The sequence below is a fragment of the Salinicola endophyticus genome (assembly GCF_003206575.1).
GTDB classification, from domain to species: domain Bacteria; phylum Pseudomonadota; class Gammaproteobacteria; order Pseudomonadales; family Halomonadaceae; genus Salinicola; species Salinicola endophyticus.
In genome coordinates this window covers 113,446-153,816 of record NZ_PZJO01000007.1, presented here as the reverse complement: position 1 = coordinate 153,816, position 40,371 = coordinate 113,446, and the positions used below count along the sequence as shown (strand labels likewise).

The 40,371-nt window shown below is 67.0% G+C and carries 36 protein-coding genes (1 of these 36 only partly in view); 20 read left to right on the top strand and 16 right to left on the bottom strand.

Going from position 1 to position 40,371, the window contains the following annotated elements; all coding sequences use genetic code 11:
- Positions 1 to 577 (top strand): methyl-accepting chemotaxis protein (locus DOM66_RS15640; RefSeq protein WP_245392459.1); only part of this gene is annotated, 577 nt, incomplete at its 5' end.
- A gap of 10 nt (positions 578 to 587) precedes the next feature.
- Here DOM66_RS15640 and stpA read toward each other — a convergent pair.
- The gene (gene stpA, locus DOM66_RS15635) at positions 588 to 1,889 is read right to left on the bottom strand and encodes a glucosylglycerol 3-phosphatase (protein ID WP_223162017.1); all 1,302 of its coding nucleotides are present in this window, start codon (positions 1,887 to 1,889) and stop codon (positions 588 to 590) included.
- A 328-nt stretch (positions 1,890 to 2,217) separates the two neighbouring features.
- On the opposite strand from stpA, the gene DOM66_RS15630 reads away from it, so the two are divergent.
- From DOM66_RS15630 to DOM66_RS15610, 5 genes are all read left to right on the top strand, one after another.
- Positions 2,218 to 2,706 carry a pyridoxamine 5'-phosphate oxidase family protein gene (locus DOM66_RS15630; RefSeq protein ID WP_106419212.1) on the top strand — a complete coding sequence of 163 codons (489 nt, stop codon included), beginning with the start codon at positions 2,218 to 2,220 and terminating at the stop codon, positions 2,704 to 2,706.
- A 111-nt stretch (positions 2,707 to 2,817) separates the two neighbouring features.
- Positions 2,818 to 3,837: a CNNM domain-containing protein gene (locus DOM66_RS15625; protein WP_110676115.1), complete on the top strand. Its 1,020-nt coding sequence runs from the start codon at positions 2,818 to 2,820 to the stop codon at positions 3,835 to 3,837.
- 257 nt (positions 3,838 to 4,094) lie between these two features.
- Complete coding sequence (gene dksA, locus DOM66_RS15620) at positions 4,095 to 4,511, top strand: RNA polymerase-binding protein DksA (protein ID WP_110676136.1); 417 nt, start codon at positions 4,095 to 4,097, stop codon at positions 4,509 to 4,511.
- A 91-nt stretch (positions 4,512 to 4,602) separates the two neighbouring features.
- Positions 4,603 to 5,838: a zinc metallochaperone GTPase ZigA gene (zigA, locus tag DOM66_RS15615; protein WP_280951064.1), complete on the top strand. Its 1,236-nt coding sequence runs from the start codon at positions 4,603 to 4,605 to the stop codon at positions 5,836 to 5,838.
- 194 nt (positions 5,839 to 6,032) lie between these two features.
- Positions 6,033 to 7,133 (top strand): NADH:flavin oxidoreductase/NADH oxidase, encoded by a 1,101-nt coding sequence (locus DOM66_RS15610; RefSeq protein ID WP_110690809.1) that lies wholly within the window; start codon positions 6,033 to 6,035, stop codon positions 7,131 to 7,133.
- On the opposite strand, the gene DOM66_RS15605 is transcribed toward DOM66_RS15610, so the two are convergent.
- Both DOM66_RS15605 and DOM66_RS15600 read right to left on the bottom strand, forming a co-directional pair.
- A complete protein-coding gene (locus DOM66_RS15605) occupies positions 7,122 to 8,459 on the bottom strand; it encodes an amidohydrolase (RefSeq protein WP_110690808.1) in 1,338 nt (445 codons plus the stop codon). The genes DOM66_RS15610 and DOM66_RS15605 overlap by 12 nt on opposite strands.
- 4 nt (positions 8,460 to 8,463) lie before the next feature.
- The gene (locus DOM66_RS15600; RefSeq protein ID WP_110676108.1) at positions 8,464 to 9,321 is read right to left on the bottom strand and encodes a GNAT family N-acetyltransferase; all 858 of its coding nucleotides are present in this window, start codon (positions 9,319 to 9,321) and stop codon (positions 8,464 to 8,466) included.
- Positions 9,322 to 9,589: 268 nt separating this feature from the next.
- On the opposite strand from DOM66_RS15600, the gene DOM66_RS15595 reads away from it, so the two are divergent.
- The 9 genes from DOM66_RS15595 (at position 9,590) to DOM66_RS15555 (ending at position 21,210) form a co-directional block, all read left to right on the top strand.
- Positions 9,590 to 11,065 (top strand): aldehyde dehydrogenase family protein, encoded by a 1,476-nt coding sequence (locus tag DOM66_RS15595; protein ID WP_110690807.1) that lies wholly within the window; start codon positions 9,590 to 9,592, stop codon positions 11,063 to 11,065.
- A gap of 71 nt (positions 11,066 to 11,136) precedes the next feature.
- On the top strand, positions 11,137 to 12,468 hold the full coding sequence (locus DOM66_RS15590; RefSeq protein WP_110690815.1) for an NAD(P)/FAD-dependent oxidoreductase: 1,332 nt from the start codon (positions 11,137 to 11,139) through the stop codon (positions 12,466 to 12,468).
- Between the two features lie 233 nt (positions 12,469 to 12,701).
- Entirely contained in the window at positions 12,702 to 13,376 is a 675-nt protein-coding gene (locus tag DOM66_RS15585; RefSeq protein WP_110676104.1) for a haloacid dehalogenase type II, read from the top strand.
- Positions 13,377 to 13,427: 51 nt separating this feature from the next.
- A complete protein-coding gene (locus DOM66_RS15580) occupies positions 13,428 to 14,702 on the top strand; it encodes an NAD(P)/FAD-dependent oxidoreductase (RefSeq protein ID WP_110676102.1) in 1,275 nt (424 codons plus the stop codon).
- Positions 14,703 to 14,790: 88 nt separating this feature from the next.
- Positions 14,791 to 16,452, top strand: coding sequence for an ABC transporter substrate-binding protein (locus DOM66_RS15575; RefSeq protein WP_110690806.1), 1,662 nt, complete (start codon positions 14,791 to 14,793; stop codon positions 16,450 to 16,452).
- Positions 16,453 to 16,547: 95 nt separating this feature from the next.
- Entirely contained in the window at positions 16,548 to 17,504 is a 957-nt protein-coding gene (locus DOM66_RS15570) for an ABC transporter permease (protein WP_110690805.1), read from the top strand.
- Entirely contained in the window at positions 17,501 to 18,409 is a 909-nt protein-coding gene (locus DOM66_RS15565) for an ABC transporter permease (RefSeq protein WP_110676097.1), read from the top strand. Before DOM66_RS15570 ends, DOM66_RS15565 begins: the two co-directional genes overlap by 4 nt.
- A gap of 3 nt (positions 18,410 to 18,412) precedes the next feature.
- Positions 18,413 to 20,062, top strand: coding sequence for an ABC transporter ATP-binding protein (locus DOM66_RS15560; protein ID WP_110690804.1), 1,650 nt, complete (start codon positions 18,413 to 18,415; stop codon positions 20,060 to 20,062).
- Between the two features lie 260 nt (positions 20,063 to 20,322).
- Positions 20,323 to 21,210: a GNAT family N-acetyltransferase gene (locus DOM66_RS15555; RefSeq protein WP_110690803.1), complete on the top strand. Its 888-nt coding sequence runs from the start codon at positions 20,323 to 20,325 to the stop codon at positions 21,208 to 21,210.
- Between the two features lie 13 nt (positions 21,211 to 21,223).
- On the opposite strand, the gene DOM66_RS15550 is transcribed toward DOM66_RS15555, so the two are convergent.
- Positions 21,224 to 21,727, bottom strand: a complete 504-nt coding sequence (locus DOM66_RS15550) for an Lrp/AsnC family transcriptional regulator (RefSeq protein WP_110690802.1) — start codon at positions 21,725 to 21,727, stop codon at positions 21,224 to 21,226.
- 291 nt (positions 21,728 to 22,018) lie between these two features.
- Between DOM66_RS15550 and DOM66_RS15545 the strand changes: the two genes are divergently transcribed.
- Positions 22,019 to 22,510, top strand: a complete 492-nt coding sequence (locus tag DOM66_RS15545; protein WP_110676092.1) for an Lrp/AsnC family transcriptional regulator — start codon at positions 22,019 to 22,021, stop codon at positions 22,508 to 22,510.
- A gap of 13 nt (positions 22,511 to 22,523) precedes the next feature.
- Here DOM66_RS15545 and DOM66_RS15540 read toward each other — a convergent pair whose 3' ends face one another.
- The 3 genes from DOM66_RS15540 to DOM66_RS15530 all read right to left on the bottom strand — a co-directional run bounded on the left by DOM66_RS15540 (position 22,524) and on the right by DOM66_RS15530 (position 26,519).
- A complete protein-coding gene (locus tag DOM66_RS15540) occupies positions 22,524 to 24,431 on the bottom strand; it encodes a propionyl-CoA synthetase (protein WP_110690801.1) in 1,908 nt (635 codons plus the stop codon).
- Positions 24,432 to 24,613: 182 nt separating this feature from the next.
- A complete protein-coding gene (gene folE2 / locus DOM66_RS15535; protein ID WP_110690800.1) occupies positions 24,614 to 25,537 on the bottom strand; it encodes a GTP cyclohydrolase FolE2 in 924 nt (307 codons plus the stop codon).
- Positions 25,538 to 25,652: 115 nt separating this feature from the next.
- Positions 25,653 to 26,519, bottom strand: a complete 867-nt coding sequence (locus tag DOM66_RS15530; RefSeq protein ID WP_110690799.1) for an aldo/keto reductase family oxidoreductase — start codon at positions 26,517 to 26,519, stop codon at positions 25,653 to 25,655.
- A 119-nt stretch (positions 26,520 to 26,638) separates the two neighbouring features.
- Between DOM66_RS15530 and DOM66_RS15525 the strand changes: the two genes are divergently transcribed.
- The gene (locus DOM66_RS15525) at positions 26,639 to 27,568 is read left to right on the top strand and encodes a LysR family transcriptional regulator (RefSeq protein WP_106419227.1); all 930 of its coding nucleotides are present in this window, start codon (positions 26,639 to 26,641) and stop codon (positions 27,566 to 27,568) included.
- A gap of 14 nt (positions 27,569 to 27,582) precedes the next feature.
- Here the strand turns inward: DOM66_RS15525 and copD are convergent, their stop codons facing one another.
- The 4 genes from copD to DOM66_RS15505 all read right to left on the bottom strand — a co-directional run bounded on the left by copD (position 27,583) and on the right by DOM66_RS15505 (position 31,472).
- Positions 27,583 to 28,467: a copper homeostasis membrane protein CopD gene (gene copD / locus DOM66_RS15520; protein ID WP_157959070.1), complete on the bottom strand. Its 885-nt coding sequence runs from the start codon at positions 28,465 to 28,467 to the stop codon at positions 27,583 to 27,585.
- A complete protein-coding gene (copC, locus tag DOM66_RS15515; RefSeq protein WP_223162015.1) occupies positions 28,464 to 28,841 on the bottom strand; it encodes a copper homeostasis periplasmic binding protein CopC in 378 nt (125 codons plus the stop codon). The genes copD and copC overlap by 4 nt, the downstream gene beginning before the upstream one ends.
- Positions 28,842 to 28,911: 70 nt before the next feature.
- Entirely contained in the window at positions 28,912 to 30,837 is a 1,926-nt protein-coding gene (locus tag DOM66_RS15510) for a TonB-dependent copper receptor (RefSeq protein ID WP_110690797.1), read from the bottom strand.
- Positions 30,838 to 31,076: 239 nt separating this feature from the next.
- Entirely contained in the window at positions 31,077 to 31,472 is a 396-nt protein-coding gene (locus DOM66_RS15505) for a DUF2946 domain-containing protein (RefSeq protein ID WP_157959069.1), read from the bottom strand.
- Positions 31,473 to 31,695: 223 nt separating this feature from the next.
- Between DOM66_RS15505 and DOM66_RS15500 the strand changes: the two genes are divergently transcribed.
- The 3 genes from DOM66_RS15500 to DOM66_RS15490 all read left to right on the top strand — a co-directional run bounded on the left by DOM66_RS15500 (position 31,696) and on the right by DOM66_RS15490 (position 35,552).
- Complete coding sequence (locus tag DOM66_RS15500; protein ID WP_110690795.1) at positions 31,696 to 32,664, top strand: LysR substrate-binding domain-containing protein; 969 nt, start codon at positions 31,696 to 31,698, stop codon at positions 32,662 to 32,664.
- Positions 32,665 to 32,765: 101 nt separating this feature from the next.
- Positions 32,766 to 34,019, top strand: a complete 1,254-nt coding sequence (locus tag DOM66_RS15495; RefSeq protein ID WP_110690794.1) for a metal-dependent hydrolase family protein — start codon at positions 32,766 to 32,768, stop codon at positions 34,017 to 34,019.
- A 144-nt stretch (positions 34,020 to 34,163) separates the two neighbouring features.
- A complete protein-coding gene (locus DOM66_RS15490; protein ID WP_198651799.1) occupies positions 34,164 to 35,552 on the top strand; it encodes a sodium:solute symporter family protein in 1,389 nt (462 codons plus the stop codon).
- Positions 35,553 to 35,630: 78 nt separating this feature from the next.
- On the opposite strand, the gene DOM66_RS15485 is transcribed toward DOM66_RS15490, so the two are convergent.
- The 5 genes from DOM66_RS15485 to DOM66_RS15465 form a co-directional block, all read right to left on the bottom strand.
- Complete coding sequence (locus DOM66_RS15485; protein WP_110690793.1) at positions 35,631 to 36,227, bottom strand: phosphatase PAP2 family protein; 597 nt, start codon at positions 36,225 to 36,227, stop codon at positions 35,631 to 35,633.
- Positions 36,228 to 36,655: 428 nt separating this feature from the next.
- Entirely contained in the window at positions 36,656 to 37,798 is a 1,143-nt protein-coding gene (locus tag DOM66_RS15480; RefSeq protein ID WP_110676075.1) for an N-acetylmuramoyl-L-alanine amidase, read from the bottom strand.
- A gap of 155 nt (positions 37,799 to 37,953) precedes the next feature.
- A complete protein-coding gene (locus tag DOM66_RS15475; protein WP_110690813.1) occupies positions 37,954 to 38,565 on the bottom strand; it encodes an HAD family hydrolase in 612 nt (203 codons plus the stop codon).
- Positions 38,566 to 38,681: 116 nt separating this feature from the next.
- A complete protein-coding gene (locus tag DOM66_RS15470; RefSeq protein WP_110690792.1) occupies positions 38,682 to 39,521 on the bottom strand; it encodes a metal ABC transporter permease in 840 nt (279 codons plus the stop codon).
- On the bottom strand, positions 39,518 to 40,371 hold the 3' portion of the coding sequence (locus DOM66_RS15465; protein WP_110690791.1) for a metal ABC transporter permease. Its footprint extends 82 nt past the window's final position; only the last 854 of its 936 coding nucleotides appear in the window; the start codon falls outside the window, past its right edge; its stop codon occupies positions 39,518 to 39,520. Before DOM66_RS15465 ends, DOM66_RS15470 begins: the two co-directional genes overlap by 4 nt.

Sequence of the window (40,371 nt, the reverse complement as noted above, 5' to 3'; positions counted from 1 at the left end):
CGGCGGAGAGGTGGTGGCCAGCGTGGTCCGGACCATGGACGAGATCGAGGACTCGTCGCGTCAGATCGCCGAGATCGTCAGTACCATGGACAGCATCGCCTTCCAGACCAATCTGCTGGCGCTCAACGCCTCGGTCGAGGCCGCGCGTGCCGGTGAGAATGGTCGCGGCTTCGCGGTGGTGGCCCAGGAGGTACGCAACCTCGCCAGTCGCAGCGCCGATGCCGCACGCCAGATCAAGACGCTGATCGACGCCTCTGCCGACCGTACCCAGACCGGGGCGCAGCGGGTGCGTGATGCCGGTGCGGCGATGGACGAGATCGTCGCCAGCATCGCGCGGGTCAACGGCGTACTCGGCGAGATCACCGCAGCCACCGGCGAGCAGAGCCAGGGCATCGGTCAGGTCAACCTGGCGGTGGCCGAACTCGACAGCGTGACCCAGCAGAACGCCAGCATGGTACAGCAGACTGCCACCGCTGCGGCCGCGCTGCAGCAGGAGTCGCAGCGCCTGGCCGAGACGGTGGGCGTGTTCACCCTGGACGACACGGGGTCTCACAAGCGTCCGGCGCTGGGGCGATGAATCCGGGACGCTAGACCCTGGCCCGGCGCTGCCGGGCCAGCTCGCAGAAGAAGTCGACGTACTCGGTGTGACCGCCAGGAAAGATCACGTCGAGGCGTAGCGGGTCATCGGGGTCGCTGATGCCGGCCAGCGCCGGCCACGGCGAGACGTCGGGATCGTTGGCGTGGCGCGCCAACCGCTCGGCGTCGACCCGGGCACGCGCCACCTCGCCGCCACTGCTGTCGACGAACAGCACCCGGTTGGGGCGCTCGAAGGCATCCCCCAACTGCTGCACCAGGGTCAGGAAACCGCGGTCGCTGCCGCCGCGCAGCGGGGTGTCGCCGCTCTCCGCGGCGGTGACCGAGGTGAGCGTGTCGCCGACCCCGACGATCGTCGGCATCAGCGCCGGATCGAAGTGTTCGCGGGCCAGCGCCAGCAGCGCCTGCGGGTCGCGCGGGGCCTGGCGCGCGTCGAACGTCTCCCCCAGCGGTGCCACCCCGGTACGTGCCTGGTAATAGCGATTGAGGATCGCCAGCACGCCGCTCTCCTTGACCGCCCCGCGCAGCATCAGCTGGAAGTCGGTCGTGCCCTCCGCGGTACCGAGGCGTGGGCGCTCCTGGCCGGTGTCGTCGCGCCCGGCGTTGGGCGCGTAGTGGATGAAGAAGGCGTCCTCGAGCCCCGCCGCCTCGGCCGCCGCCAGACGCGCCTGCATGAACGCGACGACCGCCTCCTGCAGCTGCCAGTAGTGCTCGGGCGATGCCTGCCAGTGGCGCCGGAAGACATTGAGGTTGAGCGTCGGCGAGGCGAGGTTATCGAGCACGGCACTGGCGATCAGGGGCGCCCGCGTCTCGGCGTCCAGGGCGAAGGGCGGGCGAGCCAGGCAGTCATCGAGAAAGGTCTCGGCCTCGGCCGGAAAGCGCGCCAGGAAGTCGAGCTCCGCGGCGCTGACACCGGGGTGGGAAACGCGGCCGAAACGGTCCTGCCACTGCACCCCGCCGGCGGCCAGCCCAGGCAGGTAGCGGCCGCTCCGGCGCGCTTCGGCGGGGTCTGAAAAGTGCGCTTCCACCAGCGCGTTGACGCCCCGCGCGCCGACATGCTCGCCGTTGGTGAGCACGAAGAAGTGCCCCGCCAGCTCGCCGGCGGCATCCAGGTAGCGCCGCGGCAGTTGCCGCGTCAGGGGATCGTCGACCAGCGCCATGCAGACACCATCGAGGTCCTGGATGATCAGCAGATTGGCCGTGGCCGCCAGGGCCCGGCCCAGCTCGGCATGGTCGAGCGCGAAGGGGCGTGGGGCGAGAGACAGCGGAGCGGTAGGGCGCTGCGGATCGGTCATGGCGTAGGTGGACTCCCGAGGTCATGAACGCCACGCGGTGCCGGGCGTGGTCGAAAAGCGCCGCGCGGCATCGGGCGCGGTCGACGAATCCCGCGCGGCATCGGGCGCGGTAGAACGGTAGATCAGCGCCGCGCGGTATCCAACGCGGCGGGCGCAATGACTTGAGTATAACCCCCGTCGCGGTGGGACCCAGCCCGACGGTGCGACGGACTTTGCTTAGCCGACCTGTCGCAACTAGGCTCAAGGAGCCGCCGAGTCTTCGGCGGCCGCGCCCGGATGGCGCGTTGTCCGGTCCGCCTGCGGACCCCCACGGTGACAGGAGGCAAGGATGTCCAGCCCCGAACACAAGCAGAAGATCTGGCAACTGATCGACGATATCAAGGTCGGCATGCTGGTGACCCTCGACGACGGCGTACCCCGCGCCCGGCCCATGCATCTGGTCCAGGATGCCTACGACGGCACGCTCTGGTTCTATACCCGGCGCAGCGCCGAAAAGGCGTTCGAAGCGCAGAGCGATCGTGACGTCTGCATCACCTTTTCCGATCAGAAGCACGGGGTCTACGTGTCGATGTCGGGCAAGGCGCGCCTGCGCGACGATGCCGAGCTGATCGACAAGTACTGGAACCCGTTCGTGGCGGCCTGGTTCGAGGGTGGTCGCGAGGACGATGACATCGCCATGCTGGAGATCGATATCGACTTCGGCGAGCACTGGCAGGCGCGCGAGAGCAAGGCCTTCCAGCTCTACGAGATCGCCAAGGCCAACGTGAAGAAGGACCATAAGCCAGACATGGGCGAGAACGAGAAATTCGGCCACTGAGCGTGACCGTGCGCCGCCGCCGTGCGCTCGGCGGCGGCGACTCCCCGTCGCCTTGACACGGCCTGGCCAAGTCCCGATAAAGAGCGCTCACTGGTCACATAGCGAACCCCCATGCTTCTGCTGACGGCTTTCGTCGTTCTCTCCATCGGCTTCTCGTTTCTCTGCTCGATTCTCGAAGCCGCGCTGCTCTCGCTGACGCCCAGCTACATCGCGCAGCTCCAGGAGACGCGCCCCAAGCTGCACGACTCGCTCAATGCGCTCAAGTCCAACATCGACCGCCCTTTGGCGGCGATCCTGACCCTCAATACCATTGCCCACACCGTCGGGGCGACCGGCGTCGGCGCCCAGGTGGCGGTGGTGTTCGGCGATGCTCATGTGGCGATCGCCTCGGCGTTGATGACCCTGGGGATCCTGGTCTTCTCCGAGATCATCCCCAAGACCATCGGCGCCACCTACTGGCGGACGCTGGCACCGATGCTGCCGCGGATACTCAAGTTCATGGTGTGGCTGCTGCTGCCGTTCATCTGGCTCTCGGAGATGATCACCAACCGCATTGCCAAGAACGAGGGCGATGTCGACATGCGCGGAGAGATCAAGGCGCTGGCCAGGATCGGCCTCGAGGGCAAGGCGCTGGACGCCGACGAGGCGCGCACCATCACCAATATTCTCAACCTCCACGAGATTCCGCTGAAGCGGGTGATGACCCCGCGTACCGTGTGCATGACGGTGGCACCGGACATGAGCGTGGCGGAGTTCGACCATGACTACGGCAAGACCCAGTTCACCCGCTTTCCGGTGATGGATGGTGCCGAGCAGGCGCTGGGCTACGTGCACAAGGCCGATACCTATCACGCCGAGGACGAACAGCGGCTCAAGGCGCTGATGCACCCGGTGGCGATGGTCGACGAGAACGACAGCGTCGAGCATGTCTTCGCCGCCATGCTCAAGGATCACAACCACCTGCGCGTGGTTTACGACGATCACGGTAGCTGGGTCGGGCTGATCACCATGGAAGACGTGATCGAGACGATCCTGGGCCAGGACATCGTCGACGAGACCGATAACGTGCATAACCTGCGCAAGTACGCCAAGCAGCGCTGGCTCAAACGGCTGCGGCCCCATGCCGACTGAGTGCGGGCAACGGGGATAGCCGTACAACCACCATCGCTGCGATAGCCACGATGGCGTAAGGGCGGTGGGGAATATCCGAGGGGCGTCTTTGACGCCCCTTTTTCGATTGTGCGATCTGCCGCGCCGCTATCCGCTGCGGTGATCAGAAATGGGGTTTGTGCTTGGCTGCTTTATTGTTATGTTATAACATAAATGGCGTTGCGCGGACCGATGCCGGGCCGCATTCGAGCCTGGAGGTGGCCATGGCGCGATCACCGATGACAGACGAAACGCAGCTGCTGGCGATGCCGGCGGCGGACTACATGAACGAGGCCCAGCTGGCGTTCTTCCAGCGTCGGCTGGAACGCGAGCGCGAAACGCTGGCCGCGGCCCTGGCGGAGACCCGCGCGATCATCGTCGACAGCCGTGGCGATGGTGACGATGCCGATCTTGCCGCCAATGAAGAGACGCTGAGTCTGCTGCTGCGTCAGGCCGACCGCGAGACTCGGTTGCTGCGCAAGATCGCGGCGGCGCTTCAGCGCATCGAGTCCGGCGACTACGGCTTCTGCGACGAGACCGGCCAGCCGATCGGGCTAAAGCGGCTGCTGCTGCGGCCCACCGCCACGCTCTGCCTGGAGGCCAAGGAGCGCCAGGAGCAGCGCGAACACCACTATGCCAAGCGCCGCAGCGCCTGACCCCAAAAGCTGCAGCGCGAGAGGCGAGCTGGCCTGAAGTACGCGGCCCCAGCCGCGCCCTGGCAACGACCGATGCAGTGAGGAAACGATCATGAGTGAAACGACACCGGCTGGCTCGCGTCCCATGACGCAGCCGCTTCCTGTCACCGTGCTGTCCGGCTTTCTCGGCGCCGGCAAGACCACGCTGCTCAACCACCTGCTCAACAACCGTGACGGCCGGCGTATCGCGGTGATCGTCAACGATATGAGCGAGATCAATATCGATGCCGCCCTGGTCGAGCGCGAAGTCGATCTCAACCGTGCCGAAGAGAAGCTGGTCGAGATGAGCAACGGCTGCATCTGCTGCACCCTGCGCGAAGACCTGCTGATCGAGGTGAATCGCCTCGCCGAGGAGGGCCGTTTCGACTACCTGGTGATCGAATCCACCGGCATCTCCGAGCCGCTGCCGGTGGCCGAGACCTTCACCTTCGAGGATGAACAGGGCCGCAGCCTGTCCCAGGTGGCACGCCTGGATACCCTGGTCACCGTGGTCGATGGTGCCAACTTCCTGACCCAGTACTACGAAGCCAAGTCCCTGGCCGAGGCCGGTGAGAGCCTGGGTGAGGAGGACGAGCGCAACGTCGCCGACCTGCTGGTCGACCAGATCGAATTCTGCGATGTGCTGCTGATCTCCAAGAGCGATCTGATCGATGCCGCCCAGCTTGCCGAGGTCGAGGCGGTGCTCAGAACCCTCAATCCGGACGCCGAGATCCATGCCATCAGCCACGGCCAGATCGCCCTGGATCGGGTGCTCGACACTGGCCGCTTCAGTTTCGAGAAGGCACAGCTCGCCCCCGGCTGGCTCAAGGAGCTGCGCGGCGAGCATGTCCCCGAGACCGAGGAGTACGGCATCAGCAGCTTCAGCTTCGAAGCGCGCCGGCCGTTCCACCCGCAGCGCTTCTTCGAACTGCTGCACGGCGACTGGGGCGACGGCCGTCTGCTGCGCTCCAAGGGCTTCTTCTGGCTCGCCAGCCGGCCCGAGTTCGCCGGCCAGTGGAGCCAGGCCGGCGGCATTGCCCACCACGGCTTCGCCGGCCTGTTCTGGCGGGCGGTGCCCGAGTCGCGCTGGCCCCAGGACCCGGAGTATCTCGCCTCGATCCGGGAGAAATGGGAAGAACCCTTCGGCGACATGCGCCAGGAGCTGGTGTTCATCGGCCAGGGGCTCGATGTGGCGGGCATCCGCCGCCGCCTGGAAGCCTGCCTGCTCGACGATGACGAACTGGCCCGCGGCAAGGCGTACTGGAAAAGCCTGCCCGATCCCTTCCCCGACTGGGGCGTCGCCGCCTGAGCGATGCGCCCGCTGAATCTCTGTGGTCTGGTCTCCAACAGAGTCTTTCCCGGCCCCTTGGCCGGGTTTTTTTATGCATCGTCGTATCCGCTTCGGTACCTGAAGGGCGGTGGGGCGGGGGAGAGACGTTGCGCTGCAATTATTAGCCAGCTACATTTCTTGCCATTCCATTCCGCGACAGGAGCCGCAATCCGATGGCATCTCCGCAACTCTTCTCTTCGCTGGCACTCGACGGGCTGACGCTTTCCAACCGCATCGTGATCTCGCCGATGTGCCAATACTCCGCCGACGGCGAGGGGAGCATGACCGATTGGCACACCATCCACCTGGGCCAGCTGGCGCTCTCGGGGGCCGGCCTGCTGATCATCGAGGCCTCGGCGGTGGCCGAAGCGGGGCGTATCACCTCGGGCGACGTCGGGCTCTATTCCGACGCCAACGAGCGGGCGATGGCGCGTACGCTCGCGTCGGTACGCGCCCATTCGCCGATGCCGATCGGCATCCAGCTCAGTCACGCCGGGCGCAAGGCCTCCTGCCAGGCCCCCTGGGAGGGCGGCAAGCAGTTGAGCCTGGAAGCGGGAGGATGGCAGACCCTGGCGCCCTCCGAGGTGCCCTATCAGGCCGATCAGCGCCCGCCGCAGGCGATGACGCTCGACGATATCGACGCACTCAAGGCGGATTTCGTCGCCGCAGCGACCCGCGCGGCGCGTCTCGGCTTCGATCTGATCGAACTGCACGCGGCCCACGGCTATCTGCTGCATCAGTTCCTGTCGCCGCTCTCCAACCAGCGCGAAGACGCCTACGGCGGCAGCCTGGAGAACCGCATGCGACTGGTGCTCGAGATTTTCGAGGCGGTGCGTGAGGTGTTCCCGGCGGACAAGCCGGTGGGGATTCGCATCTCCGGCAGCGACTGGGTCGAGGGCGGCTGGGATCTGGAGCAGAGCGTGGCCCTGGCCAAGGCCCTCGATGCCCGCGGCTGCAGCTTCATCGACTGCTCCGGTGGCGGGCTCGATCCGCGCCAGGCGCTCGATGTCGGCCCCAGCTATCAGGTGCCGTTCGCCCGGCGCATGAAGCAGGAGGTCGCCATGCCGGTGATCGCGGTGGGTCTGATCACCGAGCCGGAGCAGGCCGAAGGAATCGTCTTCAGCGGCGAGGCCGATGCCGTGGCGCTGGCCCGCGGCATGCTCTTCGATCCGCGCTGGCCGTGGCACGCCGCGGCCAAGCTGGGGGCCAGCGTGCATGCGCCCAAGCAGTATCTGCGCAGCCAGCCGCATACCTTGAAAGGGCTATTCGGCTAGTTCGCGCCCGTCGGCATCCGCGGCCTCGCCGGCGAGTGCCAGCGCGATGCTCGCCAGCGCCTCCAGCGTGGGCGCCAGGGTCGCCTCGTCGAAATCGAACTCGGGGTGGTGGTGGCCGGCGGCGAGTCGGGTGCCGAAGATCAGATAGGCTGCTTCTCCGCCCCGCTCGATGACGCGACGCATCAGCAGTGTCGCGTCCTCCGAGCCGGCGGGGGTGGTGTCGTGGGTGATCAGCTCACGGATGCCTGCCCGGCCCTCGAGCGCCGTCGCGATGCGTTCGACCAGCGCGGGGCTCGAGGCGCACTCCACCGCGGCGCCGAGACGCGCGATGGCCAGCTCGACGCCCTGCATGCGCGCCGCACCTGCCAGTACCTCCCGGGCCCGCCCCTCGACATAGTCGTTGATCGCCGTGGTGCTGCCGCGAGTCTCCAGCTGCATGAAGGCCGTGTCGGCGATCACGTTGCGCCCGCTGCCGGCCTCCAGGCGGCCGACGTTGAGCCGCGAGGCGCCAGCGGCATGCGGTGCGATCGCATGTAGCGCCTGCACCGCCTGCGCGGCGGCGAGCAGGGCATTGCGCCCCTTTTCGGGTTCCCCGCCGGCGTGGGCGGCGCGCCCGGTGAAGGTGACGTCGAGTTTGGTCGTCGCCAGAAAGCCGTCCGCACCGCAGATCAGCGTGCCCTCGGGCTGCCCCAGCCCCAGGTGGGTGGCGATGAAATGATCGACGTCATCGACCACACCGGCCTCGGCCATGGCCCCGGCACCTCTGACGCCCTCTTCGGCCGGCTGGAAGAGCAGCTTGATGCGACCGGTGAGGCGTGAGGCGAGCGCCGGCAGCAGATGTGCCAGACCGAGCCCGAGGGCGGTATGCCCATCGTGGGCGCAGGCGTGCATCGACCCCGGGTGGCAAGAGCGAAACCCCAGTCGCGCGGGCCTGTGTGTGTCGGCCTCGCTTTCGAGGATCGGCAGGGCATCGAGATCGAAGCGGTAGGCGAGCGTCGGCCCCGGACGGCCGGTGTCGAGGGTACCGACGACGCCGGTCAGCCCGCCCTCCATGGCCGCAAGCCAGCGCGCGACACCACCCTGGTCACGGGCGCGTGCCAGGGCATCGGCGAGGGTCGCCGCATCGGGCACGCCCAGGCGCGCCTCACGGTCGACGACCGCGTCGCCGACAGCAACCTGGTAGCCGATCGCATCGAGGCTTTCCGCCACCCGGCTGGCGGTGCGGAACTCGGTCCATCCCTGCTCGGGGTGACGGTGAAAATCCCGCCGCCAGGCGATCAACCGTGGCGCCAGCGCCTCGACCTGTGCCGCCAGCGAGAGAGGCATGACGTTACCCCATTGTCTGTGTCGTCAGTCCGACGCGAGTCGGGCCAGGCGTGTCCGGTAGCGTGCCGCGCCGCATCCGTTCGATACGATCGACACAGCGCAGCCCCGCCGACTGGAGCCAGTCATCTTCCGGATTCGGATCGACCAGGTCGAGTCGCACGAAACGGCCTTCATGCTCGGCGAACAGGGCCTGGATGAGCGCGCGCGCCGCGGTGTCGGAATCGGCAAGGACCGGTCCGATATGGTGGCCGCGTCCGAAATCCCGCCATAGCGCGCACCCCTCGAGACGTCCGTCCACGTCCAGCACCATCCCGTGGGTGGCTTCGCGTACCGCCAGTGCATGAACGGGGTTATCGGGCACCAGCGCCAGCAGGGCTTCGCGGTCCGCAGCCCTTGCCGGGCGCAGGTGCGGTAGCGTCGGTGCCGGTGTCGGCTCGAGGATGCCCTGGTACTGACAGACGAGATTGCAGGTCTCGAAGCCCAGCTTGCGGTAGAGCGGTGCCCCTGCCGTTGTCGCCACCAGGGCGAGCGGTCGTTCACCGGCCAGGGCCATGAGTTGAACCAGGATCTCGCGTCCCAGGCCGCGCCCCTGCCAGGCGTCGTCGACGATGATCAGGCCGAGTGTCGCCATGTTGCCGTGGTCGGTGCAGAAACCGGTGCCCACCAGCTCGCCGCTGTCACTGCGCAGGGCAATGCCCTGGCCGACCTCGAGCATCTGGGCCCAGTCCTGGCGGCGGTGGGGCCAGCCGAGCCGGCGCGACAGCAGCAGGGCATCGTCGAGGTCCTGAGTATCGAAACGGCGATAACCGAGGGTGGCATCGCGGGATGACAACTGGGGGGCCGTAGCCGCGTCTTGGGGCATATCGGCGTTCTCCTGTATTCGAGGGCTCCGTGGCGGGTACTTTACTCAGCGTGGGGTGCGGCCGGCCACGCAGGCGCGGCGGATTCTCGGAATTCGGCAGAATGCACCGAGAGAGAGGGGGTTGGGCGCATCAACTGCGCCAGGCAGGTGGACTCTCGGCACCCTGTGCTGGGCGTTCCGCCATACGATGGTAGCTAGACGACGACGGTGGCTTTCGCGGTCTCCCGACGCGATGTCGTTTCCCCTATCTCTGACGGCAAGGTCCATCATGGCGAGCTTCGACCCCGATCGCATTTCCCTTCCTGACGGCCACTACATTCACGGTCGCCTCGTCCCGGGTACCGGGGCGCTGGCGGTATCCCGGCCGTCGGACGGCAAGGTCTACGCGATGCTGCCCGCGGCCGATGCCGGGTGCGTCGATGAAGCCGTCGACAGCGCGCGGCGTGCGTTCACCCATAGCGACTGGGCGCGTCGCCCGCCGCGCGAACGGGCCAGGGCGATGCGCCGCTGGGCGGATCTGATCGAAGCCGACATCGATGATCTCGCGGCGCTGGAGTCCCTCGGCTCGACCCGGCCCATCGACCAGGCCCGCGCCTGGGATGTGCCCTATACCGCCGAAGGCATTCGCTTCTTCGCCGAATTCACCGACAAGTGCGGTGGAGAGGTGGCGGCCACGGCATCCGATCATCTGGGCATGCAGATCGCCGAGCCGCTCGGTGTGGTGGGGGCCATCGCGCCTTGGAACTTTCCACTCAGCATGACCTGCTGGAAGGTCGCACCGGCGCTGGCGGCCGGTAACACCGTGGTCCTGAAACCCTCGGAGCTGACCCCGTTCTCGGCGGTCCGGCTGGCCGCGCTGGCGGTGGAAGCGGGCATCCCTCCCGGGGTGTTCAATGTGATCCAGGGCAGCGGGCCGGTCGCCGGCGAGGCGCTCTGCCGGCATCCCGATGTCGCCAAGGTGACGTTCACCGGCTCGACCGAGACCGGGCGCACGATCATGCGCGCCTGTGCCGAGACCGGACCGAAACCGGTCACGCTGGAGCTGGGCGGCAAGAGCCCGCAGCTGGTGTTCGCCGACGTACCCGATCTCGACCGTACCGCGCAGACCCTGGCCGCCGCGATCACCGGCAACGCCGGTCAGGTCTGCGTCGCCGGCTCGCGCCTGCTGGTCGAGCGGCCGCTGCTGGCGCCGCTCGTCGAACGCCTGCAGCAGCGCTTCGCTAGCCTGGAACCGGGGCTCACCTGGCACTCGGGCACGCGATTTTCGCCGCTCATTTCCGCCGTGCAGGCCGAACGGGTGGAGACGATCGTCTCCCGCGCCCGCGAGGCCGGTGCCGAGCTCCTGGCTGGCGGAACCCGTTTCGAGACGGATAGGGGCGGCTGTTTCTACCGCCCGACGATCCTGCAGGTGGAGACTTCCGACAATCCGGCCGTGCGGGAAGAGATCTTCGGCCCGGTGCTGACGATCCAGGCTTTCGATGACGAAGAGGAGGCGCTGGGCCTGGCCGAGCATGAGGTCTACGGGCTCGCGGCGGGGGTGCACACCGCCGATCTGGGGCGGGCGCTGCGGGCGGTTCGACGGCTGTCGGCGGGCACCGTGTGGGTCAACCGCTACGGGCGCAGCCACGACTACATCCTGCCCACGGGAGGCTACAAGCGTTCCGGGATCGGCCGCGATCTGGGCCGGGCGGCCTTCGAGGCCAACCTGCACCACAAGAGCGTGCTGATCGACCTGACCCCCTAGCGTCGCGCATGCCCATTCGAGACGTCGCCGGCCTGGCTGGCGGCGGTCACACCAACAAGAGGCTTTCGATCATGTTCGTCAATGTGGACCCGGTTTTTGACACGCCCGACTTCCCCGAACAGGTGGATGTGGTGGTGATCGGTGGTGGCATCCTGGGCACCTGCGCGGCCTATGAGCTGGCCCGCCGGGGCGTCTCGGTGGCGCTGCTGGAGAAGGGGCTGATCGGCTGCGAGCAGTCGAGCCGCAACTGGGGCTGGGTGCGTCAACAGAACCGCGCCCTGTATGAGCTGCCGTTGGCGATGCACAGTCTGAGCCGTTGGGAGGCGTTCTCGCAGGAGGTCGGGCGTGACGTCGGTTTTCGGCGCAGCGGTATCGTCTATACCACCGACGATCAGGAGAGTCTGGATAAATGGGAAGTCTGGGGGCGCCAGGCCCGTGAACAGGGTTTCATCGGCCAGATGCTGAGCGCCGCGGAGGCGCATGAGCGCGCGCCGGGGACCACCTCGCGCTGGCTGGGCGGGGTCTGGTCGCCCACCGACGGGCGTGCCGAACCGGCCATGGCATGCCCGGCGATCGCGCAGGGCGCCCAGGCCCATGGCGCCCATGTGCATCAGAACTGTGCGGTGCGCGGGCTGGATCTCACCGCGGGTCGTGTCAGCGGGGTCTGGACCGAGCGCGGACGGATCCGCACCTCGAACGTGATCTGCGCCGGGGGGGCCTGGAGCTCGCGCTTCTGCCGGCGTCACGGGGTGGACCTGCCCGCGGCCAACATCATGGGCACCGCCATCCAGACCACGGCAGCGCCCGAAGTGACCCCCGGCTGTCTGACCACCCCCAGACTCGCGCTGCGCCGACGGCTCGATGGCAGCTATACGCTGGCCATGCCCGGACTGGGCCGGGTCGAGATCAGCCCCCAGGGGCTGCGTTATGCCACCCGGTTCTACAGCGCCTATCGCAGCAAGCTGGCCAAGAAGCTCCAGATCAGGCTGGGGCGCTCTTTCTTCAGCGGGCCGGAAGCGGCCGGACGCTGGGAGTTCGATCAGGTCTCGCCATTCGAACGCCAGCGCATTCTCGACCCCATGCCGGACATGGCCCTGGCCCGGGCCACGCTTGCCGCGCTGCACGCCGAGTATCCGGCACTGAAGCACGTGCATCTGGCACGCGCCTGGGCCGGCATGATCGATACGACACCGGATCTGGTGCCGGTGATCTCGCCCATCGACGCGATCCCGGGCTTCACCGTCGCCTCCGGCTGCAGCGGCCACGGCTTCGGTATCGGCCCGGCAGCCGGGCAACTGGCGGCCGACATCGCCACCGGTGCCACGCCGATGGTGGATCCGGCGCCCTACCATCTGTCGCGTTTTTCCGATGGCAGCCGTATCCGACAGCCCGAGATGATGTGAATCCAGTGCCGCAGTCTGTGCTGTCGAGGGACCCAAAAAGGGCGATTTGTGCCAGTCCGGCGCCCGCTTTCAGCGTCAGCCACCGTGGACCCGGTGCTGTAATGAAAGCGATCGGATTGGCGCCGGTGCTCGGGTTGGCACCCCTGCCGTCCAGATGAACGGTGGCCCATACCCCCCGACCACCCATGCCACCGCAACGCGACAACAACGCCACAAGAACAGGACGAAGCCCCATGAGCGAGATCATGCGCCCCAAGTACATCACCTTCGACTGCTACGGCACCTTGACCAACTTCCAGATGGGGAGTCTGACCCGCGAGATATTTGCCGACCGGATTCCCGATGCCGAGCGTATGGATGGCTTCGTGAAGGACTTTGGCGCCTATCGCTTCGACGAGGTGCTGGGGCCGTGGAAGCCCTATGCCGAGATCATCTGTACCGCACTCGAGCGGGTCTGCCGGCGCTGGGGCATCGAATATCGCGATAACGAAGGCATGCGCTACTACGAAGCGGTTCCGACCTGGGGACCGCATCCCGACGTGATCGAGGGGCTGTCGAAGATCGCCGGCAAGATTCCGCTGGTGATCTACTCCAACGCCGACAACACGCAGATCATGTCCAACGTCCAGAAGTTGGAAGTCCCGTTCCACGAGGTCTTCACCGCCGACACCTTCAAGGTCTACAAGCCTCGCCTGGCCGCCTTCGAAGCCATGCTCGACACCCTGGGCTGCCGCCCGGATGAGCTGCTGCACGTCTCGTCGAGCTTTCGCTACGACTTGATCCCGGCCTCGCTGATGGGGATCGAGAACAAGGCGTTCGTGGCGCGGGGGCACGAGCCCTACTGCGGCGGCTATGGCGCCACCCAGATCGCCGATATCCGCGATCTGCCGGCGCTGGTCGGGCTCTGAGCGCCGAGCTCGCCACCGCTCCCTTGTCTGCTCGAGACGGAGGAAGGTGCCATGCAGTTCGATTCCTACTGGCTGGCGACGGCGCCGGCTTTCAGCGGGGCGCGGCAGACACCACCCGAGGGGCGTTATGACGTCGTCGTCGTGGGTGGCGGATTCACCGGGCTGTCGGCGGCGCGAACGCTGGCCCGCGGCGGGGCGCGGGTCGCGCTGATCGAGGCGGGGCGGGTCATCGGCGAGGCGTCGGGGCGCAATGGTGGCCAGTGCAATACCGGTGTCGCCCAGGACTACGCCAGCCTGGTCGAGCAGCTCGGTCGCGAGCGGGCGCGGAGCCACTACCGCCACTACGCCGAGGCGGTGGCGAGCGTGCGCCAGGTGATCGCGGAGGAGCGGATCGAGTGCGACTACCGTCACCACGGCAAGCTCAAGCTGGCCGCCAAGCCCGAGCACTACGCCAAGCTCGCACGCAGCGCCGAGGCAATCGCGCGTGACGTCGACCCGGAGGTCGAACTGATTCCCCGGGACATGATCCGCCATGAGGTCGACTCGCCGCTCTTCCACGGCGGCCTGCTGCAGAAAAACGGCGGGCAGATGCACATGGGGCGCTTCGGGATAGGGCTGGCCGAGGCGGCCGTGGCCCACGGTGCGCAGCTGTTCGAGCACACGCCGATGCGCGGCGTCGCCCGCCAGGCGGGGGGCTACCGGGTCACCACCCCGGCCGGCACCCTGCAGGCAGACAACGTGCTGCTGGCGACGGGGGCCTCGCGCCAGGGGCCGCTCGGCTGGTTTCGCCGTCGGCTGGCGCCGGTGGGCAGCTTCATCGTGGTCACCGCCCCGCTGAGCGAGGCGCAGTGCCGGGCGCTGTTACCCCAGCGGCGCGCCTACGTCACCAGCCGCATCGTCGGCCACTACTTTCGCCTGACCCCCGATAACCGGTTGCTGTTCGGCGGACGTGCCCGGTTCGCGATGTCGGGCGGCAAATCGGACACCAAGAGCGGAGAGATCCTGCGTCGGGGCTTGGGTCACGCCTTTCCTTCACTGGCCGGTATCGATATCGACTACTGCTGGGGCGGGCTGGTCGACATGAGTCGCGACCGCCTGCCGCATGCGGGTCGCCACGACGGGATGTACTACGTCATGGGCTACAGCGGCCACGGTGTCCAGATGTCGGTCCATATGGGCCAACGCCTCGCCGAGGCGATGCTGGGCCAGCGGCACGCCTACCCCTGGCAGGAGCGTCACTGGCCGGCGATCCCCGGCCACTTCGGCAAACCCTGGTTTCTACCCCTCGTCGGCGGCTGGTATCGGCTGCAGGACCGGTGGCATTGAGCCGTGCGCCCGGTCGAGGAGAAACCCTGCTTCAGTAAGCGCTGTATCCGAGTTCCATAACAATGTCAGTCGATCTAGGAGAAGGCTTATGACGCGTCATGACAACAGTCGCGACAACCGTCACGACAACAATAGCGACAAGCTGACGTCTCCCCAGGAGAGTCTTCAGATCTACCGGGCCATGCAGCGCGGTCTGTCCCGCCGCGATGCCATGAAACTGCTCGGCGCGGCCGGGGTGCTGGCCATGGGCATGGGCGGGGTGCCCGGCTTGTCGCCGGCCTTCGCGGCCGGGGGCGAGGCGACCCCGCAGCGCGGCGGGCGTATCCGTGTCGCTGCCCACTCCTCCTCGACCAAGGATTCTCTCGATCCGGCACTGGGGGCGACGGCGATCGACTACTGCCGCGCCTTCATGTTCTACAACGGCCTGACCCAGTTCGACCCGGACCTGCGCCCGCAGCCGTGTCTGGCCGAGAGCTTCGAGACCACCGACAGCGGCAGCCGCTGGGTCTTCGTTTTGCGCCAGGGGGTGACCTTCCACGATGGCAAGGCGCTCACCCCCCAGGACGTGATCTACTCGATCATGCGCCACAAGGACCCCGCGGTCGGCTCCAAGGTGCTGTCGATGGTCGAGCAGATCGACAGCATCCGGGCTCTCGATCAGCGCCGGGTCGAGTTCAACCTCTCTTCGCCCAATATCGAACTGCCCTCGATTCTTGCCGTCTCGCATCTGGTCATCGTGGCCGATGGCACCCAGGACTTCTCGAAAGGCAACGGCACCGGCGCGTTCCGCTGTCAGGAGTTCTCGCCCGGGGTGCGCTCTGTCGGTGTGCGTAACGAGAACTACTGGCGCTCTGGGTATCCGTATCTGGACGCCATCGAGCTGGTCGGCATCAGCGATGAATCCTCCCGGGTCAATGCGCTGCTCTCCGGCGACGTCCAGATGATCAACAACCTCGGCGGCAACGCCGCGGAGCGGGTCAAGCAGAGCCAGAGCGCCGTGCTCAAGGCGACCAACTCCGGCAACTACACCGATCTGGTCATGCGCTTCGACCAGCAGCCGACGAGTCGGCCAGCGTTCCGCGAGGCGATGAAGTATCTCTTCGACCGCGAGCAGATCAAGCGCGTGGCGCTGCGTGGCTACGGCGAGATCGCCAACGACCAGCCCATCCCGCCGGGAACGCCCTACTACTTCGACGGTCTGCCCCAGCGGGAGTACGACCCCGAGCGCGCCGCCTCCCTGCTCCAGAAAGCCGGGGTCGCCGGTGCCACCGTGCCGATCGTCGCCTCCCCCGCGGCCAACTACTCCGAGGATATGGCGGTGCTGCTCCAGCAGTCGGCGGCGGCCGCCGGTCTCAAGCTCAACATCAACCGGGTACCGGCGGACGGCTACTGGTCGAATCACTGGATGAAGCACCCCCTGGGCTTCGGCAACATCAACCCGCGACCGACCGCCAATATCCTGCTCTCCCAGTTCTTCCTGTCGAGCGCCGCGTGGAACGAGTCGGGATGGAAGAACCCGCACTTCGACCAACTGGTCATCGCAGCGCGGGGCGAGCCCGACGAAGCCAAGCGCAAGCAGATGTACGCCGACATGCAGACCTTGATCCACAACGAGGGCGGGATCGGGATTCCCGTCTTCCTCAGCGATACCGAGGGCTATGACTCGCGGATCGGCGGCATGGATCGCACCGTGCCGCTGGGCTCCTTCATGGGCTACATGTTCGCCGAATACGTCTGGTGGAAGGGCTGAGCCGGGATTCGTACGTCAACGCAAGCCCCGCGCGTCGCCGACCTCGCCCTGGGGCGGGTGGGGCGCGAGCGGGGCGCTCGAGTCGGAGACGACCCATGCGCAACACGCTATTTGGACTCGTGGCCGGACGGCTGGGCGCCAGTCTGCTGACCCTGTTCCTGGTCTCGCTGGTGATCTTCGCCATCACCTCGCTGCTGCCCGGCGACACCGCTCAGCAGATTCTGGGCCAGTTCGCCACGCCCGAGCAGGTCGCAGCACTGAGAGAGCAGCTGGGGCTCAATCAGCCGGCCATCCTGCGTTACTGGCACTGGCTCTCCGGTTTCGTCACCGGCGACCTCGGTCAGTCGGCGAGCAACGGCATGGCAGTCGCGCAACTGATCAACGACCGTCTGCCCAACTCGCTCATCCTCGCCGGCATCACCACCATCGTCTCGGTGCCCATCGCCATCACCATGGGCGTGGTGGCGGCGATGGGCCGCGGCGGCCTGATCGATCGCCTGCTCAATCTGGTGACTCTGTCGATGGTCGCGGTGCCGGAGTTCCTGGTGGCCACGCTGGCGGTGCTGATTTTCGCGGTCAAGCTCAACTGGCTGCCCGCACTCTCCTATGTCTCCACGGTCGATTCGCTGGGCGACGCCATGAAGATCTACGCCATGCCGGTGCTGACACTCTGCTGTGTACTCATCGCGCAGATGGCCCGGATGACAAGGGCGGCGCTGATCGATCAGCTCGATAGCCCCTACGTCGAGATGGCGCAGCTCAAGGGCGTGCCGCCGATCCGCCGGGTCATGCGTCACGCTCTGCCCAATGCGGTCGGGCCGATCGCCAACGCCGTCGCGCTGAGCCTCTCCTATCTGCTCGGCGGCGTCATCATCGTCGAGACCATCTTCAACTATCCGGGGATCGCCAGCCTGATGGTGGACGCGGTATCCAATCGCGACCTCTCGCTGGTACAGGCCTGCGCCATGCTGTTCTGCGGCACCTATCTGGTGCTGGTCATGCTGGCCGATATCTGCGCGATTCTCTCCAACCCGAGGCTGCGTAACCGATGAACTCGCTCAAGACGATGACGCATCCCAAGGCCAATACCGTTCGGCGGCTGCGCCACGGTAGCCACTTGCCCGTCGGCGCCCCGCTGCGTCGCAATCGCCGCCGGCTCCAGCTGACCCGCTGGATCGGGCTCGGCGTGTTCGGTTTCTGGATTCTGGTGGCGCTGTTCGGGCCGCTGCTGGCCCCCCATCCCATGGGGGCATTCGTCTCCGACCAGATCTTCGGCGGGATGAGCGCCGCCTACCCGCTGGGCACCGACTACATGGGCCGCGACATGCTCAGCCGGATCCTGACCGGTGCCCGCTACACCGTGGGTCTCGCCCTGGTCGCCGCCTGTCTCGCCAGCCTGATCGGTGCCGGCTTCGGCATGCTCTCGGTGCTGCTGCCGAGGTGGCTGGAGGAGGGCGTGCGCCGGGTATTCGACACCCTGATCTCGATCCCCAGCAAGATGATGGCGCTGGTGATGGTGTCGGCCTTCGGTGCCTCGATCCCGCTGCTGATCACGGCCACCGTGTTGAGCTATGCCCCCGGGGCCTTTCGGATCGCCCACAGCCTGGCCACCAATCTGGCCACGATGGAGTACGTTCAGGTGGCCCACACCCGGGGCGAGGGACGCCTCTACATCGCCGCCCGCGAGATCTTTCCCAACATGATCCAGTCGGTGCTGACCGACATGGGAATGCGCTTCGTGTTCATCGTGCTGCTGCTCAGCGGCATGAGTTTTCTCGGGCTGGGCGTGCAGCCGCCGGCGGCGGATCTCGGGTCGCTGGTGCGCGAGAACATCAGCGGCCTGAGTCAGGGCGCGGTCGCGGTCATCGCGCCGGCGCTGGCCATCGGCACGCTGACGATCGGCGCCAACCTGCTGATCGATAGCCTCTCCACCAGCCGTGCGACGCAGAAGGAGTGACCCATGCAAGGTGAATCGCTCATCGTGCGCGACCTCGAGATCGTCGCCACCCCCGACGGCGGGGAAGAACGCAGCATCGTCAGCCGGATCGGTTTCTCGCTCGCACCGGGCGAAGTGCTGGCGCTGATCGGCGAGTCCGGGTCGGGCAAGACCACCATCGCCCTGGCCATGCTGGGGTACGCCAGACGCGGATGCCGAATCGCCGGGGGCAGCGTGCGCCTGGGCGAGACCGAGGTGCTGTCGCTCTCGCCGGTGGCAACAAGGGCCCTGCGCGGACACCGCGTGGCCTATATCGCCCAGAGCGCGGCGGCGGCGTTCAACCCCTCGCGTTCGCTGATGGATCAGGTGATCGAGGCGGCGCTGCTGCACCAGGTGATGGATCGCCGCAGCGCCCGGGACAAGGCCATCGGTCTGTTCCGGGATCTGGCGCTGCCCGACCCCGAGCATATCGGCGAGCGCTACCCCCATCAGGTCTCGGGCGGGCAGTTGCAGCGCGTGATGGCGGCGATGGCGCTGCTCACCGATCCGGCCCTGGTGATTCTGGACGAGCCGACCACGGCGCTGGACGTGACCACCCAGGTCGAGGTGCTGCTCGCGTTCAAGCGGGTCATGCGTGAGCGCGGCACGACGGCGATCTACGTCTCCCACGATCTCGCCGTGGTCGCCCAGATGGCCGACCAGGTGCTGGTGCTCAATGGGGGCTGCGAGCAGGAGCAGGGCCGGATCGAGGAGATTCTCGAGCGGCCGCGGCATGCCTACACCCGGAGCCTGCTGGCGGCGACTCGGCCGGTGCGCCTGGCCGACTCGATGCCGGTCGCCACGGGGCAGCCGCTGCTGGAGATCGCGCAGCTCGATGTGGGCTACGGCAAGCTGAACCGTGACGGCGAGCCCTCGGACAAGGTGCTGCGCGGGATCGATCTCACGCTCTCCGCGGGTCGCTCCATCGGCGTCATCGGTGAGTCGGGCTCCGGTAAATCGACCCTGGCCCGAGCGATCGCCGGGCTGATCGCCCCCTGCCATGGCAGCGTTCAGTTCGATGGCACGCCACTGCCACCGACCCTGCGCGGGCGCACGCCGGATCAGTTCCGGCGCATCCAGATGGCCTTCCAGAGTGCCGACAACGCGCTCAATCCGGCCCATTCGGTACGCCGACTCCTCGGCCGGCCGCTGGAGACCTATTTCCATCTGGACCGCGCCGAGCGGCGGCGGCGCATCGATGAACTCATGGCACTGGTCAAGCTGCCTACCAGCCTGCTGGAGCGCAAGCCCGGCGAGCTCTCCGGGGGGCAGAAGCAGCGCGTCAATCTCGCGCGCTGCCTGGCGGCCAAGCCGGATCTGATTCTCTGCGACGAGGTGACCTCGGCCCTGGACACCGTGGTCGGTGCGGCGATTCTCGAACTGCTGGCGGAGCTGCGTCAGGAGCTGGGCGTCGCCTATCTGTTCATCAGCCACGATATCTCGACGGTGCGCGCGCTGTGCGACGACGTCATGGTGCTCTACCACGGTGAGTGCGTGGAGTTCGGGAGCTGCGAGACGGTACTCGAGGCACCGCGCCATGACTACACGCGCAAGCTGATCGGCTCGGTACCAGAGCTGCGCCCCGGCTGGCTGGAGCACCACCCGCTGGCCATGGCGGAGGGGACCCCGGCCTGAACCTCGCCGGGGCAGAGGGCATGATTCAGTAGCCGCGCCGGCGGTGCTCTCTGCCGAATTGACAGACTTCAGCGCAGATGCCACTGCGCCGGGGTGGCGCAGGTGGCGGAACGGCAGAGGGTGGCGAAAAGGTGCGGTGGCCGGGAAGGGCCGCCGTTAGACTGTTTCGATATGAGCGATGGCGATGACCTGCCGCGGGCATCGGGCCCGAAGGCGTCCACGGACATCGTTTCCTCGGACCGGGTATTCCAGGAGGAGGCATGAACCCTACCGATATTGCCACGACACAGAGAGTGGATGCATTCGTGAGTGCGGCCCGGCCGCTGGAGAGCGGTGATCTCCACCATCTCCATCAGCTCGCCGTCAGTGTTGCCTGGCCCCACCGGAGCCGGGATCTGAGGCTGCTGATGTCGCTGGGACGGGGGTATCTGGCGCTGGACGAGATCGAGCGCGTGCTGGCTTCCGGCATGTACTTCGAGATGGGCGAGGATTTCGCCATGCTCGGCATGATGATCACCGCCCCGAGGCTCCAGACCTTCGGGGCGGGGCGCTGGCTGCTGGATCGGATCCTGGCGGATTGCGGCGGCCGCGATCTGCGCTTGAACGCGACGCGAGCGGCCTACCGCCTGTATGAAAGTGCCGGCTTCGTGCCGGTGGCGACGGTCCATCAGCGCCAGGGCATGGTGGGCGAGGGGCCGCTGCCCGAGGGCGGGCCGACGTGCCCGGTACGTACGCTGCAGGCGTCGGATCTGGCGGCGCTGCCAGCGCTCGATCAGGTGGCTTTCGGGGCCGAGCGCCGCGCGGTGCTGGAGGCGCTCTTCGCCGTCAGCGAGGGCACGGTGGCTCTTCGCGACGGCGTGCCGGCGGGGTTCGCGCTGATTCGCGACTTCGGCCGCGGGCGCGTGATAGGCCCGGTGGTGGCGGAGGACGAAGCGATGGCGATGGCGCTGATCGCGCCGCTCGTCACCCGCCACCGGGGGCAGTTCCTGCGTATCGATACCGCCTGTGACAGCCCGACGTTCTTCGCGTTTCTCGACGCTGCGGGGCTCGACGCCTTCGACACCGTCACCCAGATGCGCCTGGGCAAGCAGAGAGGCGGTGACGGGTCGGTCCGTACCTTCGGCCTGGCCGCGCATACGCTCGGTTGAGGGCGTCCAGGCGTCACGTTTCGCCGTGGTTATCGTCCCCGGTCAACGGGCCCAGCGGGACTTCGGCTCGGTGCAGCGGCGTCTTCATCACCACGTAGCTGAAGTAGCGCGCGATCCCCACGTCCTGCGCCAACCATCGCTCCATCAGCCGCTGGAACTCGGAGAGTCGCGGCACGAGCATGCGCAGCAGATAGTCGTAACCGCCGGAGACCAGGTGGCACTCCATCACCTCGGGGGTGTCCGCCATGGCCGCCTCGAAGCGCTGGAAGCTGTCGCGACGGTGGTTGCTCAGCGTAATCTCCACGAACAGGGTCATCGACGGGCCGAGCCGGGCCAGATTGAGACGCGCATGGTAGCTCTCGATGTAGCCAGCCTGCTGCAGCCGCTTGACCCGGGACAGACAGGGGGAGGGCGACAGCCCCACACGATCCGCGAGCTGGGCATTGGTGATGCGTCCGTCGCGCTGCAGCTCGGTGAGGATGGCGACATCGAGGCGATCGAGTTTGGGTGATGTCATGAGTCTAATCCAGGGCCCTTCCCTGCGGGTTGCGGCGTACAGTGTGAACGGGCCTTTGGCCGCCTCCCGTTGGTGTCGCCGCGGTGCGGGTGGCACGCCTGTGCCGCCTGGCGGGTGGTATTTCCATCGCTCTGCAGTTTTCAATATCGTGACCCGGGGGGCAAGTTACGGGCGTGAATCTTTTGCCCGGTCGTGTCAGGCAGCGGCGCGAATCGACATCGATACGCCGGGCCCGTCAGCGCATGTCATCAAGGCCCCGCCGCGAGATAGCCGACTTTTGGGGAGACAAGAATGAAGCTGGATCGTACCGATCTGAGGATCCTGACCGAGCTGCAGAAAAATGGCCGCATCCCCAACGTCGAGCTGGCCGAACTGGTTCATTTATCGCCCAGTCCCTGCCTGATGCGGGTCAAGAAGCTGCAGGCGGCGGGCTACATTACCGGCTATTCGGCGCTGATCGACCTGGCGAAATTCGACGAGATATTGACGGTATTCACCGAGGTGACGCTCTCCCATCATCGGCAGATCGACTTCGACCGTTTTCAGCAGGCGGTCGAGAAGATCGACGACTGCCTGGAGTGCCATCTGATGTCGGGCGGGTTCGACTATCTGCTCAAGTTCGTGACGCGTGGCATCGCCGAGTACCAGGCGCTCATCGAAGGGCTGGTCGAACAGGACGTGGGGATCGAGAAGTACTTCAACTACGTGGTCATCAAGTCACCTTTCTCGAAGTCCCACCTGCCGCTCAACACGCTTTTCGGACCTCAGTCGGCGTCGTCCTGAACGGCGAGCCGGCTCAATCGTCCTTCTCCGTGGCCTCGCTTCCGCGCAGATTGGCAATCGCCTCGCGGGCATCCTCCAGGCTGGTCGGATCGTCGATGGTGGCGGGCACGTCGAAGGTCTCGCCGTCGGCGATCTGGCGCAGCGCGCGGCGCAGGATCTTGCCCGAGCGGGTCTTGGGCAGACGCGCCACCACCCGCACCTGCTTGAAGCTCGCCACCGGGCCGATCCGTTCCCGCACCAGGGCGACGAGTTCCTGCGCCAGCGTCGCGTCGTCGCCGTCGAAGCCATCCTTGGGGATCACCAGCCCCACCGGCTGCTGGCCCTTGAGCGTATCCTGGGCGCCGATCACCGCGCACTCGGCCACCGCCGGGTGAGACCCCAGCACCTCCTCCATCTCACCGGTGGAGAGCCGGTGGCCGGCGACGTTGATCACGTCGTCGGTACGCCCCATCACGAACAGATAGCCCTCGTCGTCGATATAGCCGCCGTCGCCGGTGAGGTAGTAGCCCGGGTAGGTCGCCAGATAGGCCGAGTGCAGGCGCTCGGGGTCGCCCCAGATACCGGCGAGGCAGCCCGGCGGCAGCGGCTGCTTGATCACCACGCTGCCCTCGGTCAGCGCACCCACCTCCTCGCCGTGGCGGTCGAGGATGCGCACATCGTAGCCCGGCACCGGAAAGGTGGCGGAGCCGGCGCGGGTGGGCACCGGGTCGAGCCCCAGCGGATTGGCGGCGATCGCCCAGCCGGTCTCGGTCTGCCACCAGTGGTCGACGACGGGCACGTCGAGATGCGCCTTGAGCCAGTGGTAGGTGGGCGGGTCGAGACGCTCCCCGGCCAGAAACAGCGAGCGCAGGCTGGAGAGGTCGTAGCCCTCTTTCAGCCGCGCGTCGGGGTCCTCCTTCTTGATCGCACGGAAGGCCGTCGGGGCGGTGAAGAAGCTCTTCACTCGGTACTCTTCGATCACCCGCCAGAAGGCACCGGCATCGGGGGTGCGTACCGGCTTGCCCTCGTAGACCACCGTGCTGGCGCCGCGCAGCAGCGGGCCATAGACGATGTAGGAGTGGCCCACCACCCAGCCCACATCGGAGGCGGAGAAGAACACCTCACCCGGGGCGATGTCGTAGATCGTCTCCATCGAGTAGTGCAGCGCCACGGCGTAGCCGCCGGTATCGCGGACCACGCCCTTGGGACGGCCGGTGGTGCCGGAGGTGTAGAGGATGTAGAGCGGGTCGGTGGCCTTGACCGGAACGCAGGCGGCGGGCTCGGCGGCGGCCATCAGCGTCTCCCACTCGACCTCGCCGGGGCCGAGCTCGACGCGGCAGGCGTCGCGCTGCAGATAGACGCAGTGGTCCACCGCATGGGCGCTGCGCGACAGCGCTTCGCGCACGATCGGCTGATAGGCCACCACGCGACCGGGTTCGAGCCCGCAGGAGGCCGCCACTACCACCCTGGGCTTGGCGTCCTCGATCCGCGCTGCCAGTTCGCGCGCGGCGAAGCCGCCGAACACCACCGAGTGGATGGCGCCGAGACGCGCGCAGGCGAGCATCGCGATCAGCGCTTCCGGCACCATCGGCAGGTAGATCACCACGCGCTCACCCGGCGCCACACCCAGCTCGCGCAGGGCGCCGGCGCAGCGGGCGGTGGCATCGCGCAGCTCCCGGTAGGTGTAGCGGCGTTGCTGGCCGCTGAGCGGTGAGTCCCAGTAGAGCGCAATGCGCTCGCCGTGGCCCTGCTCGATATGATGATCGAGAGCGGCGTGACACAGGTTGAGCTCGCCATCACCGAACCAGCGCGCATGGCCGCCGGCATCGACCTCGAGCGCCCGGGTCGGCGGGGTGGACCAGGGAATGTGCCGGGCCTGGCGCATCCAGAAGGTTTCCGGGTCCTCGAGGGAGGCTCGGTACTCGTCCTGATAACGACTCATGGCTTACCCCGCTGCGTGCGCCCTTTCGCCCGCGCCATGGCGCGGGTCGGAGGCAGCGTCTGCGTGAACAGGTTGTCTGATCACACTCTATGGGGGCAGCGGCGTGGCGACCGTCAGACCATCGGCTAGCTTCGACGAATGGACGCGGGCGAGGGCCGGGCAGGGCACGCCGGCGGCACGTCTCAGCGCACCTCGAAGTCGCGCTCGGCCCGGGCCACTGCGTCGTGGGCGTGCAGACTCTCGGCGTGGGTGATGTCGACGCGGTAGCCGGCGACGCCGGCCTGGGCCTCGCACTGCGCCGCCAGCCGCCGCGCGGCATCCTCGCAGAACATCAGATTGGCGCCGTTGCGTTCGGCGAAGGCCTGCTCATCGACACGCTTGACCAGGGTCTGCACCGGCGTCTGCAGGGTCTGTTCGAAGGCGTCCAGGCGTGCCTCCGGGGCGTAGGCGGCATCTGCGGTCAGACGCAGGGCGATCACCGCCCGGCTGCGCTGGCTGTGGGGCGTGGGGAAGCTGCCGCTGTGCTCGATCCACTCGGCCACCGCCTCGGCGTCGAGGGTCTCGGTGTTCTGCTCTTCGGCCCAGTGGCGCCAGTCGCGGGACATGGCGTGGCGGGCCAGCGCGGTCGAGCAGGGGCAGGTGGATGAGTAGTCGAGTTCGAGTGTCAGGGTCTGGGTCAGCCCCTCGTGGCTGCCCTCGAGGGTCAGCGTGAGCGGGTAGTGACGCCAGCCGCTGGCGTCACTGAGCAGGGCACGGCGGCGCAGCGGCAGCGCGAAGCGCAGCGCCAGGTAGAGGCGCTGGCTGGTGTCCTGCTGGCTATCCAGCAGGGCGTGGCCCAGGGCGTCCAGCCGCTCCGGCGTCACTGGCGATTCGTCCAGACGGTCGAGCAGGCGGTAGAGGCGCGACATGTGGATACCGCGCTGGCCCGTCGCGAGATCGACACTGACATCGGCGGTGGCCGGCAGTCGAGCGCCGTCCGCCCATTGCAGGCGGGTGGCGATGCCCTGCATGCCGACACGTTGCAGGGCTCGGTATGGCGCGCCCTGGGACGGTTCCGGTTCGCGCCCAGCGGCGACATCCGGTAGCGGCGGTACGGTGAGATTCATGAGTGCTCGTCGACGGTTGGAAATGTTATTTTATAACATATCGTTCGAGCCGATGGGTACACCCTTCGGTTACCGCGTGACGCCGCCATGAGGGTCTCACGGGCGAACCGATGAATCAGTCGCCGATGCGGTCCAGCCGTGCCATCTGCGCCGCGGGAATCTCCAGCGCTGCCGCCTGGATATTCTGCTGCAGATGATCGAGAGACGAAGTCCCGGGGATCAGCAGGATGTTGGGTGAGCGAGCCAGCAGCCAGGCCAGTGCTACCTGCATCGGGGTGGCGTCGAGCGTCGCCGCGACCTCGGTGAGCGTCTGCGACTGGAGTGGGGTGAATCCGCCCAGCGGGAAGAACGGCACGTAGGGAATGCCCTCCGCGGCCAGCTGATCGATCAGCGCATCGTCGGCGCGGTTGGCCAGGTTGAACTGGTTCTGCACGCAGACGATGGGCACGATCTTCTGTCCGTCGGCCACCTGGGTCGGCGTGACATTGCTCAGGCCGATATGCTTGATCAGGCCGCGCTCGCGAAGTTCCGCCAGTGTCGTCATCGGGGCCTCCAGCGAGCCCTCCGCCGGCCCATGCACATCCAGCATGCTGCGCAGGTTGACGACCTCCATCTGCTCGAGCCCCAGATTGCGCAGGTTGTCTTCCACAGCCTGGGTCAGCTCGGTGGGCGAGAGGGCGGGCAGCCAGGCGCCGGTGTCATCGCGCCGGGCACTGACCTTGGTGACGAGGCAGAGATCGCTCGGATAGGGGTGCAATGCCTGCTTGATGAGCTGATTGGTGATGTGCGGGCCGTAGAAATCCGAGGTGTCGATGTGGTCGATACCGGCGGCGATGGCCGCCTCGAGGACCTGCAACGCCCGCGCCGGATCCTTGGGCGGACCGAACACGCCGGGGCCGGCGAGCTGCATCGCCCCATAGCCCAGTCGTTTGACCCGTCGGTTGCCGAGTGGGTAGGTGCCAGCCTTGTCGATGAGGGACATGCGTTCACTCCTGTGTCGAGGTCGGGGCGTCAGATGCCCCGATGTCCCCTCATGGTAGGCGCGTCAGTGCTGTGCGACTATTGTCCTCAATCCATACAAGGTGTGCGGAGAAATGCACAATGAGTGCCGATCTCGGTGATCTTCAGGTCGTGCTGGCCGTGGCCAGAGCCAAGGGGTTTCGGGAAGCGGCGCGGCTGAGCGGTAGCAGTGCGTCGCGCTTGAGCGATGCGGTGCGGCGTGCCGAGACGGCGCTGGGCATTCGGCTGTTTCATCGCACCACGCGGGCGGTGACGCTGACCGAGGCCGGCGCTGCCCTGGTCGCGCGGCTGGCGCCAGCGGTCGAGGAGGTCGAAAACGCGCTGGATGCGATCAACGGCTTTCGGGATCGCCCCGCCGGCACGCTACGCCTCAATGTCCCGGTCAGTGCGGCGCGGCTGATCCTGCCATCGATCCTGCCCGATTTCCTCAAGGCCTACCCGGAGATCCGCGTGGAGGTCACCGCCGACAGTGCGGCGACGGATACGCTGGCGGCGGGCTTCGATGCTGGCATCCGCTACGACGAACTGCTCGAGCAGGACATGATCGCCGTGCCCATCGGCCCGCGCGAGCAGCGTTTTGCGCTGGCCGCCTCGCCCGATTACCTGGCGCGTCATGGCACCCCCACGCATCCCCGCGAGCTGCTGCAGCATGCCTGTATCCGTGGCCGTTTCACCAACGGCAACCGGCCGGCATGGGAGTTCGAGCGCGGCGAGGAGGCGATTCGCATCGAGCCCACCGGCCCTTTGACGATCAGCATCGGCGGCGGTGTGGATCTTGGCGTCGAGGCGGCGTTGCAAGGCGTCGGCCTGATCATGCTGTTCGAGCAGTGGCTCCAACCGTACCTGGCCAGCGGTGAGCTGGTCGCGGTTCTCGAGCCCTGGTGGCTACGCTTCCCCGGCCCTTATCTCTACTACTCGGATCGCCGGCTGGTACCTGCCCCCCTGCGCGCCTTCATCGACTTCATTCGCGATCAAGACTCGCTCCCCCGGCGGCGGGATCACGTCTCCTGAGCCGCTTCGTCGCCTCAGCGGGGCTGCATCATGCCGAAGGCCGCCACCAGGGCAATGACCGCCGTCGCCACGGTCAGTTCGAGCAGCGTGGCACGCTTCAGCCGGATCAGTGCGCCGGGCGTGGCGGCGAGCCGAGGGACCAGGCGATAGCGGTTGTAGAGCGCCACCAGCACCATGACGAGGACCAGGGCCACCTTGATGCCCAGCAGTCGTTGGTAGGTCATCGACCAGTCGTCGGGCCAGTCACCGACGATCAGCCCGGTATTCACCGCCCCCGACAGCAGGACCATGGCCACCGCGACATGCCCCCACTGCGAGAAGCGGGTCAGCGCCAGGGCGGCGGGCCTCTGGGCGCCGCGAGTGCCAAGCTGGCCCAGCAGCAGCAAGACCGGCAGTAACGCGCCGAACCAGAAACCGCCGGCCAGCAGATGCAGCCAGTCATTGCCCTGGTGCAGCCAGCCGAGCGCGCCGGCGTGCATCGCCGCGTGCCCCGATAGCGTCAGGCTGCCCAGCATCAGCGCACTGCTCAATGCCACCGCCGGCGCGCGGCAGCGGCGAGGCGGTAGCGAGGTGGCGAGCAGCAGCGCCACCGCGATCATCTGGCAGAGCCAGGCGCTGCCGAGGGTGGTTTGCGTGGCGACCCGCGCCAGCAGTGCCGTATCTCGCATCGCGGACCAGCTGCCCGACAGCTCGGCGGTACGCAGCGGCAGGCTGGCGAGCGTCACGACCGTGGCCGTGCCGATGGCGCACCAGCGTGCGCCACTCAAGCGTTGCCAGAGCCAGTCGCGCAGCTCGGAGGGAGGCATCGACAACAGATAGGCGCTGGACCCCCACAGAAATAGAGCCGCCGCGTCGAACGCGAAGCGGCTCATCAACAGCGCCGTGCCGGGTTCGGTCACGGTGTCACGCTGAACGCGTAATCGCCCTCGGTCTTGTGACCATCGACGGAGAGGACATGCCATGTGACCTGGTAACGGCCGGGCTCGAGCGCGGTCTCGACCGGGGCGGTCAGGGTCGTGCCATCGTCTGCCAGGGTGGCCTTGCCCAGCTCGACGGCAGAGCCATCACTGCCGTTCAATTCGAGACCGCTGAAAGCCAGCTCCAGGCCCTCGGTGAAGGTGAGCGTCAGGCGCTCCGGCGCCGTGACATCCGCGCCCTCGGCGGGGATCGCGGCCTCGAGATGCGCATGCGCGAGCGCTTGATGGCTGAAGGCAAGTGCCCCCAGAGTCGCGATCAGGGAGAGTGACTGGCGTAGATTCATATGACGTTTCATGGGTCGGTTTCCTTGAGTGGCCGCCCCCACTGGGGCGGCTGGTGGTATGTCGAGTGGCGATGAAGCCGCCTCAGAAATGAAAATCTAGCTTGGCCCAGACCATTCGGCCCGGATCGTTGACCCGAGTGTTACCCGGATACCCGAAACCGGCGTTGCCCGCGAGGTTGAGGTGTTCGCTGTAGGTGTTGTCGAAGACGTTGTCGATACCGCTGCTGAGGGTGAAGTTGGGGTTGAAACGGTAGGCGCCATTGAGCGAGAAGACGCCGAAACCTGCCGAGTCACCGAGATCCTGGCCGACGACATTGCCCTGGTTCAGCGCGATTCGATGCTGGGGCGCGACCAGCCGCCAGAGGGCGCCGACCGAGTAGTCATCGCGCTCGTAGGTGAGGCTGAAGCGCGACTCCAGCGGGGGAATCTGCGGCAACGGCTGGTCATCGGTCGCATTGCGGCCCCAGGCATAGGCCAGGCTCGCTTCGCCGGTCCAGTTGTCGCTGAAATCGTAGGCGGCGCCGAGTTCCGCCCCGGCAATGTTGGCGTCGACGTTGCGGACCTGGGTGTTGGCCCCGTCGTAGTCGAAGAGGATGAAATCCTCGACGTAGCCAAGATAGCCGGAGACCCAGGCGCGGGTGCGTTCGCCACGGTATTGGGCGCCGACGTCGAGCTGCGTGGTCTTCTCCGGTTTGACACCGGCGAAGGCGTTCGGGCTGCCGTCGGGGCCGTCGAGCCCGGGCTTGAGTTCCCAGTAATCCGGGAAGCGCTGCACGTGACCCACGCCGGCGTACCAGGTGACCGGCGCCGAGGCGAGATCCTGCTCGTAGCGCACGAAGCCGCTGGGCAGCGTCGTGCGCCGGGTATCGCCCGCGGTGGCGGTATCGTCGTTATGGTCGTCGACGTGGTAGCGATCCAGACGTGCGCCGGCGATGACCCGGTCGCGGTCGCTGGCGTACCAGGTCAGCTGGTTGAACAGGCCGTACTGGATCTGTTCGTAGTCGCTGCCCCAGTGGTCGCCGTCGCGATTGCGATGAATCTGCTGCTGGGCGTCGACCCCGGCGATCCAGCTGAAGTCGCTCCACTCCCAGGTCGAGGCGACGCGGGTGCTGCGCGTGCGGCGATCCAGCCGCATCGCCATGCCGTCGCTCATGTCCATGCCGCCTGAAGGATCGCGCAGCGTGAAGTTGTCCATGATGTGGTCGGCGTAGGCGTAATTCGCCTGCAGTTCGAGTTTGCGCCAGTGTTCACTGATATTGCGCTTTTCAAAGCGAACGCCTGCCGTCTCCCGCAGGAATCGACTGCCGTCCATGCCACGACCGGCGTAGCGCGCCTCGCCATTGCCACGACCGGCGGTGACCTCCAGCCAGGTGTCGTCGTCCGGCGTCAGGCCGAGGGCGATATCGCCATTCCACTTGTCCCATTTCGACGGCACCGTATCGCCGTTGCCATCCTTGTAGTCGTTGGCTTCCGATTCGTTGCCGATCAGGCGAACGTAGCCCGCTTCGTTACCCGCGGCGGCGTCGATGCGTCGATCGAAGCGGCCATAGGTGCCCAGCATCACGCTGCCATCGACCCGCGTGCCGGGGGCGTCGAACGACTCGGGCCCGCGGTCGAAGCGCACGGTAGCGGCTGAGGCACCGGGCCCCCATAGCACCGACTGCGGCCCCTTGGTCACGACCAGGCTGTCGTAGGCCTCCGGGGAGATATAGGAGGTGGGGGCATCCATGCGAAACGGGCAGGCGCCGAGCATCTCACTGCCATCGGTCAGGATCTTGATCCGCGAGCCGAACATCCCCCGAAACACCGGGTCACCATTGGTGCCGCCGTTGCGAATCGAGGCGAAGCCCGGAATGGTCTTCAGATAGTCGGCGCCATCACTCGCCGGCATGGGTTGGCGAGGTTGGCGTGGGTCCGTCTCTACCGTGATCGGCGAGCTGAGCGGGACGGCGGTCACGACCAGTGTGTCGTGATGGCTCGCGACGTGATCGTCATGGTCGTGGCTCATCGTCTGCGCCAGGCTCGGCGTGGCGAACGCGGCGCTTGCCAACGTGACTGCGGCTGCCAACGCTTGGCGCGGGGGAAGGCTGCGGCCAGGCGCGGCTGTCTGTGCGGCACCCCAGCGGGGGCCGTTCGTAGTGGTGGACATGAAGTTCCCTTGAATGCGATTCGAGTGTGATCCGGCCGCACGGGCGGGCAGCACCACCGCCGGAAGCGGAAGCCGGATGAACAGGATGAGAGTGCGAATCAGGAGAACGCGGGTGGGGCGCGGGGGCGGCCTTCGAACCACAGGTGGTCGCTCGAGGCTGCGGGGCGCGGCGATTCGAAACGACCACCGGCGGGCTTGAGGACGCTGCGGACAACGGCGGGAACGTCGCTATGGGCGGTGGGGAAGTGCTGCCACAGCGAGCAGTAGCCGCACTGATCGTGCCAGGCGAAGACGGCGCGCTCCGGTGTATCGCGGGCGTGCATGGACGCCATCGACATGCCGGGCATCGCCGCCATTCGCATCGACGAATGAGACGACTCCGACGCCTGGATCTGCGAGATCAGCGGCCCCAGGAACAGCATCATCATCGCCAACAGCGCCAGACTGGCGGCCAGGCGACGGTAGGCGCTGCGGGTTCGAGTGAGTCGGATCATCGTCATCCACGCGATGGCGGTGGGCAGGAAAAGTCATGTGTTACCCACACGTCTCGGATGGTAACCAAAAAGTTCCGCGGCGACTCGCCGGGGGATGAGGTGGATTGTCGCACCACGGCATCCCCTCCTCGGTGCCATCCACGCCCCGTGATCCGCGAGGGGCGTTCGCGGCGGCGGGATCACGTATCCTGGCTCTCTCTTCGTCGCCTTGCCGGAGCTTCCCATGCGCATGTACCCGCTGCCGCCGCTCAACTCGCTGGTCGCCTTCGAATCGGCGGTGCGCCACATGAGTTTTACCCGCGCCGCGGGGGAGCTCAATCTGTCGCAGAGCGCGGTGAGCCGCCAGGTGGTTCATCTGGAAACGTTCCTGGGGCGCAAGCTGTTCGTGCGCCAGCAGCGGCGGCTGACCCTGACCCGGGCCGGAGAGGCCTATGCACTGCAGGTGCGGGCGATCCTCGACGACTGTGTCCAGGCCACCGCCGAGGTGATGAAGAGCACCGGCGAGAACGAGCTGACGCTCGCCTGTACCGCCGGCGTGGCGCAGTTCTGGATGGCGCCGCGGCTGAGCCTGTTCCGGCGCGCCCATCCCGATATCAAGCTGCGCCTGATCGTGCGCGATGGTGTCACGTCGCTCTCCTCGTTCGAGTTCGACATCGGGCTCTACTACCTGAAGAGCCCCACGCTGCCGGGCTTTGCCACTACCTTCGTGATTCCCGAGCAGGTCTATACCGCCTGTGCCCCGGGCTATCTCGCCGCCTGTCGCGAGCGCTACGCGCTGGGCGAGGATGAGCGCCTGAGCCCGGCCCAGCTGCAGCACGAGACGCTGCTGATGCTCGAGGATGCCCAGAGCCTGTGGATCTCCTGGCAAGACTGGTTTCGCTACCACCGTCTGACCAGCCCTGCGCTCTCCAACACCTTGGTGTGCAACCACTATCCGACGCTGGTGGAGATGGCGAGCCTGGCGCAGGGCGTCGTGCTCGGCTGGCGTCATGTGATCGATAGCCAGATCCACCGCGGGCGCCTGGTGTGGGCCTCCGACCACTGGGCCAGCCACGGTGGCGGCTATTTCCTGATCACCCCGGAGGAGCGCCGCGAGAACTACGCCACCCGCTGCTTCAAGCGCTGGCTGCTGGAGATGGCGCCCAATGAACCGCTGGCCGCGGGTCCGGGAGGCGACCACGGCGTGGGCTGAACGATGCGCCGACCGCATGCTGACATGCGTTTTTGTCGCTTTTCAGGCCCTTCCCGCGCTGATTAGGCTCAAGGCGTTCTCGTCCCCATAAGAGCCCAATCATGACCGAACGCACGCCCCCCGCCCGTCTGCTCAAGAACTTCCGTCTGGTCGACGGCAGCACCGCCGAACCCCGTGATGGCCTCGAGGTACTGATCGAGGGCGCGCGCATCGTCCAGGTCGCCGAGACGCCGATCGACGCCCCCCACGCCGAGGTGGTCGATCTCGGCGGACGCACCCTGATGCCGGGGCTGATCGACTGCCACGTCCACGTGATCGCCACCACCGCCGACCTCGGTGCCAATGCGCTGCTGCCCGATGCGCTGGTCGCGGCGCGCGCCACGCCGATCCTGAAAGGCATGCTCGAACGCGGCTTCACCACGGTGCGCGACGTCGGCGGCGCCGACCGCGCCATCCAGCAGGCGGTGGCGGAAGGGTACTTCGTCGGTCCGCGCCTGGTGATCTGCGGCAAGGCGCTGTCGCAGACCGGCGGCCACAACGACTACCGCGGCTTTTTCGACGAGCGTGACGACCAGTACCAGACCCGCCGGCTCGGCTCGATGGGGCGTATCTGCGACGGCGTCGAAGCGGTACGTCGTGCGGTACGTCAGGAGATCAAGGGCGGCGCCCAGTTCATCAAGGTGATGGCCAACGGGGGGGTCTCGTCGCCCAGCGACCCGATCGACTTTCTCAGTTTCTCGCGCGCCGAGCTCGAGACCATCGTCGAGGAGGCGAGCAACGCCCAGACCTATGTCAGTGCCCATCTCTACACCGACGAGGCGATCCGGCGCGCGGTCGAAGCGGGGGTGCGTTCGCTCGAGCACTGCAATCTGATCACTGCGGAGACCGCGCGTGTTGCCGCCGAACGCGGGGCGATGGCGTGTCCGACCCTGGTGACCTATGAGCGGCTCAAGCTCGAGGGCGCCGAGTACGGGCTCAAGCCGGAGTCGGTGGCCAAGATCGACGACGTGCGCCTGGCCGGGCTGGAGAGTCTGGTGACCATGCGCGAGGCGGGGCTGGAGATGGCCTACGGCACTGATCTGCTCGGCGAGATGCATCCGCACCAGTCCGACGAGTTCGTGATCCGGGCCCAGGTGCTGCCGCCCCACGAGGTGATCCGCAGCGCCACCGCCACCGCGGCCAAGCTGCTGCGCATGGAGGGTGAGGTCGGCTGTATCGCGCCGGGGGCCTACGCCGACCTGATCGTGGTCGACGGCAATCCGCTGGAGGATATGCAGCTGCTGACCGGCCAGGGCGATCACCTGGCGCTGATCATGCAGGGCGGGCGCCTGATCAAGGACCGCCTGACGCGCTGAGAGCGCTGGCGCCGGTCATCCACGACCGGCAACGGGACATCGAGCACGATCCATAACCCCTGCGATCCATCACGACCACGATTCGTCACAACCACGATCCATAACAACCACGATCCATAACAACCACAATCGGAGGCCTGCACCATGCATGCACTCTTCGTCATCGCCTATCTGCTGCTGATGGTCGCCGTGGGGCTCTACTTCTCGCGGCGCAAGGTCCACGACGATACCGACTTCATCGTCGCCGGACGCTCGCTCTCGACCCTGGTGCTCACCGCGACGCTGCTGGCGACCTTCGTCGGCTCCGGCTCGATCGTCGGCGGTGCCAGCTTCGTGTTCCAGCACGGGCCGGGGGCGGCGATCTTCTTCTTCGCCGGCACGCCGATCGCCGCCCTGGTGGTCTACTTCCTGCTGGCGCGCAAGATGCGTCGCTCGCGTGCCACCACCATTCCGGCACTGATCGAGACGCGCTTCGGCCCGGTGGCGCGCTCGATCGCCTCGCTGATCATCCTGCTCGCCTATGTCGGCATCGTCTCGTATCAGTTCACCGGGGCGGGCCAGGCGCTCAATCTGGTGTTCGGCCTGCCGGTGTGGCAGGGCGTGGTGATCGCGGCGCTGGTGATGATCGGTCTGGCGACCATGGGTGGGCTGGTCTCGGTGGCCTACACCGACTACCTGAGCGCGGTGATCATCTTCGGCAGCATGCTGATCGCGCTGCCGCTGGTGCTGACCCGGCTGGGCGGCCTCGACGGCCTGTTCGAGGCGCTGCCGGCGACCCACCAGACGCTGCTCGGCGGGCTCTCGCCGTGGCAGGCGCTGGGCTACTTCCTGCCGCTGTTCCTGCTCATTCTGGGCGATCAGAACCTGTTCCAGCGCTTCGCCGCGGCGCGTGACCCGGCCACCGCCAAGAAGGCTGCGATGGGGCTGGTGCTCGCCTCCATCGTTTGCACCTCGCTGATCACGCTGCTGGTGTGCGCAACCCGTGTGCTCTATCCCGATATCACCCCCTCGACCGCGATGATGACCCTGGCCCAGCAGGGCGTTCCGACGGTGATCGGCGGTCTGCTGCTGGCCTCGATCGTGGCGCTGCTGCTGACCACGGGCAATTCGTACCTGCTGTCGGCCTCGGCCAGCCTGACCCAGGATATCGTCGGTGGCCTGTTCAAGATCCAGGTGCCGGCGGGCAAGGCGCTGCTGCTCAACCGCCTGGCGGTGGTGCTGCTCGGCCTCCTGGCCTGGATACTGGGCGCCTTCTTCCCCAGCGTGCTGGCGATGCAGATGTACTCCTACGGCATGTACGGCGCGGCGATCACGCCGGTGTTCCTGGCCGCCCTGCTGTGGCCGCGGGCGACCCCGGCCGGGGCGCTGTCGGCGATGATCGTGGGTGGCGTGATGACACTGGTGTGGGAGATCGCCCTGGGCAAGCCGATGGGCTGGAACAGCGTGCTGGTGGCGATGCCGCTGGCGGCGCTGACGCTGATCGGTGTCAGCCTCGCCGGGCGGCGTCCGGCGGCGGTCTCGAGCGCTGCCTGAGGGGAACGCAGACGCTGGCAGCGACGCCGAACGCACGGCCGGGCAACCTGCCCGGCCCTTTGGTCTCTGGTGCTTGGGTCAGCGTGGCAGCCAGCCGCGGGAAATCAAGGGCGCCAGCAATCGCCGGTGAATCCCCCGGGCCAGCCTGTGCAGCGCGGGCATGTAGTAGGTCTCGCCGCGCGCGGCGAGTAGCGCCACCGTGCCCGAGATGGCCAGAGCCCCCAGCATGTCCAGGGGAAAGTGCACCCCCAGATAGATCCGCGACCAGGCGATGCCCAGGCCGATGGCGGCGAAGATCACGCCCAGCGGGCGCAGCTCCCGCGACAGCAGCAGGGTCACCGCGGCGGCGGTGATCACCGTCATGTGGTCACTGGGGAAGGAGCTGTCGGCGGCATGCGTCAGGTAGGTGTGCCCCACCGGCAGCATGAACGGGCGCGGATGACTCCATACCAGCCCGATTACGCTGTTGACGCCGAGCGCCGCGACGCAGGCCACCAGGCCGCGCAGTGCCAGGCGCTGGTGCGCCGGGTCGCGCTGCAGCCAGCCGACGATCATCAGCAGCGGAACCAGATAGATCGCGTAGATCGCCAGCGCGTAGGCGAGATCGAGGGTCAGCCGGGAGGCGTGGGCGGGGGCGTTGAGCCAGTCGAACAGGCGAAGGTTGAGCGCTTCCATGATAGCGGTACGTCGGCGTCCTTGAGCGTCGTGCGGAGAGAACCAGATCGCCATGCTACTGCCGCGGAGGCGGGCGGTGCGCAGGGATTGGTAACGAAACGGTCATCTTTTTGTCAGCCGCTGCCCGATGCTGTCGGCGCCCGGCAACGGGGTGACCGTCTGTGTTCTACGCCGGTTCGCTTAACACGAGCTTATAACGCCTTTCACAGCCGCTGGACGATGTAGGCTCATCCGGCGGCAGGGCGTCGCGAGGGCGCTGTGACCCCCTCCCTGGGCGCTACCTTTGCCATCCCTGGCAAAGGACCCTCGCTTTGCCCTGCCTCCGGCGCCCATCGTCAGAGGGTTTGTAAACACCCTCTTAGGGCGGCCACGCCGTCGCTGACGGCGTGGCCGGGTGGCGCTGATAGCGGAGAGGCGTGGCCGGCACTTCACGCCGGCAGCGGGTTGGCCTCGAAGAAGTCGGCCACGCTCTGGTGCAGCGCCTCGGCCAGCGACTGCTGGTGCGACTTGATCAGCAGGCGCTTGCAGTCGGCGCGGTTGGACATGAACCCGGTCTCTACCAGCATCGAGGGGATGTCCGGCGACTTGAGCACGGCGAACGCCGCCTTGTTGACCCGATGCTGATGCAGGTGGGTCACCTCGCCGAGATGGCCGAGCGTGGTCTTGGCCAGCTTCTGGCTGGCGACGTCGGTACCGCGCATCGACAGGTCGATCAGCACCGACTGCACGTCGGGGTCATCCGAATAGATGTTGCTGTCGCGGGTCGAATCGTAGCGGTCGGCAGCGTTCTGGCTCTCTGCCAGCCAGCGCGCCATCGCCGAACTGGCGCCGTGCTCGGAGAGGATATAGACCGAGGCCCCCGAGGCCGAGGGGGTGGGCGCGGCATCGGCATGGATCGAGATGAACAGATCGGCGTGATGGTCGCGGGCCATCAGCACGCGTTGATGCAGCGGGATGAAGATATCGCTGTCACGGGTGAGCGACGGCTCGAAGCGCGGGTCCGCGTGGAGCCGCGCCTTGAGCGCATCGGCTACGCCCAGGGCGACGTACTTCTCGTAGTGATCGTCGGCGCTGATGCAGCCGGGGTCCTTGCCGCCATGGCCGGCGTCGATCTCGATGATCGCCTTGCGCGGCTGGTGGTGGGATTCGGCTTCGGCGGTGACCGCCGCCATCAGCGGATCGGGGTCGTTGATGCTGACGATCAGCTGGGCGCGGTGGGCATCCAACTCGCGCACGTGGGTCTTGGGCTGCTTGAGCCGCTTCAGATCGAGCACGATGCGAATGCCGTCGCCGTGACGTCCGGTACGCACATCCTTGACGATACCGGCGTGCTGCCTTGGGGCGGTCGACGGTGCGATGCGCGAGACCTGCGGCAGGTCGATGACCACCCGCGGCGGGTTATCCAGGGTGAAGACCTTGTGCTCGTGGCTGCCCTCGAGCTCGATGACGAAGCTGGCGCTGTCGTCGTCTTCCTGCAGGGTGAAGGGGGTGAGCGGGTTGGCGGCCAGCGCGCGGGTACTGGGGAGGAGACAGGTGGCCAGAAGCGTGGTGATGAAGCGCCTTCTATCCATGACGGTGACTCGTAAAGATGGGTGACAATGGGTAACGAGACTGACGTTATAACATAACTAAATTAGCCCATAGGGCAACAAGACTCTGACCCTTGCCGACAGCAAACGATCCCTTGGCGTGTGATAGCCCGCAGGCTTTGGCCACCCGCGATTCGCTATCGGTCAGCCGGCGTCACCTTCGCCAGCAGCGCCTGGCAGTCCGGAAAGTGCCAGTCCACCGCTTCGGGGCAGGGGTTGTCGGGCACGTTGACGAGAATCGTGGTCGCCCCTGCCGCGCGGCCACAGGCCATGTCCATGGGGCTGTCGCCGACCATCACCACCGCCGAGGGGGCGGTCTGCCAGTGCTGGATGAAGTGGTCGAGGCCGCCGGGGTGGGGCTTGGGCGGCGCCTCGTCGCGGCCGAGCACGTCGTCGGCGGCGAAGCACGCGTCCAGCCCGATCGCCTCCAGGGTGATATGCGCCAGCTCCTTGGCGTTGCGCGTCAGGATGCCCAGCCGGCAGCCGCGCTGGGTCAGCGCCAGGATCAGCTCGACCGCGCCGCTGGCGGCGGTCGAGCGCATCGCCAGCGCGCGCTCGTGCTCCAGCAGCCAGGCGTGCTTGGCGTCGCGCTCGGCCCTGGGCAGGGTCTCCAGGTGGTGCAGGATATCGGCGCTTTCGGGAATCTCCAGTTCGCGCCGGATCGCCGGGAAGTCGTGTACGCCGACGGTGAGCGTGCCATCCATGTCGAAGACCCAGTGGCGGCGGTGGTGCAGGGGGTGGGACGTCATGGGGCGCTCCTCGCGTGGCATGCCAGGCATCCTGCCATGATCGATGGGGCTATGCGACGCGGTTGTGCGATTCGGCCGCGCCTTCGACAACCGCCCGCTCAGATCATCGCTTCGTGTCATACCATCGCTTCGCTTCTGGCCGTCTGGCGCAGTGAGTGGACGAAGGTGATCACGAACACCAGCGTATAGAGCAGCACGATGGTCGGCGCTGGCGCACTGTCGATGAAGAACGACAGGTAGACGCCGAGGAAAGCCACCGATACCGACATCGCCACCGCCACGATCAGCATGATGCCGAAGCGCCGGGTCAGCAGGAAGGCGACCGCGCCGGGGGCGATCAGCAGCGCGATGGCGAGGATGATACCGGCGGCCTTGAGTGCCCCGACGATGGTCAGCGAGATCAGGCAGAGCAGGCCGTAGTGCAGCCAGCGGGTGTGCAGACCGACGGCGCGGGCCTGGGTCGGGTCGAAGGCGTGGAGCAGAAAGTCCTTCCACTTCAGCCCGATCACCCCCGCCGTGACCAGCGCGATCGATGCCGACTCGACGATGTCCTGCACCCCCACGCCGAGAATATTGCCGAACAGGATATGGTCGAGATGCACCGTCGACTGGATCTCGACATAGAGCACCAACCCCAGTCCGAACATGCCCGAGTAGACGATGCCCATCACCGTATCCTGCTTGATGCGGCTGTTCTCCTTGAGAAAGCCCGTGGCGACGGCGCAGAACATGCCCGCAGCGAAGGCGCCGACGGCGAGCGGTATACCGATCAGGTAAGAGATCACCACGCCGGGGAAGACCGCGTGCGAGATCGCATCCCCCATCAATGCCCAGCCTTTCAGCACCAGAAAGCAGGAGAGCAGTGCCATGGGGATCGCCACCAGCACGGCGATGATCATGGCGTCGAGCATGAAGTCGAACTGGAACGGGGCGATCAGCCACTGACCGAGACTCATCGGGTTTCCTCCCGGGGCAGCGACTGTGTCTCGTGCAGGGTGCGCGACGCCCGGCGGCGCGCGGCGAGCATGCCGTGCTTGGGCGCCAGGAAGAAGGCGCTCAGGAAGATCAGCGTCTGCAGCACGACGATGACACCGCCGGTGGCACCGTCGAGGAAGTAGCTGATATAGGCGCCGGTGAAGCTGGTCAGCGTCCCTATCGCGACCGCGATGACCAGCAGGCGTGGAAAACGGTCCGTGAGCAGATACGCCGTGGCGCCCGGCGTGACCACCATGCAGATCACCAGAAAGGCGCCCACCGTCTGCAGCGCGGCCACGGTGGACGCCGAGAGCAGCGTGAAGAAGGTGATCTTGAGCGCGCGGGTGTTGAGTCCGAGCGTGCGCGCATGGTGCTCATCGAAGAAGGTCACCAGCAGATCCTTCCACTTGACCAGCAGCACCGCGAGCGAGACGACGCCGATGATCGTGAGCTGGAGGGTATCGCTCGGCGTGATCGCCAGCACGTTGCCGAGCACGATCGACTGAATGTTCACCGCCGCCGGCGCCAGCGACACCATGAACAGCCCCAGACCGAAGAAGGCGGTGAAGATCAGCCCGATGATCACGTCCTCTTTCAGCTTGCTGCGCTGGTCGAGAAACAGCATCGCCGCCGAGGCGAGACCGCCGGCGAAGAAGGCGCCGAGCGCGAAGGGCAGGCCGAGCATGTAGGCCCCGGCCACGCCCGGCACGATCGAGTGCGACAGCGCATCGCCGATCAGCGACCAGCCCTTGAGCATCAGATAGCAGGAGAGAAAGGCGCAGACGCCGCCCACCAGCGCCGAGACCCCCATGGCGTTGCGCATGTAGCCAT

What these genes read in the sequence shown, in the direction of transcription:
- DOM66_RS15595 (WP_110690807.1), top strand. Translation starts at nt 9,590, where the DNA reads ATGGCGAGCTTCGACCCCGATCGCATTTCCCTTCCTGACGGCCACTAC.
- DOM66_RS15610 (WP_110690809.1), top strand. Translation starts at nt 6,033, where the DNA reads ATGGCATCTCCGCAACTCTTCTCTTCGCTGGCACTCGACGGGCTGACG.
- DOM66_RS15490 (WP_198651799.1), top strand. Translation starts at nt 34,164, where the DNA reads ATGCATGCACTCTTCGTCATCGCCTATCTGCTGCTGATGGTCGCCGTG.
- DOM66_RS15555 (WP_110690803.1), top strand. Translation starts at nt 20,323, where the DNA reads ATGAACCCTACCGATATTGCCACGACACAGAGAGTGGATGCATTCGTG.
- DOM66_RS15550 (WP_110690802.1), bottom strand. Translation starts at nt 21,727, where the DNA reads ATGACATCACCCAAACTCGATCGCCTCGATGTCGCCATCCTCACCGAG.
- DOM66_RS15495 (WP_110690794.1), top strand. Translation starts at nt 32,766, where the DNA reads ATGACCGAACGCACGCCCCCCGCCCGTCTGCTCAAGAACTTCCGTCTG.
- dksA (WP_110676136.1), top strand. Translation starts at nt 4,095, where the DNA reads ATGACAGACGAAACGCAGCTGCTGGCGATGCCGGCGGCGGACTACATG.
- DOM66_RS15470 (WP_110690792.1), bottom strand. Translation starts at nt 39,521, where the DNA reads ATGAGTCTCGGTCAGTGGCTGATCGCCCCGTTCCAGTTCGACTTCATG.
- DOM66_RS15575 (WP_110690806.1), top strand. Translation starts at nt 14,791, where the DNA reads ATGACGCGTCATGACAACAGTCGCGACAACCGTCACGACAACAATAGC.
- DOM66_RS15485 (WP_110690793.1), bottom strand. Translation starts at nt 36,227, where the DNA reads ATGGAAGCGCTCAACCTTCGCCTGTTCGACTGGCTCAACGCCCCCGCC.
- zigA (WP_280951064.1), top strand. Translation starts at nt 4,603, where the DNA reads ATGAGTGAAACGACACCGGCTGGCTCGCGTCCCATGACGCAGCCGCTT.
- DOM66_RS15565 (WP_110676097.1), top strand. Translation starts at nt 17,501, where the DNA reads ATGAACTCGCTCAAGACGATGACGCATCCCAAGGCCAATACCGTTCGG.
- DOM66_RS15525 (WP_106419227.1), top strand. Translation starts at nt 26,639, where the DNA reads ATGAGTGCCGATCTCGGTGATCTTCAGGTCGTGCTGGCCGTGGCCAGA.
- DOM66_RS15580 (WP_110676102.1), top strand. Translation starts at nt 13,428, where the DNA reads ATGCAGTTCGATTCCTACTGGCTGGCGACGGCGCCGGCTTTCAGCGGG.
- DOM66_RS15505 (WP_157959069.1), bottom strand. Translation starts at nt 31,472, where the DNA reads ATGATCCGACTCACTCGAACCCGCAGCGCCTACCGTCGCCTGGCCGCC.
- DOM66_RS15475 (WP_110690813.1), bottom strand. Translation starts at nt 38,565, where the DNA reads ATGACGTCCCACCCCCTGCACCACCGCCGCCACTGGGTCTTCGACATG.
- DOM66_RS15605 (WP_110690808.1), bottom strand. Translation starts at nt 8,459, where the DNA reads ATGCCTCTCTCGCTGGCGGCACAGGTCGAGGCGCTGGCGCCACGGTTG.
- DOM66_RS15630 (WP_106419212.1), top strand. Translation starts at nt 2,218, where the DNA reads ATGTCCAGCCCCGAACACAAGCAGAAGATCTGGCAACTGATCGACGAT.
- DOM66_RS15600 (WP_110676108.1), bottom strand. Translation starts at nt 9,321, where the DNA reads ATGCCCCAAGACGCGGCTACGGCCCCCCAGTTGTCATCCCGCGATGCC.
- DOM66_RS15500 (WP_110690795.1), top strand. Translation starts at nt 31,696, where the DNA reads ATGCGCATGTACCCGCTGCCGCCGCTCAACTCGCTGGTCGCCTTCGAA.
- stpA (WP_223162017.1), bottom strand. Translation starts at nt 1,889, where the DNA reads ATGACCGATCCGCAGCGCCCTACCGCTCCGCTGTCTCTCGCCCCACGC.
- DOM66_RS15625 (WP_110676115.1), top strand. Translation starts at nt 2,818, where the DNA reads ATGCTTCTGCTGACGGCTTTCGTCGTTCTCTCCATCGGCTTCTCGTTT.
- copC (WP_223162015.1), bottom strand. Translation starts at nt 28,841, where the DNA reads ATGAAACGTCATATGAATCTACGCCAGTCACTCTCCCTGATCGCGACT.
- DOM66_RS15545 (WP_110676092.1), top strand. Translation starts at nt 22,019, where the DNA reads ATGAAGCTGGATCGTACCGATCTGAGGATCCTGACCGAGCTGCAGAAA.
- DOM66_RS15590 (WP_110690815.1), top strand. Translation starts at nt 11,137, where the DNA reads ATGTTCGTCAATGTGGACCCGGTTTTTGACACGCCCGACTTCCCCGAA.
- DOM66_RS15540 (WP_110690801.1), bottom strand. Translation starts at nt 24,431, where the DNA reads ATGAGTCGTTATCAGGACGAGTACCGAGCCTCCCTCGAGGACCCGGAA.
- DOM66_RS15510 (WP_110690797.1), bottom strand. Translation starts at nt 30,837, where the DNA reads ATGAGCCACGACCATGACGATCACGTCGCGAGCCATCACGACACACTG.
- DOM66_RS15480 (WP_110676075.1), bottom strand. Translation starts at nt 37,798, where the DNA reads ATGGATAGAAGGCGCTTCATCACCACGCTTCTGGCCACCTGTCTCCTC.
- DOM66_RS15530 (WP_110690799.1), bottom strand. Translation starts at nt 26,519, where the DNA reads ATGTCCCTCATCGACAAGGCTGGCACCTACCCACTCGGCAACCGACGG.
- DOM66_RS15560 (WP_110690804.1), top strand. Translation starts at nt 18,413, where the DNA reads ATGCAAGGTGAATCGCTCATCGTGCGCGACCTCGAGATCGTCGCCACC.
- DOM66_RS15585 (WP_110676104.1), top strand. Translation starts at nt 12,702, where the DNA reads ATGAGCGAGATCATGCGCCCCAAGTACATCACCTTCGACTGCTACGGC.
- DOM66_RS15570 (WP_110690805.1), top strand. Translation starts at nt 16,548, where the DNA reads ATGCGCAACACGCTATTTGGACTCGTGGCCGGACGGCTGGGCGCCAGT.
- folE2 (WP_110690800.1), bottom strand. Translation starts at nt 25,537, where the DNA reads ATGAATCTCACCGTACCGCCGCTACCGGATGTCGCCGCTGGGCGCGAA.